Annotated in this window: 23 protein-coding genes and 1 pseudogene (2 of these 24 running past the window's edge); 11 read left to right on the top strand and 13 right to left on the bottom strand. The window is 71.9% G+C overall.

Annotation, left to right across the window (positions count from 1 at the left end; genetic code table 11):
• The 4 genes from ACFY0F_RS09090 to ACFY0F_RS09075 form a co-directional block, all read right to left on the bottom strand.
• Positions 1–4,008 carry the 5' portion of an amino acid adenylation domain-containing protein gene (locus ACFY0F_RS09090; RefSeq protein ID WP_388791032.1) on the bottom strand. It extends 3,186 nt beyond the left edge of the window, so 4,008 of the gene's 7,194 nt are visible here — the first part of the coding sequence; its start codon is at positions 4,006–4,008; its stop codon lies beyond the left edge, outside the window.
• The gene (locus ACFY0F_RS09085; RefSeq protein ID WP_388791030.1) at positions 4,005–26,933 is read right to left on the bottom strand and encodes a non-ribosomal peptide synthase/polyketide synthase; all 22,929 of its coding nucleotides are present in this window, start codon (positions 26,931–26,933) and stop codon (positions 4,005–4,007) included. Before ACFY0F_RS09085 ends, ACFY0F_RS09090 begins: the two co-directional genes overlap by 4 nt.
• 503 nt (positions 26,934–27,436) lie before the next feature.
• Positions 27,437–28,231: a thioesterase II family protein gene (locus ACFY0F_RS09080; RefSeq protein WP_388791028.1), complete on the bottom strand. Its 795-nt coding sequence runs from the start codon at positions 28,229–28,231 to the stop codon at positions 27,437–27,439.
• Between the two features lie 137 nt (positions 28,232–28,368).
• Positions 28,369–30,597 carry an ATP-binding protein gene (locus ACFY0F_RS09075; protein WP_388791026.1) on the bottom strand — a complete coding sequence of 743 codons (2,229 nt, stop codon included), beginning with the start codon at positions 30,595–30,597 and terminating at the stop codon, positions 28,369–28,371.
• A 526-nt stretch (positions 30,598–31,123) separates the two neighbouring features.
• On the opposite strand from ACFY0F_RS09075, the gene ACFY0F_RS09070 reads away from it, so the two are divergent.
• Positions 31,124–34,210, top strand: coding sequence for a BTAD domain-containing putative transcriptional regulator (locus ACFY0F_RS09070; RefSeq protein ID WP_388791024.1), 3,087 nt, complete (start codon positions 31,124–31,126; stop codon positions 34,208–34,210).
• A gap of 360 nt (positions 34,211–34,570) precedes the next feature.
• On the opposite strand, the gene ACFY0F_RS09065 is transcribed toward ACFY0F_RS09070, so the two are convergent.
• Positions 34,571–34,735 (bottom strand): hypothetical protein, encoded by a 165-nt coding sequence (locus ACFY0F_RS09065; RefSeq protein ID WP_388791361.1) that lies wholly within the window; start codon positions 34,733–34,735, stop codon positions 34,571–34,573.
• Here ACFY0F_RS09065 and ACFY0F_RS09060 point away from each other — a divergent pair.
• Positions 34,686–34,865 (top strand): annotated as a pseudogene (locus tag ACFY0F_RS09060) (SPW repeat protein); the annotation flags it as partial. The gene ACFY0F_RS09065 and the pseudogene ACFY0F_RS09060 sit on opposite strands and share 50 nt — an antisense overlap.
• A 70-nt stretch (positions 34,866–34,935) precedes the next feature.
• On the opposite strand, the gene ACFY0F_RS09055 reads toward ACFY0F_RS09060, so the two are convergent.
• Positions 34,936–36,390, bottom strand: a complete 1,455-nt coding sequence (locus ACFY0F_RS09055) for an APC family permease (protein ID WP_388791022.1) — start codon at positions 36,388–36,390, stop codon at positions 34,936–34,938.
• A gap of 129 nt (positions 36,391–36,519) precedes the next feature.
• On the opposite strand from ACFY0F_RS09055, the gene ACFY0F_RS09050 reads away from it, so the two are divergent.
• On the top strand, positions 36,520–37,704 hold the full coding sequence (locus ACFY0F_RS09050; protein ID WP_388791020.1) for an ROK family protein: 1,185 nt from the start codon (positions 36,520–36,522) through the stop codon (positions 37,702–37,704).
• Positions 37,705–37,820: 116 nt separating this feature from the next.
• Positions 37,821–40,544 carry a sugar-binding domain-containing protein gene (locus ACFY0F_RS09045; protein ID WP_388791018.1) on the top strand — a complete coding sequence of 908 codons (2,724 nt, stop codon included), beginning with the start codon at positions 37,821–37,823 and terminating at the stop codon, positions 40,542–40,544.
• A gap of 39 nt (positions 40,545–40,583) precedes the next feature.
• Here the strand turns inward: ACFY0F_RS09045 and ACFY0F_RS09040 are convergent, their stop codons facing one another.
• Positions 40,584–42,029, bottom strand: a complete 1,446-nt coding sequence (locus ACFY0F_RS09040; protein ID WP_388791016.1) for a hydrolase — start codon at positions 42,027–42,029, stop codon at positions 40,584–40,586.
• 224 nt (positions 42,030–42,253) lie between these two features.
• Here ACFY0F_RS09040 and ACFY0F_RS09035 point away from each other — a divergent pair, with 224 nt between their 5' ends.
• The gene (locus tag ACFY0F_RS09035; protein ID WP_388791014.1) at positions 42,254–42,517 is read left to right on the top strand and encodes a GlsB/YeaQ/YmgE family stress response membrane protein; all 264 of its coding nucleotides are present in this window, start codon (positions 42,254–42,256) and stop codon (positions 42,515–42,517) included.
• Here ACFY0F_RS09035 and ACFY0F_RS09030 read toward each other — a convergent pair.
• From ACFY0F_RS09030 to ACFY0F_RS09020, 3 genes are all read right to left on the bottom strand, one after another.
• Positions 42,453–43,328, bottom strand: a complete 876-nt coding sequence (locus ACFY0F_RS09030) for a GNAT family N-acetyltransferase (protein WP_388791012.1) — start codon at positions 43,326–43,328, stop codon at positions 42,453–42,455. The genes ACFY0F_RS09035 and ACFY0F_RS09030 overlap by 65 nt on opposite strands.
• Before the next feature lie 65 nt (positions 43,329–43,393).
• Positions 43,394–44,248, bottom strand: a complete 855-nt coding sequence (locus tag ACFY0F_RS09025; protein WP_388791010.1) for a GNAT family N-acetyltransferase — start codon at positions 44,246–44,248, stop codon at positions 43,394–43,396.
• A 255-nt stretch (positions 44,249–44,503) separates the two neighbouring features.
• Positions 44,504–45,193 carry a chaplin gene (locus ACFY0F_RS09020; protein ID WP_388791008.1) on the bottom strand — a complete coding sequence of 230 codons (690 nt, stop codon included), beginning with the start codon at positions 45,191–45,193 and terminating at the stop codon, positions 44,504–44,506.
• A gap of 294 nt (positions 45,194–45,487) precedes the next feature.
• Here ACFY0F_RS09020 and ACFY0F_RS09015 point away from each other — a divergent pair, with 294 nt between their 5' ends.
• Positions 45,488–47,071, top strand: coding sequence for an alpha/beta hydrolase (locus tag ACFY0F_RS09015; protein WP_388791006.1), 1,584 nt, complete (start codon positions 45,488–45,490; stop codon positions 47,069–47,071).
• A gap of 38 nt (positions 47,072–47,109) precedes the next feature.
• Here the strand turns inward: ACFY0F_RS09015 and ACFY0F_RS09010 are convergent, their stop codons facing one another.
• Positions 47,110–47,895, bottom strand: coding sequence for an alpha/beta hydrolase (locus ACFY0F_RS09010; RefSeq protein ID WP_388791004.1), 786 nt, complete (start codon positions 47,893–47,895; stop codon positions 47,110–47,112).
• A gap of 185 nt (positions 47,896–48,080) precedes the next feature.
• Between ACFY0F_RS09010 and ACFY0F_RS09005 the strand changes: the two genes are divergently transcribed.
• Complete coding sequence (locus ACFY0F_RS09005; protein ID WP_388791002.1) at positions 48,081–49,175, top strand: chemotaxis protein; 1,095 nt, start codon at positions 48,081–48,083, stop codon at positions 49,173–49,175.
• Positions 49,176–49,251: 76 nt separating this feature from the next.
• The gene (locus ACFY0F_RS09000) at positions 49,252–50,277 is read left to right on the top strand and encodes a Gfo/Idh/MocA family protein (RefSeq protein WP_388791000.1); all 1,026 of its coding nucleotides are present in this window, start codon (positions 49,252–49,254) and stop codon (positions 50,275–50,277) included.
• Positions 50,278–50,308: 31 nt separating this feature from the next.
• Here the strand turns inward: ACFY0F_RS09000 and ACFY0F_RS08995 are convergent, their stop codons facing one another.
• The gene (locus ACFY0F_RS08995; protein ID WP_388790998.1) at positions 50,309–50,722 is read right to left on the bottom strand and encodes an SsgA family sporulation/cell division regulator; all 414 of its coding nucleotides are present in this window, start codon (positions 50,720–50,722) and stop codon (positions 50,309–50,311) included.
• 506 nt (positions 50,723–51,228) lie between these two features.
• Here ACFY0F_RS08995 and ACFY0F_RS08990 point away from each other — a divergent pair.
• Complete coding sequence (locus ACFY0F_RS08990) at positions 51,229–52,668, top strand: PP2C family protein-serine/threonine phosphatase (RefSeq protein WP_388790996.1); 1,440 nt, start codon at positions 51,229–51,231, stop codon at positions 52,666–52,668.
• 23 nt (positions 52,669–52,691) lie between these two features.
• Here the strand turns inward: ACFY0F_RS08990 and ACFY0F_RS08985 are convergent, their stop codons facing one another.
• Complete coding sequence (locus ACFY0F_RS08985) at positions 52,692–54,185, bottom strand: hypothetical protein (protein ID WP_388790994.1); 1,494 nt, start codon at positions 54,183–54,185, stop codon at positions 52,692–52,694.
• Between the two features lie 262 nt (positions 54,186–54,447).
• On the opposite strand from ACFY0F_RS08985, the gene ACFY0F_RS08980 reads away from it, so the two are divergent.
• Together ACFY0F_RS08980 and ACFY0F_RS08975 are read left to right on the top strand one after the other, a co-directional pair.
• Entirely contained in the window at positions 54,448–55,590 is a 1,143-nt protein-coding gene (locus tag ACFY0F_RS08980) for an aminoglycoside phosphotransferase family protein (RefSeq protein WP_388790992.1), read from the top strand.
• 254 nt (positions 55,591–55,844) lie between these two features.
• Positions 55,845–57,671, top strand: partial view of an N-acetylmuramoyl-L-alanine amidase gene (locus tag ACFY0F_RS08975; protein WP_388790990.1) — the 5' portion only. 147 nt of this gene lie beyond the right edge of the window; only the first 1,827 of its 1,974 coding nucleotides appear in the window; it begins with the start codon at positions 55,845–55,847; the stop codon falls past the right edge of the window.

The following is a 57,671-nucleotide window of genomic DNA, read 5'->3' as shown; positions in this document are numbered from 1 at the left end:
GACCATGAACAGACTCGCGTTGCCCGCCCGGGCCAGCCCGGCGAGCCGGGCGTGGACGTCCGCGTCCAGGCGCAGCGGCACTGTGGCGCCCCGCCGGCCGGCCACGTCCGGACGCGGCCGGTCCCGCCGCAGCTCCAGCTCGGCCGGCAGTCCCTCCAGGGCCTCCCGCCAGTACTCCACCTGGCGGGAGAGCACACTGTCCGGGTCGTCCGGCGCGCCGAGGAACCGCCGCTGCCACAGGGTGTAGTCGGCGTACTGGACGGCCAGGGGTGCCCAGGACGGGGACCGGCCCGCGCGCCGGGCGGCGTAGGCGCCGGACAGGTCGCGGGCGAACGGGCGGTTGGACCAGCCGTCCCCGGCGATGTGATGGAGCACGAGCAGCAGGACGTGCTCGTCCGGGCCGAGGTCGAACAGTGCCGCACGCAGGGGTGGTTCGGAGGTGAGGTCGAACCGGTGGGCCGCGGCGGCCGCGATCACCGCGGCGAGTCCGGCCTCGTCGACAGACTGGACGGGCAGTTCGACGGCTGCGTCGGCGGGGCTGAGGACGTGCTGGCGCGGGATCCCCCCGGAATCCGGGTAGACCGTGCGCAGCGCCTCGTGCCGGGCCACCACATCGCCCAGGGCCGCGCGCAGCGCCGAGACGTCGAGGTCGCCGGCCAAACGCAGGGCGAACGGCATGTTGTACGTGGCGGACGGGCCTTCCAGCCGTTGCAGGAACCAAAGGCGCTGCTGGGCGAACGACAGCGGCAGTTCGTCCGGACGCTCACCCGCGGGCCGCAGCGGCGGCCGTCGCCTGGCGCCCTCGCGGGGCGCGTCGAGCCGGGTCGCGAGACCGGCGACGGTCGGGGCCTCGAAAACGTCCCGCACGGTGAGTTCGGCGCCGAGCACCGCGCGGATGCGTGACACCAGCCGGGTCGCGAGCAGCGAGTGCCCGCCCAGGGCGAAGAAGTCGTCGTCGGTTCCGGCTCGTGCGATCCCGAGCGCCTCGGCGAACAGCCCGCACAGGATCTCCTCCGTCTGGCTGCGTGGCTCCCGGCCCGCGACCCCGTGGAAAACCGGCCCCGGGACCGGGAGTTCGCGGCGGGCCAGCTTCCCGCTGGGGGTGAGCGGCAATGCGTCGAGGACGACGATCGCGGCGGGAACCATGAACTCGGGCAGTCTTTCGGCGACGTACTCCCGGAGTTCGACGGGGTGCGCCGTGGCACCGGGCGCGGGCACCACGTAGGCGGTCAGGCGCTGGTCGCCGGGCCGGTCCTCACGCACCGTCGCGACCGCGTGCGCGACCGTGGCGTGCCGGGCGAGCGCCGCCTCGACCTCGCCGAGCTCGATCCGGTATCCGCGCAGTTTCACCTGCTCGTCCGCGCGTCCGGCGAACTCCAGCAGTCCGGCAGGCGTCCAGCGGGCCAGGTCACCGGTCCGGTACATCCTGGCTCCCGGCCCGCCGAACGGATCCGCGGCGAAGCGCTCCGCGGTCAGGCCGGGCCGGTTCAGGTAGCCGCGGGCGAGCTGGACGCCGGAAAGATAGACCTCCCCCACCACGCCGGGAGGCACCGGGCGCAGCCGTGCGTCGAGCACGTAGACCCGCATGTTCTGGACCGGACGGCCGATCACCGGCCGGTCGCTGTCGCGTACCCGGGCCCCGACCGCGTCCACCGTGCACTCGCTCGGCGCGTAGTAGTTGTGCACCTCGGTGCCCGGGTACGCGCGCAGCGTCTCCCACAGCGCTGCACCGGTGGCCTCCGCGCCGAGCAGGATCACGCCCGGCCGGTGGCCGGGGCCGTCCAGCATTCCCAGCGCGGCCAGTTCGCGCAGCAGCGACGGCGTGATCCCGAGGTAGTCGACCCGCCGGTCGCGTACGTAGTCCAGAAGGGCGACGGCGTCGCGGCGGGTGTCGTCGTCCACGATGTGCAGTTCGTGGCCGGCGATGAGGCCGAGGATCTGGCCCATGCTCGCGTCGAACGACAGCGACGCGGTGTGCGCCACCCGCAGCCGGCGCCCTTCCACCGCGGCCACGGTGGCCGCTGCGGGGGCGAACACCCGGTCGCGGTGGCTGGCGAACAGGTTGGCCAGCCCCTCGTGCGTCACGACCACACCCTTCGGCACGCCCGTCGACCCGGACGTGTACACGACGTACGCGGCGTGGTCCGCGCGTAACGCCGCCGACGGTCCGGTGCGCGCGCTCGGCCGCGCGACGGCATGGGCGTCCGCGTCCGCCTCGGGAAGATCGTCAGCGTCGGGCAGATCGTCCGCGTCCAGCAGTACCAGGGTGGCCCGGCTCCCGGCCAGGAGTCCGGCCAGGGTCCCTTCGGTCACCACCACGGGCACGGACGCGTCGGCGAGCATGAGCGACAGCCGCTCCGCGGGGTAGCCGGGGTCGAGCGGTACGCACACCCCACCGGCCTTCCACACGGCCAGGACGGCCGCGATCATGTCGGCCGACCTTCGCACGCACAGTCCGACCAGCGTGTCGGGACCGACACCGCGGCCGGCCAGGCGCCGCGCGAGCGTGTCCGCCCGGGCATTCAGTTCCGCGAACGTCCACTCCGTCCGGTCGGCGGTCACGGCCACCGCCTCCGGAGTCCGCTCAGCCTGTGCTTCGAAGGCCTCGGGCACCAGCACCGACGGCGGCTCGCCCGGCGTACCGTTCCACTCCACCAGCACCCGGGCCCGCTCCTGCGGAGTCAGGATCTCCAGGGCGCCGATCCGTCGCCCCGGGTCCGCGACCGCCGCCTGCAGGACCCGGACCACCCGGCCCATGATCGCCTCCGCGGCCTCACGGTCGAACAGGTCGATCTGGTGGTCCAGACGCAGGCGCAGCGGACTGCCGGGCATCACCATGAAGTTGAGCGGGTAGTGGGTGACGCCGTGGCTCCGGCTCCCGGCCACCCGCAGTCCGCTGCCGTGCGCCGCGGCGGCCAGGTCGCTCTCGCCGGCCGGGAGGTTCTCGAACACGGTCGCCGTGTCGAAGAGTTCACCCGAGTTCAGGCTGCGCTGGATGCCGGCCAGCCCCACGTGCTGACAGGGCATCAGGCGGGTCTGATCCTGCTGCAGCCGGGCCAGCATCCCGGACAGCGGCTCCGCCGGGTCGAGGCGGACGCGGACCGGCAGCGTGTTGGCGAACAGGCCGATCATCTTCTCGGCTCCGGGCACCTGGGGCGGGCGCCCGGACACCGTGGTGCCGAACACCACGTCGTCCCGGCCGGTCAGCTGGCCGAGCACGATCGCCCAGGCGCCCAGGAACACCGTGTTCAGGGTCAGGCCCTCGCGACGGGCGAGGCCGTCCAGCGCGGCGGCGAGGTCGTTCGGCAGGTCGCGGAGCACCTGGCCCGGCAGTTCCGGCGCCCGGGACGGGTCCGACGGGGCGACGCGGGTGGGCTCGTCGACGCCCTTCAGCACCTCGCGCCAGACGTCTTCGGCGGCCGCCCGGTCCAGGCCGGCCAGCCAGGCCAGGTAGTCGCGGTACCGGGCCGCCGGGGGCATCCCGTCCTCGCGACCGCCCCGCGTGTAGAGCTGGAACAGCTCGCCCAGCAGCAACTGCACGGACCACCCGTCCAGCACCAGGTGATGGGCGGTGAGGAGGAACCGGTACCGCGCCGGCCCGAGCCGGATGAGCGTGAACCGCAGCAGCGGCGGGCGGGCCGGGTCGAAGCGGCGGAGCCTGTCCGCCACCGCGATCCGCTCCGCCTCGGCCTCCCGCTCGGCGGGATCCAGCGCGCCGAGGTCGGCGTCCGTCCAGGGAAGCGCCACCTCACGCGGGATGATCTGCACCGGCTCGTCCAGGTCCTCGTGCCAGAAACCGGCCCGGAGGGCCGCATGGCGCCGCAGCAGGGCGCGCGCGGCGGCGCGCAGCGCCTCGGCGTCGAGGACACCCTCCAGGTCGAAGGCCATCTGCAGGGTGTAGAGGTCGAGCGCCGCCTCGTCGTAGAGCGCGTGGAACAGCAACCCTTCCTGCAGTGGCGCCAGCGGCAGGATGTCCTCCAGTTCCGCCTGCACATCCGCCTGCGTCATCGTGTTCTCCTCCATGCGGCCTCGAGCTGTTCGAGCTTGTCCTGGCTCAGCCGGACCAGCGGTACGTCGGACGGGGTACGGCCACCGGCGTCGGGCCGGGTGGCGTGGGCGGCCAGCGCGTCCAGTGCGCGCACCCAGGTGTCGGCCAGGTCCCGCAGGTCGGCCTCGGTGAACCGGGCCGGCGGCCGGCACCAGGTGGCGGTCAGCCGCGGGCCGTCCGGGTGCTGCACGGCTGCCGCTCGCACCTCGATCCGGTACTCCGGCTCCATGCCGGGCTCGCCCGGCCAGGAGCCGGAGGGAGTCCGGGGCAGCCGCCCGAGGTAGTGGAAGGCGGCCTGCGGCGAGGGCCGGCCCGCGAGGACCGGGGCGGTTTCGGGGTTGAGGTGGCGCAGCAGGCCGAATCCCAGGCCGCTGTCCGGCAGCGCCCTCAGTTCCTCCTTGACCCGCTTGAGCGCCATGCCGGCGGCGTGCCCGCCGTTCCACAGCTCGTTCCAGTCCACGCCGCCCAGCTCCAGGCGGACCGGATGGGTCGCGGTGAAGCAGCCCACGGTGCGGGACAGGTCGACGCCTTCGGCGATGCCGGTCCGGCCGGTCCTGCGTACGTCGGTCAGCACGGAGTCGCTCCTGATGCCGGGGATGTCCGTGCCACTCGGGTGACCGGGCCCCCGGCGGCGCCGCCAGTCGGCCAGCGCCAGCGCGAACGCCGTCAACAGCACGTCCTCGGCGTCGGCGTGGAAAGCCGCCGGCACGGTGGTGAGCAGCGCCTCGGTGCGTTCGGCGGACAGGGCGACCGTCAGCGTGCCGGTCCCGGCCGCCGTGTCCCCGGAGCTCTCCGCCGGCCGACCGTCGGCATCCCGCCCCGGCTGGTCCGGCTCGGGGCCGGGGGCATGGGGCCCGACCTGTTCGGCGTCGGGCTCAGCGGAACCGTCCGGCTCGGTGAGGACCCCGGTCCACCGTGCAAGCTCCTCGACCCGCCGCGCGTCCCGTGCCTGGGCGCGCAGGTGCTGGGCCCATCGCCGGAACGACGTGCCGACCGCGGCGAGTTCCGGGCGCCGGCCCTCACCGGACGCCGCGCAGGCTGCGGTGATGTCCTGCAGCAGGATCCGCCAGGACTCGGGGTCCGTGACGAGGCGGTGCAGCACGAGCAGCAGCCGCCCGGGCCGGCCGGGGCCGGCGTCGAACCAGACCGCCTGGACCATCACCCCGGACGCCGGGGCGAGGCGGGCCGACGCCGCCCGTTCCTCCGCGGCGGTCAGGTCCTCGGTGCACGCGACGACGACCCGGTGCAGGCAGTCCGCGGCCCGGACCGTACCGGGCGGCGTCACCTCCAGCAGCCACTCGTCCGGGCCCGTCCGCGGGGGCTCGCCGGGGACACGGGTCAGACGCGTGCGCAGCGCGTCGTGATGGTCAAGGACCGCCTGCAGAGCCGCTTCGAGCCGCTCCGCGTCCAGCCCGGCCGGGACCTCCACTGTCATGGCCTCGTACCGGGTGCCGGGGTCCGGGTCCCGCTCGCGCAGCGCGTGGAGGGCCGGTGTCAGCGGCACCGTGCCGATGCCCGCCTGCGGCGCCTCGGCCTCCGCCTCCCCGCCGAGGGTTTGGGCAGCCGCGGCCAGTTCCGCCACGGTGCGGTGCCGGAACACGTCCTGGGGGGCGATCGCGAGCCCTGCGGCGCGGGCCTTGCTGACCACCTGGATGGAGACGATGCTGTCGCCGCCGATGTCGAAGAAGTTGTCGTCGACGCCGACGGTCGGGAGGCCGAGTACGTCGGCGAAGATGTCGCGCAGCAGGCGCTCCCGTGCGGTGGTGGGCGGGCGGCCCGCCGGGGTGCCGGGCTGCTCCGGCGCGGGCAGCGCCTTGCGGTCGACCTTCCCGTTCGGCGTCAGCGGCAGGGCGTCGAGCGTGACGACGGCCGACGGAACCAGGTATTCCGGCAGCTTCTTCCGCAGCCAGGCACGCACCGAGGTGCCCAGCGCCACCGGCGCCGTCACAGCCGCCGGGTCGTTGGTGAAGGCCCTCAGCGACGACCGGTCCGCCACCGCGGGGGCCACCGGCAGGTACCCCCCGGTGACCGCGGTGCCGGCACCGTCGCCGGCGTCGGCGAACAGCACGTCGAAACAGTCGTCCCCTTCCGCGCCCGACCAGGTGACGGCCACCCACAGCCCGAGCCTTTCGCCCAGCTCGCACAGGGTCTCCGGGTCCACGGCCGCGACCGGCGCGACGGTAGCCTCGCCCGCCAGCCGGGCGTTGGGAATGCCGGTGACCCGCAGCCGGTCCGGACGGCCCTCGCCCAGCAGCGCGGCCAGTCCCTCCGTTCCGCCGGCCAGGTCCTGCCAGCGCATCACCGGTGCGTCCCCGAACGGCCGGGGCGGTGACGCCAGCGGCGAGCGGTGCAGCACGGCGTCGTAGCGGTAGCGGGACAGCTCGTTGTGGTACCGCCCCCGCTTGAGGCGGATGTCCACGGAGCCGACCCCCGGCACCACACCGGCCAGGGCCGGGAAGTAGTCCGGATCGACCAGCAGCTCCCGCTCCTGCCCCGCGTTGCCCGTGGCCGCCTGCAGCATCGGCAGCAGCCGCAGGTTGCGGATGTCACCCAGGAACAGGGCACCGCCCGGCGCCAGCAGTCGCATCAGGTTGCCGATCACCTCGGTCAGGTAGTCGGCGTCCGGGAAGTACTGGGCGACCGAATTGAGCACCACGGTGTCGAAGCAGCCCTCGGGCAGCCCGGTGAGGTCGTCCGCGGGCTGTGCCCGCAGCTGCACCTTGCCGGCGATCGCCGGCTCATCGGCGACCTGTGCCGCCAGGGACTCGATCACCGCCGCCGACAGGTCGGTGCCCCAGTACTCGTCGCAGTCCGCGGCGAGCTGGGAGAGGATCAGGCCGCGGCCGACCCCGATCTCCAGGATGCGCCCGGGCCGCAGCTCACGGATCCGCGTGACGGTCGCGTCCCGCCACTGCCTCATCTCGTCTTCCGGGATCGGCTCCCCGTCGTAGCTGCTGTTCCAGCCGGTGAAGTCCTCGCCGAACGGGGCCGGCTCCGACTCGCCGTACAGCGTGTCGTACAGCTGCCGCCACTCGCCCAGCACCCGGTCGGACCCGTCCGGCGCACCACCGGTGTCCGCGGTGGCCGCACCGCTCGCGGTCTCCTCGGTGTCCTTCCCCGGTACGACGTACCCGACCAGGCGGCTTCCGCCGGGCCCGTCCTGGCGGGCCACCGCGACCGCCTGCCCCACGCCGGGATGGGCGGCCATCGCGGACTCCACCTCACCCAGCTCGATCCGATGGCCCCGCACCTTGACCTGCTCGTCGGCCCGCCCGGCGAACTCCAGATCGCCCTCGGAGTTCCACCGCGCGAGGTCCCCCGTGCGGTACATCCGCGTACCCGGCTCGGCGAACGGACAGGCCAGGAACCGCTCGGCGGTCAGGCCGGACCGTCCGAGGTAGCCGCGGGCCAGGCCCGCGCCCGTCAGATACAACTCGCCCACCACGCCCGGCGGCACCGGGCGCAGCCCGGCGTCTAGCACATAGGCCCGGGTGCCGAGGATCGGCGTGCCGATGGGCGGCACGCCGCCCTCGCCGGACAGCGGCCGGCTCATCGTGCCGCAGACCGTCGACTCGGTCGGCCCGTAGGCGTTGACCATCCGCCGGCCGCGGCTCCAGGCCGCCACCGTCTCCGGCGGGCAGGCCTCACCGGCCACCACCAGGGTGGTCACCGTCGGCAGCTGGTCGGGCGTCATCACCCCGAGCGCCACCGGCGGCACCGTCAGATGGGTCACACCGTGCTCGGCCGCCAGCGCGGCGAGGTCCGGGCCGGGCAGCAGCCGTTCGGCCGGCGCCACCACCAGTGCCGCACCGGTCAGCAGCGCCATGCACAGCTCCCAGAACGCCGCGTCGAAGCTCGGCGAGGCGAACTGCAGGACCCGGCTGCCCGGTCCGGCGCCGAAGGCCCGCGTCTGTGTCGCCACCAGGCCGGCCGCACCGGCGTGGGTGACCACCACACCCTTGGGCCTGCCGGTCGAGCCGGATGTGTACAGGACGTAGGCCGGGTTGGCCGGTGCCAGTGGCCGTACCCGGTCGGCGTCACCGGGGTCGGTGCACGCCCGGCCGGCCAGGTCCGCGGTGAGCTGCCCGCCGGCGTCCAGGTCCAGCCTGGGCAGGCCGGCGGCCCCGGGAATCTCGGCGCCGCCGATGCCACCCGTCAGCAGCAGCGACGGGCGGGCGTCGGCGAGCATGAACGCGAGGCGCTCCGCCGGGTAGCCGAGGTCCAGCGGGAGGTAGGCCGCCCCCGCCTTGAGCGTTCCGAGGACCGCGACGATCAGTTCGGCGGAGCGGGGGAAGGCCAGCGCGACGGTCTGCTCGGGCCCGACGCCGCGCGAGATCAGCAGGTGGGCCAGGCGGTTGGCCCGCGTGTTCAGCTCCGCGTACGACAGGGTGAGGTCCCCGGCGATGACGGCCGCCGCGTCCGGAGTCCGGGCCGCCTGCGCCTCGAACAGCGCCGGCAGGCCGGCCAGGGCGATCCGGTCGTCGGCTGCGCCAAGCATCCGGGTCCGCTCGGCGGGCGTGAGGAGGTCGGCCTGGCCGATGGGCTGCGCCGGGTCAGCGGTCACCGCCTCCAGCAGCCGGATCCACCGTGCGGCCATCGACTCGACGGTCTGCCGGTCGAAGAGGTCGGTGCTGTACTCCACGGTGGCGCGCACCCCGCCGAAGGAACCGGCCGGCGCCCCCTGCGGCGCGGGCCGTTCGGTGACGCTGAAGAACAGGTCGAACCGCGACGTCCCCGAACTGGCCGGCTCCGGCGTCACGTCGACACCGGCCAGCGCCAGGCCGGCGGCCGGTGTGTTCTGCAGCACCAGCGCCACCTGGAACAGCGGGTGGCGGTTCGGGGAGCGGACCGGGTTCAGTACCTCCACCAAGTGCTCGAAGGGCACGTCCTGGTGCGAGTACGCGGTCAGAGCGGTATCCCGCACGCGCCGCAGCAGTTCACCGAACGACGGGTCGCCCGTGGTGTCCGTCCGCATCACCAGCGTGTTGACGAAGAGCCCGATCGCGTCGTCGAGCGCCTCGTCGCGCCGCCCGGCGACCCCGCTGCCGATCGGCAGGTCCGTACCGGCACCGAGCCTGGTCAGCAGGGCGGCCAGGCCGGCGTGCAGCACCATGTGGAGGCTGGCTTCCTCGACCCGGGCGAGGCCCGCCAGCCTGCGGTGCAGTTCGGGGCTCAGGTCGAAGCCGAACATCTCGCCGCGGTAGGTGGACACGGCGGGGCGGGGGCGGTCCGCCGGAAGCGCGAGTTGCTCGGGCAGGTCCGCCAGGGTCTCGGCCCAGTACGCCACCTGCCGGGCGAGCAGGCTGTCGGGGTCCGTCTCGTCTCCGAGCAGAGCGCGCTGCCAGAGCGTGTAGTCCACGTACTGGACCGCCGGCGGCGCCCATGACGGTGCCTCGCCCCGGCTCCGCGCGGCGTAGGCGGTCGCGAGGTCCCGCGAGAGCGGGGCCATCGACCATCCGTCGCCGGCGATGTGGTGCACCAGCACGACCAGTACGTGTTCACGCTCGCCCAAAACGAACAGTTCCGCCCGCAGCGGCAGGTCGACCGCGAGGTCGAAGGGGTAGCGCGCCGCCTCGCGTACGGCCGTGCGCAGCCCGGTCTCGTCGAGGTGCCGAACGATCAGTTCGGGGCGGGCGTCGGCCGCGCCGAGGACGAGCTGCCGGGGCACGCCGCCCGCCACCGGGAACACGGTGCGCAGACTTTCGTGCCGTGCCGCGACGTCGGCGAGCGCGGCCCGCAGCGCCTTCTGATCCACTTCTCCGCGCAGGCGCAGGGCGATCGGCATGTTGTACGTCGCGCTCGGCCCCTCCAGGCGGTGCAGGAACCACAGGCGCTGCTGTGCGAAGGACAGCGGCACCACCTCGGGCCTGGGCATGGGCCGCAGGGCCGGCCGCACGTCGTCCTGGTGTGCCTCCGCTTCACTCAGCCGTTCGGCGATCCCGGCGACCGTGGGCGCCTCGAACACCGTCCGGACGGCGAGTTCGACACCGAGGGCGGCACGGATACGGCTGATCAGCCGGGTGGCCAGCAGCGAGTGCCCGCCGAGGGCGAAGAAGTTGTCGTCGACGCCGACCGCCGCGACGCCGAGTACCTGAGCGAACAGGTCGCGCAGCACCTGCTCCCGGGGCGTGGCCGGCCGCCGCGAGCCCGCCAGGGAGCCGAGGTACGGCGCGGGGAGCGCCGCCCGGTCGAGCTTCCCGTGCGCGGTCAGGGGAAGCTCGTCGAGGACCACCACGGCGGCCGGGACCATGTACTCGGGCAACTGCTCCCGCAGCGACATGGTCAGTGAGGCGACCAGTGCGCCGCGCTGCCCGGCCGCCGCCGGGTCGTTGGCGAGCGCCGTCGGCGGCGCGGCCGACGGGGCCGGACGGTGGACACCACCGAGCGCGGTCACGGCCGGGTCCACGAAGAGCACGTCGAGGCTCTCCGCGTCGTCGCCGGACCGGGTCACCGCCACCCGGTAGCCGGCGCGCTCGCCCAGTGCGCAGAAGTCGTCCGGGCCGAGGCGCGGAGCCGACGACCGCTCAGCGGCCCCGAGCAGGGCGAGCAGTTCGGGCAGCGGCCTTCCCTCGTCCAGGGCGCGCAGGGCGGCGGCCTCGTCGGCGACCCGCTCGTCCGGCACCCCGGTCACCCGCAGCGCGGGCACGCGGTTCTCGGCGAGGTCCCGTTCGAGCGCGTCCAGCGCGGTGACGTCGTGGCCCCATCGCAGCTCCGGGGCCGCCTCCAGCTGCTGCAGCCCGGTGGCCGGCTGCTTGTGCAGCACGACGTCGTACCGGTAGCGGCACAGCTCGTTGACGTAGGCGCCGCGCTTGACCTGCAGGTCGACGCCGGCGATGTCGTCCCGCCGGTCCGCGAGCGCGGTGAAGAACGCGGGGTCGAGCAGCAGCTCCTTCTCCAGCAGCACCGCTTGTTCCACCGCGCGGCGTACCACGGCGATGTCGGCCGACGACGTGGCGCGGCGCAGCTGTACCGCCGTGTGCAGACACCGCAGGGCCCGCAGATCACGCACGTCGCCGAGGAACAGGGCGCCGCCGGGGGCCAGCCGCTCCAGCGCCGTGCCTATCACGTCGGTGAGATGGGCGGCGTCCGGGAAGTACTGGACCACCGAGTTGATCACCACCGTGTCGAAGTAGCCGGCCGGCAGCCCGTTGGCGTCCGTGGCGGGCTGGACGCGCAGTTCCACGCGTTCGTCCAGGCCCCGCTCGGCCACCTGGGCCCGCAGTCGTTCGACGGCGTCCGCCGAGATGTCGATGCCCCAGTAGGCCTCGCAGTCGGGCGCGAGCTGGGAGAGCAGCAGGCCACTGCCCACGCCGATCTCCAGCACACGGCGTGGCCGCAGCTCCCGGATGCGCGCGACGGTGGCGTCCCGCCACTTGCGCATCTGCCCGACCGGGATCGGCTCCCCGTCGTAGCTGCTGGTCCAGCCGACGAAGTCCTCGCCGAACGGGGACGGCTCCTCGGCGGCCCGCTCGGTGCCGTAGAGGGAGTCGTACACCTCCTGCCATTCGCCGAGCTGGGCCCGGGCCGCCTCGCCGTCCCGCCGCCCGTCGGCCGCGGGCACGACGTAGGCCACCAGGTGGGCGCCGGACGCCTCGTCCTCCCGGGCTACGACCGCGGCCTGGGCCACGGCCTCGTGCCGGGACAGAGTCGCCTCGATCTCCGCCGGTTCGATCCGGTACCCGCGGACCTTGACCTGTTCGTCGGCGCGGCCGACGAAGACGAGATCCCCGCCGGGGGTCCATCGGGCCAGGTCCCCGGTCCGGTACATCCGGGCCCCCGGCCCGCCGAACGGGTCGGCCACGAACCGCTCGGCGGTCAGGCCGGGCCGGTTCAGGTAGCCACGGGCGAGCTGCGCCCCGGCAAGGTACAGCTCTCCGGTCGCGCCCGGCGGTACCAGCCGCATCCCCGCGTCGAGCACGTATGCCCGCGTGTTCGGGACGGGACGCCCGACCGGCATCGGTCCGTTCGCGATTCCGGCCCCGGGCGGCACGCGGAACGTGACGCAGCCGACCGTGGCCTCCGTCGGCCCGTACTCATTGACCACGGTGGCCTGCGGGTGCGACCGCCGCCATGGCGCGAGCAGTTCACCGGTGAGCTGCTCGCCGCCCACGACCAGCTCCGCGACCGCCGCCTCCTGCCCGGGTGAGACGCCCAGCAGCGCCAGGTGGCTCGGCGTCGCCTTGAGGAACGTGTACGGACCCGGGGCCGACGATCCGTTGGACAGGTCGCCGACCAGCACCCGTCCGCCCGCGGTCAGCGACGCGAACAGCGCCGTGACGGTCAGGTCGAAGGAGACCGGCGAATGCAGCAGCGCCGTCCCTGCTGTGCCGGGGTAGGCCCGGCGGGCGAAGTCCAGGTAAGCCGCCAGGGCACGGTGCTCGACGAGCACGCCCTTGGGGTGGCCCGTGGAGCCCGAGGTGTAGATCACATAAGCGGGATGCGCCGGCCGCAGCGCCGCATTCCGGTCGGCGTCGGACGGGTCGTGCTCCCGCTGTTCGCCGGCGGCGCGTGCCACCTCGGGGTCGTCGACCGCGAGCCAGTGCAGGCCGGTCTCCGGCAGGTCCGCGGCGAGCGTGCTCAGCGTGAGCCCGCAGGTCGCGCGGGCGTCGTCCAGCACGTAGCGGAGCCGCGCGGCCGGGTGGGCCGGATCCACGGGCAGGTACGCGGCGCCCGCCTTGACCACGGCCAGCAGCGCGACGACGAGGTCGGCGGAGCGCGGCAGGGCGACCGCCACGACCTGCTCCGGGCCCAGTCCGCGGCCGATGAGCAGATGCGCCAGCCGGTTGGCCCGTGCGTTCAGCTCGGTGTAGCTGAGGTCGGTGCCGCCGTCGGTCACAGCGACCGCGTGTGGCGTCCGCGCCGCCTGCGCCTCGAACGCCTCCGGCAGCAGCGTCAGCGGGAACTCGGACTCGGTGCCGTTCCACGTCACCAGCAGGCGCTCGCGCTCGGCCGCGTCGGTGAGGTCGAAGGAGCTGATGGACCGGTCCGGCCCGGTCGCCGCGGCTTCGAGCAGTCGCACGAAGCGTGCCGCCAGCGCCTCGGCGGTGCCGTGGTCGAACAGGTCCGCGCTGTACTCGAGTACCCCGTCGACCCGGTCCGGGCCGCCGTCCTCGGTGTACCTGTCGGTGAGGCTGAACAGCAGGTCGAACTTCGCCGCGCCCACTTCGGCGATGTCGGGGGTCACCCTGAGGCCGGGCATGGCGAATTCGGGGTCGGCGTTGTTCTGCAACGTCAGCATCACCTGGAACAGCGGGTGCCGGGCGGCCGACCTGACCGGGTTGAGCAGTTCGACCAGCTGCTCGAAGGGAACGTCCTGGTTGGCGTAGGCGGCGAGGTCGGTCTCGCGTACCCGCTCCAGCAGACCGGCGAAGGACGGGTCCCCCGACGTGTCCAGGCGGAGCGCGAGCGTGTTGACGAAGAAACCCACGAGGTTGTCGAGGGCCTCGTCGGTACGCCCGGCGATGGCGCTGCCGATGGGGATGTCCGTACCCCCGCTGAGCCTGCTGAGCAGGGTGGCGAGCCCGGCCTGCAACACCATGAAGAGGGTCGCTCCGCGTTCACGCGCCAGTTCGGCAAGCCGGAGGTGCAGGCCCGCGTCCAGCGTGAACAGCACCCTCCCGCCGCGGTGGCCGGCCACCGCCGGACGGGGCCGGTCGGTGGGCAGGTCCAGCTGCTCGGGCAGCCCGCCCAGCGTGCGCTCCCAGTGGGCGATCTGTGCGGAGATCAGGCTGTTCGGGTCGTCCTCGCTGCCGAGGAGGTCGCGCTGCCACAGCGCGTAGTCGGCGTACTGGACGGGCAGCGGTGCCCACTGGGGAGGCCGGCCGGAGCAGCGGGCCGTGTAGGCGACCGAGAGGTCCCGGGCGAACGGGACGTTCGACCAGCCGTCACCCGCGATGTGGTGGATCACCAGCAGCAGCACGTGCTCGTCCGGGCCGAGCGCGAACAGAAAGGCCCGCAGCGGCGCTTCGGTCGTCAGATCGAACCGGTATCCGGCCGCGGCGGCCAGCGCCCCGGTGAGCCCGTCCTCGCCGACCTGGTGGAGCGGGAGCTCGACCACCGCCTCGTCCGGGCCGAGTATCGCCTGTCGCGGGTCCCCGCTGACCTCGGGGAAGACCGTGCGCAGGGTCTCGTGCCGGGCGACGACGTCGTTCAGGGCGGCGTGCAGGGCACCGGCGTTCAGGTCTCCGGACAGGCGCAGCGCGAAGGGCATGTTGTAGGTCGGGCTGGGCCCTTCCAGTTTGTGCAGGAACCACAGCCGGCGCTGCGCGAACGACAACGGAAGCACGTCGGGTCGGTGGGCCGCCGCGCGCAGCGCCGGCCGTTCTTCGCCCCCGACATCGATCCGGGCTGCCAGGCCCGCCACCGTGGGCGCCTCGAACAGGTCCCGTACCGAGAGCTCCGCCCCGAGCACGGACCGGATGCGGGAGATCAGCCGGGTTGCCAGCAGCGAGTGCCCGCCGAGATCGAAGAACCCGTCGTCGACGCCGACCCCGGGGACGCCGAGCACCTCGGCGAACAGACCGGCCAGGATCTCCTCCGCGGCCGTGCGCGGAGCCCGGCCGACAGCCGGTGCGTCGACTTCCGGGGCGGGCAGGGCGGCGCGGTCGAGCTTGCCGTTGACCGTGAGGGGAAGGGCATCGAGCACGACGACGGCCGCCGGGACCATGTACTCGGGCAGACTGCGGCCGGCATACGCCCGCAACCCGGCCGGATCCACCACCGCTCCCGACGCGGCCATCACGTAGGCCACCAGCCGCTGGTCGCCGGGGCGGTCCTCCCGGACCACGACCACGGCCTGCGCCACGTCCTCATGCCCGGCCAGCACCGCTTCGATCTCACCCAGCTCGATACGCAACCCACGCAGCTTGACCTGGTCGTCCACCCGCCCGACGAACTCCAACGCCCCGTCCGCCCGCCACCGGGCCAGGTCACCCGTGCGATACATACGGGCCCCCGGCCCCCCGAACGCATTCGCCAGGAACCGCTCCGCGGTCAGGCCCGGCCGATCCAGATAGCCCCGCGCCAACTGCACACCGGCCAGATACAACTCCCCGGTCACACCCGGCGGCACCGGCCGCAAACCCGCGTCCAGCACGTAGGCCTGCGTGTTCCACACCGGCCGACCGATCGGCACCACACCGTCCGAGCCGTCCCCGCACACCCACGACGTCACATCCACCGACGCCTCCGTCGGCCCATACAAGTTGTGCAGAACCGGCCCCAGCACCCTCTGCGCCCGCCCAGCCAGATCCGCCGACAACGCCTCCCCACTGCACAACACCCTGCGCAGGATGCGACCGGCCACATCGGCATCCGGCTCATCGAGGAACGCCCGCAGCATCGACGGCACGAAATGCACCGTCGTAACCCCCTGCTCACGGATCAACGACGCCAGATACGCCGGATCCCTGTGCCCCTGCGGACGCGCCACCACCAACCGCGCACCAGCAATCAACGGCCAGAAAAACTCCCACACCGACACGTCGAACCCGAACGGAGTCTTCTGCAAAACCCCCTCACCAGGCTCCAGCCCATACTCCGCCTGCATCCACAACAACCGGTTCACAATCCCCGCATGCGGCACCACCACACCCTTGGGACGCCCCGTCGAACCAGACGTATAGATCACATACGCCGGATGCGACCCCACCAACGGCACCACCGGATCCGTCTCCGGCCACTCACCACAACCCCGCACCTGAGCCACATCGTCCACCACACACACCGGCCTGGCGTCATCCAGCATCAACCGGACCCGCTCCGCCGGATACTCCCCATCCACCGGCAGATAAGCCGCACCCGTCTTCAACACCGCAAGCAACGCCACCACCAGCTCGGCAGACCGCGGCAACGCCACCGCCACCACCCGCTCCGGCCCCGCCCCCTGCTCGATCAAAGCGTGCGCCAACCCGTTCGCCCGCGCATTCAACTCCGCATAGGAGAACGTGACATCACCGGCCACCACAGCCACCGCGTCCGGCGTCCGCGCCACCTGCGCCTCGAACAACCCCGGCAACGTCACCGGCGCCACCACACGCCCGGTGTCGTTCCACCCCACCAACACCCGCTCACGCTCGACACCGTCGAGAATCTCCAACTCCCCGACGCGCCGACCGGGATCAGCCGCCACCGCCTCCAACAACCGCACAAAGCGCGCCACCAGCAACTCGACCGTGCCATGGTCGAACAGGTCGCTCGCGTAGTCGAGGGCACCGCTGATCCCGACCGCATCGCCATCCTTGCCGTCCTGCTCGGCCACGGTGAAGGAGAGGTCGAACTTCGCCGCCGCGGTCCCGACCGGCAGCGGGTTGGCCTGCAGGCCGGGCAGGTCGAGCCGGGGCTCGGTGTTGTCGTCCAGGACCAGCATCACCTGGAACAGCGGGTGCCGGGCGAGCGACCTGGCCGGTTCGAGTACCTCGACCAGGTGCTCGAAGGGCACGTCCTGGTGGGCGTAAGCGGACAGACTGGTCTGGCGGGCACGGGCCACCAGGTCGGTGAAGGCGGGGTTGCCCGAGGTGCTGGTCCGCAGCACGAGGGTGTTGACGAAGCAGCCGACCGCCTCGTCGAGCGCGTCGTCGGTGCGGCCCGCGATCGGCGTGCCCAGAGGTATGTCGGTTCCGGCCCCGAGCCTGCTGAGCAGAGCGGCAAGCGCAGCCTGCAGCACCATGAACAGGCTGGCGTCGCAGTCCCGGGCGAGCTCGCGGAGCCGGGCGTGTGCCGCCGCGCCCAGGGCGAACGGCACGCGTCCGCCCTGGTGGCCGGCCACTGCCGGGCGAGGCCGGTCCGCAGGGAGTGCCAGTTCTTCCGGGAGGTCTGCCAGTGCATCGGCCCAGTACGCCGTCTGTCGGGAGATCAGGCTCTCCGGGTCGTCCTCACGTCCCAGGAGGTCGTGATGCCACAGGGTGTAGTCCGCGTACTGGACGGGCAGCGGCGCCCACGTAGGGGCCTGACCGGAGCAGCGGGCCGCGTAGGCCTCGGAGAGATCCCGGGCCAGCGGGCCGTTCGACCAGCCGTCCCCGGCGATGTGGTGCAGGACGAGCACCAGCACGTGCTCGTCGGCGCCGAGGGCGAGCAACTCGGCATGGAACGGTGGCCCACTGGTCAGGTCGAACCGGTGGCCGGCCGCGGCGGTGAGCGCATCGGCGAGCCCCGCTTCGTCCACCTCGCGGACCGGCAGTCCGGGTGCGGCCTGTTCCGGGGCGAGAATCACCTGCCGCGGGGTCCCGTCGACCTCGGGGTAGACCGTCCGCAGTACCTCGTGCCGCGTGACCACGTCGGCGAGGGCCGTAAGCAGCGCGGCGTGGTCCACCCCGCCCCGCAGGCGCAGCGCGAAGGGCATGTTGTAGGTCGGGCTGGGCCCTTCCAGTTTGTGCAGGAACCACAGCCGGCGCTGCGCGAACGACAACGGAAGCACGTCGGGTCGGTGGGCCGCCGCGCGCAGCGCCGGCCGTTCTTCGCCCCCGACATCGATCCGGGCTGCCAGGCCCGCCACCGTGGGCGCCTCGAACAGGTCCCGTACCGAGAGCTCCGCCCCGAGCACGGACCGGATGCGGCTCAGCAGCCTGATCCCCTGTAGGGAATGGCCACCGAGGGCGAAGAACCCGTCGTCGACGCCGACCTCGGAGACGTCGAGCATCTCCGCGAACAGGCCGGCCAAGGTCTCCTCCGCCGCCGTGCGCGGGGCCCGTCGGGGCTCCGTCACTGAGGGGTCGGGCAGGTCCCGGCGGGCCAGTTTCCCGCTCGGCGTCAGTGGCAGGGCCTCCAGTGGCATCACCACGGACGGGACCATGAGCTCCGGCAGCACACGAGCGGCATACGCCCGCAACCCGGCCGGATCCACCACCGCTCCCGACGCGGCCATCACGTAGGCCACCAGCCGCTGGTCACCGGGACGGTCCTCCCGCACCACGACCACGGCCTGAGTGACATCCTCATGCCCGGCCAGCACCGCCTCGATCTCACCCAGCTCGATACGCAACCCACGCAGCTTGACCTGGTCGTCCACCCGCCCGACGAACTCCAGCACCCCGTCCGCCCGCCACCGGGCCAGGTCACCCGTGCGATACATACGGGCCCCCGGCCCCCCGAACGGATTCGCCAGGAACCGCTCCGCGGTCAGGCCCGGCCGGTCCAGATAGCCCCGCGCCAGCTGCACACCGGCCAGATACAACTCCCCGGTCACACCCGGCGGCACCGGCCGCAGCCCCGCGTCGAGCACGTAGGCCTGCGTGTTCCACACCGGCCGACCGATCGGCACCACACCGTCCGAGCCGTCCCCGCATGCCCATGAGGTGACGTCGACCGACGCCTCCGTGGGCCCATACAAGTTGTGCAGAACCGGCCCCAGCACCCCCTGCGCCCGCCCAGCCAGATCCGCCGGCAGCGCCTCCCCACTGCACAACACCCTGCGCAGACCCGTGCAGTCGGCCCCAGCCGGCTCCTCCAGAAACGCCCGCAGCATCGACGGCACGAAATGCACCGTCGTAACCCCCTGCTCACGGATGACCGACGCCAGATACGCCGGATCCCTGTGCCCCTGCGGACGCGCCACCACCAACCGCGCACCAGCAATCAACGGCCAGAAGAACTCCCACACCGACACGTCGAACCCGAACGGAGTCTTCTGCAAAACCCCCTCACCAGGCTCCAGCCCATACTCCGCCTGCATCCACAACAACCGGTTGACAATCCCCGCATGCGGCACCACCACACCCTTAGGACGCCCCGTCGAACCAGACGTATAGATCACATACGCCGGATGCGACCCCACCAACGGCACCACCCGCTCACCGTCACCGGGATTGCCCTCCGGCCACCCGTCGACCTCCCGCACCCCAGCCGGATCATCCAGAACACACACCGGCCGGGCATCATCCAGCATCAACCGAACCCGCTCCGCCGGATACTCCCCATCCACCGGCAGATAAGCCGCACCCGTCTTCAACACCGCAAGCAACGCCACCACCAGCTCGGCAGAACGCGGCAACGCCACCGCCACCACCCGCTCCGGCCCCGCCCCCTGCTCGATCAAAGCATGCGCCAACCGATTCGCCCGCGCATTCAACTCCCCATACGACAGCACCACATCCCCGGCCACCACAGCCACCGCGTCCGGCGTCCGCGCCACCTGCGCCTCGAACAACTCCGGCAACGTCACCGGCGCCACCACACGCCCGGTGTCGTTCCACCCCACCAACACCCGCTCACGCTCAGCCCCACCCAGAACCTCCAACTCCCCCACCCGCCGACCCGGATCAGCTGCCACCGCCTCCAGCAACCGCACAAAGCGGACCGCCAGATCCTCCGCCGTGCCGTGGTCGAACAGATCGGTGCTGTACTCGAGGCGACCGCCGAGTCCCTCGGGCTCACCGGCCGGACCACGAGCCTCGACGAGGTCGAAGGTGAGGTCGAACTTTGCCGCGCCGGCCTCGGCCATGTCCGGGCTCACCCGCAGGCCCGGCAGGACGAGCCGGGGCTCGGCGTTGTTGTGCAGGGTAAGCATGGTCTGGAACAGCGGGTGTCGGGCCGCCGACCGGGTTGGGTTCAGCGCCTCCACCAGGTGCTCGAAGGGCACGTCCTGGTGGGCGTAGGCGGACAGCGCGGTCTCGCGCACGCGGGCCACCAGCTCGTCGAAGCCCGGGTCGCCGGAGGTGTCCAGCCGCAGTACCAGGGTGTTGAGGAACAAACCGACGATGTCGTCGAGCGCGTCGTCCGTGCGCCCGGCGATCGCACTGCCCAGGGGGATGTCGGTGCCCGCGCCGAGGCGGGTGAACAGCGCCGCGAGTCCGGCCTGCAGCACCATGAACAGGCTCGCGCCGGACTCGCGGGCCAGCACGTCCAGGCGGGCGTGCAGTTCGGCGTCGATCGAGAGCGGCACGACTCCGCCGGTGTAACTGGCCACCTCGGGGCGGGGCCGGTCGGCGGGGAGGTTCAGTTCCTCGGGCAGTCCGTCGAGCGCGTTCACCCAGTGGGCGATCTGCCCGGCGATCACACTGTCCGGGTCGTTCTCGTGGCCCAGCAGTTCCTGCTGCCACAGGGTGTAGTCCGCGTACTGGACGGGCAGCGGTGCCCATCCGGGGGCCTGACCGGAGCGGCGGGCCGCGTAGGCTTCGGAGAGATCCCGGGCCAGCGGGCCGTTCGACCAGCCGTCACCGGCGATGTGGTGGATGACCACCACCAGCACGTGCACGTCCCGGCCGAGTGCGAACAGTTCCGCCCGCAGCGGCGGTTCAGTGGTCAGCTCGAACCGGTGGGCCGCGGCGGCGGCCACGGCCGCGGCGAGTTCCGCCTCGGCCGCCGGGCCGGTGTCCGCGATCTCGTGCACCGGCAATTCCAGGGCGGCGACGGCCGAGGTGGCCTCGAGGACGACCTGGCGCGGCACCCCGCCGGAATCCGGGAACACCGTGCGCAGGCTTTCGTGCCGGGCCACGACGTCGCCGAGTGCCGCGACGAGTGCGGCACGGTCGAGCTCGCCTTCCAGCCGTACGACGAAGGGCAGGTTGTAGTTCGGGCTCGCCCCTTCCAGTTTGTGCAGGAACCACAGCCGACGCTGCGCGAACGACAGCGGAACCGCTTCCGGGCGCCGCGTGAACGGACGGACCGGGGGGCGCCTGCGGCCGTGGCCGCCGTCCAGCCGGGCGGCGAGTCCGGCCACCGTCGGCGTCTCGAACACTGCGCGGATGGGCAGCTCCGCCCCGAGCACGGTCCTGATACGGCTGACCAGGCGGGTGGCGAGAAGGGAGTGACCGCCGAGGGCGAAGAACCCGTCGTCGATCCCGGCCCTGGGGACGCCCAGCACTTCGGCGAACAGCCCGCAGAGGATCTCCTCCTCCGGGGTCCGCGGCGATCGGCCGGGGTTCACCTGCGCCCGTGCGGGTGCGGGCAGGGCCCGCCGGTCCACCTTGCCGTTCCTGGTCAGCGGCAGCGCGCCGAGGGTGGTGAACACCGCCGGGACCATGACCTCCGGCAACCGAGCCGCCAGGTACGCGCGGAGGGTCTCCGGGTCCGCCCCCGCGGGATCGGCCGGCACGACGTAGGCCACCAGCCGCTGGTCCCCCGGCCGGTCCTCCCGCACGGCGACCGCCGCCTGTGCCACCGAGGGATGGCCGGACAGCGCGGCCTCGATCTCACCGAGTTCGATCCGGTGGCCACGGACCTTGACCTGCTCGTCGGCGCGGCCCGCGAACACCAGCACCCCGTCCGCGGTCCACCGTGCCAGGTCGCCGGTCCGGTACATACGGGAGCCCGCGGGGCCGAAGGGATTCGCCAGGAACCGCTCGGCCGTCAGGCCCGGCCGGTTGAGGTAGCCGCGGGCCAGCTGCGGCCCGGCGATGTACAGCTCCCCGACCACTCCCGGCGACACCGGCCGGAGCCCGGCGTCCAGCACATAGGCCCGCATGGACGTCATCGGGCGGCCGACCGGGACCGCTGGGCCGCCCGGCTCCTCACCGGGGGCGAGGTGGAAGTCGAGACAGCCGACGGTGGTCTCCGTGGGGCCGTAGTGGTTGACCACGGCCACCTCGGGGTGATGATCCCGCCATGCCCGCAGCGCTCCGGCGGGCAGTGCCTCACCGCCGAGCATCAGCTGCTTCACCGGCGCGAACCCGGCGGGCAGCGCGGCGAGGATGCCCAGGTGGCTCGGGGTCGCCTTCATGAAGGTCGCCGGGGTGCGGGCCAGCTGTGCCGCCAGCCAGAGGTCGTCGTCCAGTTCGGCCACGACCACGCACCCGCCGGAGGTCAGCGCGCCGTACAGGCCCGTGACGGACAGGTCGTAGGACAGCGGTGTGGGGATCAGCACCGTTCCGTCCAGGCCGGTGTAGACGCGCTTGGCGCGGGCCACGTAGCCGGCCAGGCCACGATGTCCGACCACCACGCCCTTCGGCCGGCCGGTGGAGCCCGAGGTGTAGATCACGTACGCGGGGTGGTCGGGCAGCAGGGCGGTGACCCGGTCGGCGTCGGTGGGGCGGGTGACGGCCTGCTGTTGAAGCTCCCGCACGACGGCCGGGTCGTCGAGCAGCAGGCGTGCGGTGCCGGAGCTCTGCGGGAGTCCGGCCGCCGCCTCGCCGGTCGTCAGGAGCAGGGCGGGGGCGGCGTCCCCGAGCAGGTAGGAGATCCGGGAGCCGGGGTGCGCGAGGTCGACGGGCAGGTAGGCGGCCCCGGCCTTGAGCACCGCGAGCAGTGTCACCACCAGTTCGGCGGAGCCGGGCAGCGCGACGGCGACCACCTGCTCCGGGCCGACTCCGCGGGAGATCAGCAGATGGGCCAGACGGTTCGCCCGCGCATCGGCCTCCGCGTACGACAACTCGGCGTCCGCCGCGGCGACGGCACGGGCCTGCGGGGTGGCCTCGGCCTGCTGCTCGAACAGCGACGGCAGCAGTACGGGGGACTCGGCCGCCGTGCCGGTGTCGTTCCACTCTTCCAGGAGGCGGTGCTGTTCGGCGGCGCCGAGGATCTCCAGGGCACCGATCCGTCGGCCCGGTTCCGCGGTGGCCGCCTCCAGGAGGCGTACGAAGCGGGCCATCAAGGCCTCGACGGTGCCGTGCTCGAACAGATCGCTGCTGTAGGCGGCGTACCCGGCGATGCCGCCCGGGGTGCCGTGGGCGGTCGAGGACTCGGTGAGGTTGAGTGCCAGGTCGAACTTCGACGTGTCCGACTCGACCTGTTCGGCCGAGGCGCGCAGGCCGGGCAGGTCGACCTGCGCGTCGAGCCCGTTCGTGAAGGTCAGCATCACCTGGAAGAGCGGGTGCCGGCTCAGCGACCTGACAGGGTTGAGCACCTCGACCAGGTGCTCGAAGGGCACGTCCTGGTGGGCGTACGCTGCCAGGTCCGTTTCCCGTACCCGGGCGAGCAGTTCGCCGAAGTCCGGGTCTCCCGAGGTGTCGGTCCGCAGGACGAGAGTGTTGACGAAGAAACCGACCAGGTCGTCGAGGGCGTCGTCGGTACGCCCCGCCACGGGTGATCCGATCGGGATGTCGGTGCCCGCCCCGTGCCTGGTCAGCAGCGCTGCCAGGCCGGCCTGCAGCACCATGAAAAACGTCACCCCGTGGGCCTCGGCCAGCGCCGCGAGCCGCTGGTGCAGGTCGGCGTCGACACGCACCGGCACGGTGCCGCCGCGGTGGCCGGCCACGGCCGGGCGCGGACGGTCACCGGGGAGGTCCAGCTCGGCGGGGAGCCCGGCCAGCGCCCGGGCCCAGTACGCCACCTGCCGGGAGACGAGGCTGTTCTCGTCGCTCTCGTCGCCCAGCAGTTCCCGCTGCCACAGCGCGTAGTCGGCGTACTGGACGGGCAGCGGCAGCCACCGCGGCGCTTCGTCGGTGCAGCGCGCGGCGTAGGCCGCGGACAGATCGCGGGCCAGGGGCACCATGGACCACGCGTCAGCCGCGATGTGGTGCACCACCATCAGCAGTACGTGCCGGTCCGGGCCGAGCGAGAACAGTTCCGCGCGCAGCGGCGTCTGGGTGGTCAGGTCGAAGCCGGTGGCGGCGCCGATGGCCAGTGCCTCGTCCAGATCGGCCTGGCCGACGTGGCGTACCGGAAGCGCAACGGCGACGGCCGCGGGGTCGAGTACGACCTGTCGCGGTGCGCCGTCGGTCTCCGGGAACACGGTGCGCAGGCTCTCGTGGCGCGTCACCACGTCGGTGAGCGCGGCCCGGAGGGCCGCCTGGTCGAGTGCGCCCTCCAGCCGGAGCACGAACGGCATGTTGTAACCGGCGCCGGCCTCGGGTCCCTCCAGCCTGTTCAGGAACCACAGGCGGCGCTGGGCGAATGACAGCGGAAGCGTCTCCGAGCGTTCCGTGGGCCGTACCGGCGGGCGGGCACGCCCGCCTTCCCGCTCCAGCGCGGCGGCGAGGCCCGCGACCGTCGGCGCCTCGAACACTGCACGGATCGGGAGTTCGACGCCCAGGGTGACCCGTATCCGGCTCAGCAGCCGGGTCACCAGCAGCGAGTCCCCGCCCATATCGAAGAAGCTGTCGTCGACCCCCACCCGGTCCGCGCCGAGCACTTCGGCGAACAGGTCACAGAGCAGTTGTTCGTTCGCGTCGCGCGCTGGGCGCTGGGCCTGCACAGCGGTGAACACCGGGGCGGGCAGGGCGGCGCGGTCGAGCTTGCCGTTGACCGTGAGGGGAAGGGCATCGAGCACGACGACGGCCGCCGGGACCATGTACTCGGGCAGACTGCGGCCGGCATACGCCCGCAGCTCCCCGGCCTCGGCCCGGGCACCCGCGACAGGGACCACGTAGGCCACCAGCCGCTGGTCGCCGGGGCGGTCCTCCCGCACCACGACCACGGCCTGCGCCACGTCCGCATGCCCGGCCAGCACCGCCTCGATCTCACCCAGCTCGATACGCAACCCACGCAGCTTGACCTGGTCGTCCACCCGCCCGACGAACTCCAACGCCCCGTCCGCCCGCCACCGGGCCAGGTCACCCGTCCGGTACATACGGGCCCCCGGCCCCCCGAACGGATTCGCCAGGAACCGCTCCGCGGTCAGGCCCGGCCGATCCAGATAGCCCCGCGCCAACTGCACACCGGCCAGATACAACTCCCCGGTCACACCCGGCGGCACCGGCCGCAGTGCGTCATCCAGCACGTAGGCCTGCGTGTTCCACACCGGCCGACCGATCGGCACCACACCGTCCGAGCCGTCCCCGCACACCCACGACGTCACATCCACCGACGCCTCCGTCGGCCCATACAAGTTGTGCAGAACCGGCCCCAGCACCCTCTGCGCCCGCCCAGCCAGATCCGCCGACAACGCCTCCCCACTGCACAACACCCTGCGCAGAACCGTGCAGTCGGCCGCAGCCGGCTCCTCCAGAAACGCCCGCAGCATCGACGGCACGAAATGCACCGTCGTAACCCCCTGCTCACGGATCAACGACGCCAGATACGCCGGATCCCTGTGCCCCTCCGGACGCGCCACCACCAACCGCGCACCAGCAATCAACGGCCAGAAAAACTCCCACACCGACACGTCGAACCCGAACGGAGTCTTCTGCAAAACCCCCTCACCAGGCTCCAGCCCATACTCCGCCTGCATCCACAACAACCGGTTCACAATCCCCGCATGCGGCACCACCACACCCTTGGGACGCCCCGTCGAACCAGACGTATAGATCACATACGCCGGATGCGACCCCACCAACGGCACCACCGGATCCGTCTCCGGCCACTCACCACAACCCCGCACCTGAGCCACATCGTCCACCACACACACCGGACGGGCGTCATCCAGCATCAAACGAACCCGCTCCGCCGGATACTCCCCATCCACCGGCAGATAAGCCGCACCCGTCTTCAACACCGCAAGCAACGCCACCACCAGCTCGGCAGACCGCGGCAACGCCACCGCCACCACCCGCTCCGGCCCCGCCCCCTGCTCGATCAAAGCGTGCGCCAACCGATTCGCCCGCGCATTCAACTCCGCATAGGAGAAAGTGACATCACCGGCCACCACAGCCACCGCATCCGGCGTCCGCGCCACCTGCGCCTCGAACAACCCCGGCAACGTCACCGGCGCCACCACACGCCCGGTGTCGTTCCACCCCACCAACACCCGCTCACGCTCAGCCCCACCCAGAACCTCCAACTCCCCGACGGGTCGTTCGGGGTCGGCGGTGGTGAGTGTCTCCAGCAGGTGGATGAAGCGGTGCAGATGAGCGCTGTTCTCCGCCGCGTCGTACAGGGCGGGATTGGCGTCGAAGTCCACGCGCAGCGTGCCGTCGCCCGCCCGGTCGTCCACGCAGATGGACAGGTCGTGCACCGGCCCGATCGACAGGTTGCGGATGGTGGCTCGGGATGCGCCGAAGACCAGGTCGTAGGCGAAGGACATGATGTTGATCATCGGACCGACGAGGCGGCGGCCCCTGCCCACCATGTTCAGGTCTCGCCTGATGTCCTCGTACCGGTAACGCTGGTGCTTGAGCAACTGCCGCATCTCGGCGGAGACCTGCCGCATGAGTTCCCGGCTGCTCATACCCGGCCGGACCTCCAGCCAGAGCGGCAGCTCATTGGACATCGGCCCGCGGATACCCCGGCCGCCGCCGGTCCGCGCGGCAACGGGGACACCGAGGGCCACTTCCTCGGCGCCGGTCATCCGGCTGAGGTACGCGGCCGTGGCGGCGATCAGTGGAACGGGCAGGCCCACTCCTGACCGGCGTGCCAGCGCCCGCAGGGCATCCGAGGTCGCGGTCGGCAACTGCGCGGTCTGCCGCAGGAAACTCCGCGACAGTTCGCCTGCCCGTCCCGCCAGCGTGACCGCCTCGGGACGGCCCGCCAGCTTGCCCTGCCAGTAGTCCCGGTCGCGCGCGAAGCGCTCCGAGGCGCGGTATGCGGTGTCGTCGGCGAGGAGCAGGTCCAGCGCGCCGCTGTTGTCCTCCCGTTCGGGACTCCCGTTCACCAGAGCCGTGTAGACCTCGGCCACGCGGTGTGCGAACAGTGCGCACATGAACCCGTCGGTGACCAGGTGGTGCCCGCGCAGATAGAAGAAGTGGCGGTCGGCCCCCGTCCGCAGGAGCGCCAGGGTGAACGTCCGGCCGGCCTCGAGGCTCACCGGCCGGGCCATCTCGGCCCTCATCCACGCCTCGGCGGCAGCTCGCGGGTCAGGCTCGGCGCTGACGTCCAGAACGGCGAACGGCCAGTCGCCCGCCGGCCCGTACACCTGCCGCGGGCCCTGGTCGTCCTGGACGAAGCCCACGTTCAGCGTGTCGGTCTCCGCCACCACCCGCCGTACTGCGGTCTCGAGCAGGGGAACGTCGACCGGGCCGTCGATCTCCAGGTACTCCGCAGTGTTGTATGTCGGGCTCTCCGGGTCGAGCTGCTGCGCAAACCAGATGCCGCGCTGCGCCGACGACAGGGGCCAACCGCGGTGCAGAGTACCGGACACTACTCATCCAATCTTCACAGCGCCCGCCGCACGGCAAGGCAGTTGAGACCGTTGGTGACTTCGCAAGGTGAGAAAGCGATGGGCGCATGCCGTCCGGCCGAAGCCGCCTGACCGGGGCCGCGGAACTCGCCATCACCCCGGCCGGCGATTCCCGGCCACGACAAGGCCGCACCGAGCACACCCCGCTCCCGCCCCCGGACATGCCCGACGAACTTCGGAACACCGGTGGACACCGGGGAAAGAGCAGGAAGAGGGACAAGAAGGAAGAGGGTCAAGGACAAGAAAGGGGGACAGGGGTCACGGCCGTCAGTCGGCCTTCGCCGCGATGAGGTTCGCGGGCCGCATGTCCGTCCAGTCCGACCAACACAGACCGCCTGCAGTGTCAAAAGGGTTCATGGCGGGCTGTTTCCTCCGGTCGAACCATGGAACGTCGTGCTCCATCAAGGATCCGCGTGAAGCGGCGCAACCGCATCCGCAATCTCCACCGTTACATCACGCGACCCTCACACGTGACGCGGCGCGTACCCGCCGCTCAGCCGTGCCGAGATCTCCGCCAGCAGCCGCTTCCTCTCCGTGTGCAGAAAGAAGTGACCCCCCGGCAGCAGGCACACGTCCGGCGCCTCCTTGACCAGCTCCGCCCAGCCGTCGAGTTCTTCGGGAGCGGCACGCGGATCGCGGTCGCCGCCGAAGACGGTCAGCGGGCAGGGCAGTGGCTCACCCGGTACGTAGCGGTAGCGGGCGAGCATGGTGCAATCGCCCCGGAAAGCCGGCAGCACCAGACTCATGAGCCCGGCGTCCTGGAGGATCTCCTCCGGGGTGCCGCCCAAAGCCCGTATACGCTCGATCAGTTCGGCGTCGCTGTATTCGGGAGCCGAAGCGCCCGAACCGGTCCGGTCGCCGATCAGGGGCGGCGGCTTGCAGCCGGAGACGAAGACATGACGCGGCAGCAGACCATGCGCGCGCCACATGGACCGGGCGGTCTCCCAGCACAGCAGTGCGCCCATGCTGTGGCCGAAGAAGGCGAACGGGCCGTCAGCATACGGCTCCAGCGCGGGCACCAGTTCGTCGAGAAGCTCCGTGACGTCGTCCAGCGGCCTCTCCCCCAGCCTGTTGTCGCGGCCGGGCAACTGGATCCCGTACACGTCCATGTCGTCCGGCAGCTCTTCGGCCCAGCCTCGGAACGCCCTGGTACCGCTCCCCGCGTAGGGGAAGCAGAAAAGGCGCAGCCGCCCTCCTCGGCCCGCGTGCGCCGTCATCGGCTGGACCCACACCGAGGCCCTCGTTCCCGCATGGTTCATGACGTTCCTCTCCACCTTCCTCAACTCGCACCGACCAGCCCGTGCCACGCCTTCGCCGGTGAATGACGTCCCGGGGACTCGGCCGGGGCGCCGGGGCGCCGTGCACCCGGCTCCGGCTCTCCCTCGGCTGTCACACATCACACCGCCTGCCGGGCCGCCCATGCGGCGACGTGGGTTCGGGAGCGCAGGCCGAGGGTCGTGCGGATGTTGCGGACATGCGTCTCGACGGTGCGTACCGACAGGTGCAGGCGGGCGGCTATCTGGCGGTTGGTCAACCCCGTGGTCACCAGGGCGATCACGTCCCGCTCGCGCGGGGTGAGCGGGACGTCGCCGGCGGTTGCGCCCCCCGTGCCGTCCACGATGCCCTCCGGCCGGGCCGGGACTCCCAGCCGTCCGCGCAGCGCGTACTCCACAGTCTGCCGTGGCTGCAGTTCCCGTCCGGCCACGAGCGCGCCCTCGGCCTGCGCCCTCGGCAGTGCCCTGAGCGCCGTGTCCGCCGCCTCCTCCACCCGCGCCCGGAACCAGGGCGGCAGTGCGGAGGCGTCGAACGCGCCTTGCGTCTCGGCGGTCGCGCACAGCCGCAGCCCGCGCTCGAAGCGGCCGCCGCGCACCGCCGCGACGGCCAGGCCCCAGAGCGCGAGGCTTGCTCCGCCCGGGTGGTCCATGCCGCTCAGAGCCTCGGCGAAGTACGCCTCCGCCGTCGCGGGGTCGTCCCGTTCCAGTGCCAGGGCGCCGACGGTGACCAGCGTCATGCGCAGCGGGGCCGGGCCCGCCTCCGCTCTCAGAACCGGCAGGGCCTCGTCGATCAGCCGTGCCGCCGTGGCCACGTCGCCGGCCGGCAGTGACTGCCACGCGAGGAGGACCAGAGAGAACGCTGTCGTGACCGGATCGCCGACCCTGTCGCTGATCTCCAAGCACTCCCGGAGATCAGTTCTTGCCCCCTGGTCACCGCGGCGCGTCCGGGCGGTGCCCCGCGTCAGCAGTACGCGGCAGAGCAGCGGGTCGTTCGGGTGCGAGCGTCGGCGTTCGAGCGTCACGGCCTCATCCGCCAGCCGGATCGCTTCGTCGTGGTCCCCCTCCTCCGCGGCGAGCCGCGCAGCCTCGCCAAGAGCGATGCTACGGTCGTCCGCTCCCGGGTCCGTACGATCCAGCGCGTCGGCCAGCAGCGCCCGCGCCTTGCCCGTCGGCCGTCCCCGGTGGATGTCCACGACGGCCAGCGCGCTGGTGAGGAGGAGCCTGCGTGGGTCGCCGCCGGCGCTCAGCCACTCCAGCAGACAGGTGAGGTTGTCGCGTTCCTCAGCCAACCGCCTGCGGGTCTCGGCAGGCGTGAGCGCCGCCTCCCGGAGCGGACGCGCGAGTTCCGTGAGCCAGTGGGCGAGTCGGTCGTACGCCGCTTCCTCCTCGTTCTCGGCGCGGAGTCGCTCCTGCCCGTAGCACCGGATGGATTCGAGCATCCGGAACCGTGCGGAACTCCCCCTGTCGGTACAGGGGGTGATGAGGGACTTGGCTTCAAGGGCGGCCAGTAGTTCCGGTACAGCCGACGCGGGGATGTCCTTGCCCACGGCGAGCGCTGCGGCGGCGTCCGGCCCGAAACCGCCCGGGAGCAGCGAGAGCGACCGTAACAGTGACCGCTGCGCCGGCGTCAGCAGGTCGTAGCTCCATTCGATCGCCGACCGAAGGCTCTGGTGACGTGGGTCCGCCGTACGCCAGCCGCAGGTCAGCAGGGAAAGGCGGTCGTCCAACCGGTCGTGGACCGCGGCCGGCGGAAATGCCCGTACGAGCCCGGCCGCCAGTTCCAGTGCCAGCGGCAGCCCGTCGAGCCCGGCGCACAGCGCGGCGACGTGCGGGGCGTTCTCCTCGGTGAGCTCGAACTCGCGGGACGCGGCCCGCGCCCGCTCGACGAAGAGCCGGACGGCGTCCGAGCCGAGCATGCCGGTGAGGGATCCGCCGCCCTGCGCATCCGGCACGCCGAGGCCGCTCACCGAGTACACCGTTTCGCCCGGCAGCCGCAGCGACTCGCGGCTGGTAGCCAGAACGCGCAGGCCCGGATGGCGCGGGAGCAGCGCGCCGAGGGCCAGACCGCAGTCGTCGAGCACGTGCTCACAGTTGTCCAGTACCAGCAGCCGTTCCCGGTCGGCGTCCGCGGCACTCCGAGCCCCCGCGATCGGGACGCGCCCTTCTCCGGCCCCGGCGAGCGCTGCGGTGATCCGCCTTCGGACCTCCTCGCCCGTTCTCGCCGAACCCAGTTCCACCAGCCCGACCTCACAGCGCCCGCCGCGCTGTTCCAGCCCGGCCAGTTCGAGCGCCAGGCGTGTCTTGCCCACACCCGCCGGACCTGCCAGGGTCAGCAGTCGCGTGGTGCGCACAAGTCCTCTCAGCTCCACCAGTTCGTCCGAACGACCGATGAATCCGCTTAATCGGGACGGCAATCCCAGAGAAGTCGCAGCACTCACCGCGTCGGTTTTCAGCCGTCGCCGGTAGGCCCGCTGACGGCAGGCATTTGAGCAATATCTGAGCGACGCTTTTCTGGTCCCCACACTGCCTGCGTCGTCTCTGCGAATCGACTTACCGCACGCATCGCAGGAAAGCAAGGGCGATTCAGCGTCAATCATTCAAGGGCCGCCTTCACCAGGGCACTTCGTGCTGAGCTCTCGCCTCGTATGCTGCACAGGAGCCCTTGGCCAAGTCTTGCTTTCCTCTTGCAGTCACTCTGCAAATGGGCGCTGCTCGACTCTTGCCCCGGTAGACGGAGTCGGTGTGCCACAAGGGCAGGACGACAAGCCATGGATAATTACGACCGCGTAAACATGCTTTGTGCGCCGCCTGTCTGGCGTACGAAGAGAGGGAGAAAAGGAGGATGCCGGCGCCGTAAGGCACCGGTCCTGAGCGTTCATGGCAAGAAACGATCCAACAGAAGGCCGGAAAGCGTCCCAGCTCGGGACCGAGTTCGCGATAGGACTCCTCGGCCCGCTGACCGTCACCCGGGCCGGGGTGCCGCTCGACCTCGGGCCCCGGATGCGACGTGTGCTGGTGATCCGTCTGCTACTGGAGGAGGGCCGCTCCGTGGCCATGGACCGCCTGTGCGAGGATCTCTGGCAGGGCCGTCCGCCGGCCGGCGCCGTTTCCTCGGTCCACGCCCACATCAGCAGGCTGCGTGCAGCTCTCGAACCGGACCGTCGCCAACGCGGCGAGTCCCGAGTCCTGGTCAGCGCGCCCGCGGGGTACGCCCTGCACATTCCCGTCGAGGCTCGGGACAGCGTCCGCTTCGAGCAGGCCGTGGCGGAGGGACGGCGGTTGCTGGACCAAGGGCAGGTCCTGGGCGCCCGTCAGGAGATCGACACGGCACTGGCCCTGTGGCGGGGATCCCCGCTGACCGACGCGGACGCCCACGCGTTCGCCCTGGCCGAGATCGCCCGGCTCAATGAGGTGCGGCTCACGGCACGGGAGATACGCGCCACGGCGATGGCGCGGGCGGGGGAACTCGAACAAGCCGTCATCGCGGCCGAAGAGCTGACCGCCGGCAACCCCCTTCGAGAGACGGCATGGAGCCTGCTGATCCGCACCCTCTATCTGTCCGGCCGGACAGCCGAGGCGCTCCAGCGCTACGAGGCCGTCCGCCGACTCCTCGCGGACGATTTCGGGCTGGAGCCCGGTCCCGCTCTGCGCAAGATACAGCTGGCCATACTCCGCCACGACACCTCCGTGATCTGCCCGAAGGCTGCTTCGGGGCCCGTCCCGCGGTTGAGCGGCGGCGGCACGGGAACGCTCCCCCCGGTCACCGGAGAGAACGGGACCGGTGACCATGACAGCTCCCGCACCCAGGAACCGTCCTCGTCCGTCCACCGGAACGAGGAAGAGGAAACGGACGCCCCGGGCGTCCCGTACCGCCCCGAGGCGCCGACCCCGGCGACCACCGCCGCGTCCCCGCCCTCCTTGACCCGGCCCGCCCAACTACCCGCCGACCTCCCCACATTCGTCGGACGCCGTGCCGAACTCGACCGCGCCCTGGCACTGCTCCCCGAGCCGGGCCGTCAACCCGCCTCCACTGTGGTGATCACTGCGATCAACGGCATGGGCGGTGTCGGCAAGACGACCCTCGCCGTCCACTGGGCACACCGCATCGCCCACCGCTTCCCCGACGGCCAGCTCTTCGTCAATCTGCGCGGCTTCGGCCCCGAGGACTCAGCCATGAGCCCCGCCGAAGCGGTACGGGGCTTCCTCGAGGCCATCGGGGTGGCTCCGCAACGGATCCCGGCCGGACTCGACGCCCAGGCCGCCCTCTTCCGCAGCCTCATCGCGGACAAACGGATGCTGATCGTGCTGGACAACGCCCGGGACGCGGAGCAGGTCCGGCCGCTGTTACCCGGCGCGCCGAACTGTCTGGTGATCGTCACCAGCCGCGATCAGCTCCGGGGTCTGATCGCGGCCAGCGGCGCCAGCCCTCTCGCCCTCGGGCCACTCAAGACCGCCGAGGCACGCGAGGCCCTGGCCCGCCGCCTCGGCTCCGACCGGGTCGCGGCGGAGCCTGACGCGGTGGAAGAGATCGTCGCCCTGTGCGCGAAGCTGCCCCTGGCCCTGGCTGTGGTTTCTGCGCGGGCCGCCGCGCACCCCACGTTCAGCCTCGCCTCCATCGCCGCCGTCCTGCGGCAGACACATGGCAGTCTTGAAGGCTTCCAGGACACGGACGCGTTCAGCGACGCGCGGACGGTGTTCTCGTGGTCGTACCGGGTGCTCACTCCCCCGGCCGCCCGCCTCTTCAGGCTGCTCGCCCTGCACCCCGGTCCCGACCTGTCCGAGCCCGTCGCCGCCGGCCTCGCCGGTCTCCCCGCCCGCGAGACGCGGCAGCTCCTCACCGAGCTGACCACGGCTCACCTGCTCACCGAACATGAACCCTGCCGCTATGTCCTCCACGACCTCCTCCGTGCCTACGCCACCGAGTTACTGGACGCCGGCACCTCGGCCGATGAGCGACAGGCCGCCCTGCACCGGATGTGCGAGCACTATCTGCACTCCGCGCGGGTGGCCACCCGGCTGATCGCCCCCCACTGGGCGGACATCGACCCGGGCCCCGTGGGTGAGGGAGTTCTGCCGGAGGAGCCCGCCGACCACCGGCAGGCCATGGACTGGTTCAGCACCGAGCACAAGGTGCTGATGGCTGTCGTCGCGCTGGCCGGCGAGACCGGCTTGGACTCTCACGCCTGGCAGCTCGCCTGGCTGCTCCAGCCCTACCTCGAGCGGAGGGGGTACTGGCACGACCAGGTCACTGTCCAGCACACTGCGCTGACCGCCGCGGAGCGACAGTCCGACCTCGCCAGTCAGGCCAGGGGACACGAGTGCCTCGGCGCCGCGTACATCCAGTTGGGCCACGATGACGCCCGCACCCACATCGACCGTGCCTTCGAGCTGTACGGCGAGCTCGGGGACACCTCCGCGCAGGCCGGTATCTGTCTCCTCCTCGTCGTGATGTCCCACCGCCGTGGCGAGAACCAGAAGGCACGCGACCACGCCCAGCGGTCCCTGGCCCTTTACCGGGCGGCCGGGAATCGCGCCGGGACGGCCCAGAGCATCTCCGCGATCGGCTGGTGCCACACCGTGCTCGGGGATCACGCACGGGCCATCGCCTTGTGCTGGTACGCGCTCGGCCTGCACAGGGAGGTCGGCAACCTCAGGTGGCAGGCGGCCACCTGGAACACCCTGGGCTACGCCCACCACGGACTCGGGGAACACCGGACGGCCACCACCTGCTACAAGAACGCCATTGGTCTCTTCCGCAACCTTCAGGACACCCCCAACGAAGCCGGGACTCTCGCCCGCCTCGGCGACGCGCTGCAGGCAACCGGCGAGGTGAGCAGGGCTCGTACCGCGTGGCAGCACGCCCTGATCACCCTGGAAACGCTGGGCCGCCCCGAAGCCGACGAGGTCCGCGCCCGGCTCCGCGGCCTCGAGAACTGCGAGTGCGGCAAGGCCGATCTGGAGTGAGACTTCTCCTCGTCGTCCCCGGACGCATACGGCTGGCCTTTGTCTCCGCTCGGCGACGAGACCTTCCGGTGCCATCAATGATCCGCACCGAGGGAAGCCACCGCATCGGCAATGTCCACCGTTACGGGTCTTTGCACACTGCCGAATCATGGCCCTGGAAGGACTGGCCGGACGGCCGTGTGTGCGGGGCATGAGGCCGGGGCCGGGCCAGGTCAGCCAGGTGAAGTGGTAGGTGCCCGGCTTCCCGTCCGGCCGGCTGACCTCGCACTCCTCGCCGTCCGCCGACATCCGCCACGGCCCGTTCGCCGCCGTCACCACCTGCTTTCCCGGCCCCGGGAGACGGCGCACAGTACGTTCGGATCAGGCCACCGTGAAGCCGGCCGCTTTGGTGTCCAGGGTCGTGTCGCCGTCCTTGGCGGTGACCAGGACGGCCACGTGCCGCAGACCCTTCGGGGAGCCTTCGGCGTCAGCATGGATGTACGGCCTGAGCCGGGCCATGTGTGCCAGGGGCGTCTGGATGGTCATCGCCCCCTGGACCGTGGGCAGCAGCCCGGACACCGGAGTGATCGTCAACAACGTCGTCATCGGTGCGCCGGCCGTGATCCTCGGACTGATGTGCGCCGGTACTGCGGCGAAGAGCGCCCCCATGCCCTGATCGGACCCCCGGAAGGGAGGAAGTGGGGCCGGTCCCGGACGGCGGACCGGCCCCGCCGCGTGTTCCGCGGTCAGGTTCCGGCAGGCTCGGCCTCCTGCGCCGCCGGTGTGGCGTAGTCCTCGGTGATCTCCTTCTCCCCGAACGGCCACACCTTCTCCAGCCGCGCCCAGATCAGGTACGCCACGCATCCCAGGGCGAGCCAGGCCAGGGACCATTCGATGGGGTGGCGGCCCGGGGAGTTCTTGTCGGCGTAGCCGTAGATCACGCACCAGCCGACGAAGGCCACGATGCCCGGCACGGGGTAGAACCACATCCGGTAGGGACGGACGAGCGTCGGCCGGCGTTTGCGCAGGACGCTCACCGCGATGATCTGGGCCAGCGCCTGGACGATCACCATCACCGTGGTCAGCAGCTGGATCAGGGTCGCCAGGTCGGTGTGCCGGCCGATCAGGAAGCCGATCGCGGTGATCACACCCATGGTGGCCAGACCCAGCGTCGGGAAGCGGTGCCGGGGGTGCAGTTTCTGGTACGGGCGGAAGAACACCCGGTCGCGGGCCGCGTCGTAGGGCACTCGCGAGCCGCCGAGGAGGCCGGTGAACACCGAGGCGAAGGCCGTGATCAGGATCAGCACGGTCACCGTGTCGGCGGCGCCCTTGCCCCACGTCTCCTCCAGCACCGCCGACGCCACCGAGGTGGAGGCGATGTCGTGCGGGTCGGTCATCCGCTTCCAGTCGATGACGCCGAGGGTGCCGATCTGCAGCAGCAGGTAGATCGCCATGATGCCGAGGATCGAGAAGATGATGGAGCGCGGCAGCGTGCGGCCGGGGTCCTTGATCTCGGCGCCCATGTAGGCGGTGGTGTTGTAGCCGAGGTAGTCGTAGATGCCGATGGTCAGGCCCCCGGCGAAACCGAGCCAGAAGTGGTTGCTCGTCAGGTCGAAGGCCTGGGCGGGGTAGTGGAAGGCCAGGTGCGGGCTGAAGTCCGTGGCGGCCGCGACGATCACCAGGAGCACCGAGGCGATCATCACGGCCCACATGACGGCGGTGATGCGGGCGATGTGCTCGATGCCCCGCCAGAGCAGGAGCACCACCAGGGCGATGACGCCCAGGCCGACCAGGTCGCCCTGGTTCTTGCTCAGGTCCGGGGCCAGGTAGCCCAGGTACTGGACGAAGCCGACCACGCCGGTGGACATGATCAGCGGGATGAAGAGCATCGCCGTCCACACGAACAGGAACGGCATCAGCCGGCCGGTGCGGTACTGGAAGGCCTGGCGGAGGTAGACGTAACTGCCCCCGGAGCCGGGCATCGAGGCCCCGAGCTCGGCCCAGACGAGTCCGTCGCACAGGGCCAGCACCGCGCCCGCGACGAACCCGATGACCGCCTGGGGACCGCCGAACGCGGCGACCATCAGCGGGATTGTCACGAAGGGACCGATCCCGCACATCTGGCTCATGTTGATGGCGGTGGCCTGGAACAGGCCGACGCGACGGACGAAGCCACCCGTGGGTGGCGGGCTACCGGACATGGGGACTCCTGACGCGCGGCAGGGAGAGGGGCTCGCCCGGCGGGGCCGAGTGGCACCGAGTGGCCGATATAGTTAAGGAGACTTACTAGATGCGTCAAGTATGCGCCGTTCATGAACGAGAATGATCCGATGCCCGCCAGCGACGCCGTGGACCAGCAGGACCAGCCCTGGAACCGGCAGCGTCTGCGCAGCACCAACGAACGGCTGCTGCTGGACCGGCTGCGCGGAACCGGTGCGGCCTCGCGCGCCCAACTCGCCCGCGACACCGGTCTGTCCAAGCCGACGGTGTCCAGCGCGCTCGCCTCGCTCAAGGCCGCCGGGCTGGTCCGAGAGGTCGGCACCCACGCCCCGGAGCGTGGCCGGACGGCGGTGCTCTACGCCCCCGACCCGGCGGCCGGGTACGCGCTCGGTGTGGACGTGGGCCGCGGCTGGCTGCGGGTGGCCGTCGCCGATCTGGACGGCACGCTGGTCGCCCGGACAGATGTGCGCAACCGGGCCCGCGGCTCCGAGGCACTGGCCGAACTGGTCGTCTCCACGGCCCGGCAGGTGGTCGCGAGCTCCGGTGTGGACCCGGCCGAGGTGGTGCACGGGGTGGTGGGCACCCCCGGTGTGTACGACGAGAGGCAACGGCGGGTTCGGTACGCGATGCACCTGCCGGGCTGGGGCCGGGCCGGCCTGCTGGACCGGCTGCGTGACGAGCTCGGCGTCCCGCTGGAGGTGCACAACGACGCCAACCTGGCCGCTCTCGGCGAGTACACCTACGGCGTCGGCGCGGGCAGCCGGCTCTTCGCGTACATCCTGATCGGCACCGGTCTGGGCATGGGCGTGGTCAGTGAGGGGCGGCTGTTCACCGGGGCGCACGGCCTCGCCGGGGAGATCGGGTTCCTGCCGTGGCCAGGGCAGCAGAAGCCGGAGCGGTTGGAGGACGCGGTGTCCGGAGTGGCCGTCGTGGAGGCGGCCCGCCGGTTCGGGATGAGCGGGCAGCTCACGGCGAAGACCGTCTTCGACGCGGCCCGGCAGGGCAACGCGGCGGCACGCCGTGCGGTGCAACTGGAGGGCGAGCGGATAGCGCACACCGTGGCCGCGGCGGCCGCCGTGCTCGACCCCGACCTGGTGGTCCTGGGCGGGGGTGTCGGCCACAGCGTGGACCTGCTGCTCGGCCCGGTCCGGGAACACCTGCGCACACTCACCCCGCTGCGGCCCAAACTCGCCCCGAGCCGGCTGGGCGAGGACGCCGTGCTCCTCGGGGCGGTCGCCACGGCGCTGGGTACGGCGCGGGAGACGGTGTTCGAGCGGAGGTCGTCCGCGACGTGAACGCCGCGCCCATTGCGGACGGGCGCTCCGGCCACGGTGATTGACACAGCCCACTCGGCGTCCTAGCTTGAGCGGGTTAGTAAAGTTTCCTAACTTTACCGAGGCTGGAGACCGCCGTGTTCCCTCGCCCCGCCGCCCACCGCCGCCTCGCCACGGCCGCCGTCACCGTGGGCCTCCTCTGCTCGCTGAACACCGGCGCCTGGGCAGGTTCCCGGAGTCCGGCCGAGCCGCACGGGCAGGCCCGGGTCACCCGCGTCCCCTCCGCCGCCGGGACCGGCACCGCCCTCTCCGGCTACGCGATCCAGTCCACGGCGAAGGTGAGCGACTCCCCGTCGGCCGTCTCCTCCCCCGGCTATCCGACCACCGGCTGGTACCCGGCGGGCCCGCGCTCCACCGTCCTCGCCGCCCTGCTCGCCGACGGTGTCCACGCCGACCCCTTCTACTCCACCAACCAGCAGAAGATCCCGAAGGCCGACTTCCAGGTGCCGTGGTGGTACCGCTCCGACTTCACGGTGGACGACACCGGGCAGCGCACCTACCTCGACTTCAGCGGGGTGATCTCGGCGGCCGACGTGTACGTCAACGGCAAGCAGGTCGCCGGGACCGCGGACGTCACCGGTGCCTACACCCACCACGAACTGGACGTCACCCCGCTCGTGCGGGCGGGCACGAACACGGTCGCCTTCCGCATCCGGCCCAACGAGCCGAACAAGAACCTGACCATGGGCTGGATCGACTGGCTGCAGCCGCCCCCGGACCAGAACATGGGCATCGTGCGGGACGTCCTGGTGCGTCGCGGCGGCCCGGTCGCGCTGCGCGACGCGCACGTGGTGACGAAGCTGGACGTGCCGTCCCTGGCCTCGGCCGACCTGACGGTGAAGGCGCGGGCCCGCAACGACTCGGACGCGGCCGTCACCGCGGAGGTCACCGGGAGCGTCGGCGGGACCACCTTCACCAAGGCCGTACCGCTCGCCGCGCACGAGACGAAGAGCGTGACGTTCACCCCGGCCGACACACCCGGACTGCACCTCGACTCCCCCAGGGTGTGGTGGCCGGCGGGCATGGGCGGGCAGCCTCTGTACGACCTGAATCTCACCGCGTCCGTCTCGGGCACGGTGTCCGACACCGCGCACGAGAGCTTCGGCATCCGGGACGTGCAGGCGCCGCTGAACTCCGACGGCGCCCGCCAGTACCGGATCAACGGCCGCCGGCTGCTCGTCAAGGGCGGCGGCTGGTCCCCGGACGAGTTCCTGCGCTGGGACGGCACCTACGTCGAGGACCGGTTGAGGTACGCCCTCGATCTCGGCCTCAACACCATTCGTCTGGAGGGCCACATCGAGCCGGACGAGTTCTTCGACCTCGCCGACCGGTACGGCATCCTCACGCTGCCGGGCTGGGAGTGCTGCGACAAGTGGGAGGGGCAGGTCAACGGCAGCGGCGAGTCCGGCGACACATGGAGCGACGCCGACTATCCCGTGGCCAAGGCCTCGATGGCCGCCGAGGCCGCCCGGCTGCGCGACCACCCGAGCGTGATCTCGTTCCTGATCGGCAGCGACTTCGCCCCCGACGCCACGATCGAGAAGAACTACCTGGACGCCTTGAAAGCGGCCGACTGGCCGAACCCGGTGGTCGCCGCCGCCTCCGACAAGTCCTCGCCGCAGCTCGGCAGTTCGGGCATGAAGATGACCGGGCCGTACGACTGGGTCCCACCGGGCTACTGGTATGCCAAGCGCGAGGGCGGGGCCACCGGCTTCAACTCCGAGACCAGCGCGGGCCCCGACATCCCCACGCTCGACACACTTCACCGGATGATGACACCGGACGAGCTCGACACGCTGTGGAAGAACCCGGGCGTCAAGCAGTACCACCGCTCCCCGTCACCCGTCTTCGGCACCCTCAAGATCTACGACAACGCCCTCACCGGCCGTTACGGCGCCCCGACCGGCCTCACCGACTACGTGCGCAAGGCACAGCTCGCGCAGTACGAGGCGGTCCGCGCCCAGTTCGAGGCGTACCAGCGGGGCGCCACCGACGCCTCGAAACCCGCCACCGGGGTCGTGTACTGGATGTTCAACAGCGGCTGGACGTCCCTGCACTGGCAGTTGATGGACCGTTACCTGGACCAGGGCGGAGCCTACTTCGGGGCGAAGAAGGCGAACGAGCCGCTGCACGTGCAGTACTCCTACGACGACCACTCGGTCGTCGTGGTCGGCAACCGGCACGCCGCCGCCTCCGGTCTCACCGTGCGGGCCACGCTGTTCAACCCCGACGGCACACAGAAGTACGACAGGACCGTCACCGGGCTGTCGGTGAACGGGGACGGCGCCCACAGCACCGTGCTCACCCTGCCCTCGTCGGTGAGCGGACTGGCGACGACGTACCTGGTCCGTCTGACCCTCACCGACTCCGCCGGCAAGGAGGTGAGCCGGAACGTGTACTGGCTCTCCACCCGGCCGGACACCCTCGACTGGGACAGCACCGACTGGTACCACACACCGACGACGAGCTACGCCGATCTGAAGGGGCTCGCGTCGATGGCGCAGGCACCGGTGTCGGCGACGGCGTCCACCGTGTCCTCGGACGGCACGTCGACCACGACGGTGACCCTGCGCGCCACCGGCGACGGGAAGACCCCGTCGCTGCTGACGGACGTGCACCTCGTCGACGCGGCGGGCAAGCCGGTGCTGCCCGTGCGCTGGTCGGACAACGAGGTGAGCCTGTGGCCGGGCGAGTCGGTGACCCTGACCGCCACCTGCCGCACGGCCGATCTGCACGGTTTTGCGCCACAGGTGCGGGTCTCCGGCTGGAACACCGCGCAGCAGACGGTCCCGGCCCGGTGATCGGCGGGGCCCGGCCCCTGGCGGGCCGGGCCCTGGAGGTCAGCTGACGTTGAGCGCCGTGTCGTCGACGACGAACGACGTCTGGAGCTTGGAGCCCTCCGTGCCGGTGAACTTGAGGGTGACGGTCTGCCCGGCGTAGCCGCTGAGGTTGAAGCTGCGCTGGGTGTAGCCGGAGGCGGCGTTGAGGTTGGAGTACGTCGCCAGGGTGCCGAGCACCGACCCGGAGCTGTTCAGCACCTGCACGCTCAGGGTGTCGTAGGCGGTGCTGGTGGTGGTCTCGGCGGTGTCGACGTGCAGGTAGAAGCTGAGGGTCGCGGAGCAGCCGGAGGGGATGGTCACCGACTGGGAGAGGGTGTCGGTGGTGGCGGTGCCGTTTCCGTCGAGCCAGGCGTAGTACGAGCCCGTACGGGCCGGCTCGCTGCTCGAGTTGGTGATGACGCCGCTGCTGGCGCTCCAGGCGGTGCTGCCCGATTCGAAGCCGTTGTTGCCGAGGAGCTGGGCGGCGGTGCAGGTGCCGGTGCCGCCCCCTCCGCTGCTGGTTCCGGAACCGGCCAGCCAGGCCGTTGCGTTGAGAGCGAGGGCCGCGTTGGTGGCGCCGGTGTCGTTCCAGCCGTCGTAGAGGGTGTTGCCGGACTGGCCGGTGCCGTCGTCGACGGGTGAGCTGTCACCCCAGAAGGCGACCCGACCGCTGCCGAAGGTGCTGGTGAGGAAGAAGGCGCCGGTGTTGCCGGAGTAGCCGCTGCGGTAGACCAGGCCCTTGACGGCGGAGTTGTCGGAGGGCTTGAGCGTGGCGGTCGTGCCGTCGGCGATCAGGCTCTTGGTGACCGTACCGAAGGAGCCGTGCAGCACCGGGTCGGTGGAGTCGCTGATCGCGGCCGGGTAGCCGGATTTCACGTCGAGGGAGTCGATGGAGAAGCCGAACGGGTCGGTGGAGTCGACGCTGTTGTTGGTCATCAGGTCGTTGAGGATCTCGACCGCGTCCTCACCGTCGTTGTTGCGGTCGGCGCCGGTGTGGTCGGAGATCATGAACAGTCCGCCGCCGTTCTTGACGAAGTTCATGATCGCCGTCTTCTCGGCGGTGGTGAAGAGGGTGTTCGGCTCCGGCAGGACCAGGGTGTCGAAGTTCGACAGGTCGGTCGTCGACGAGCCGCCGTAGCTGAGGCTGGACCCTGAGGGCAGCGTCTTCAGGCTGTAGCCGCCGGTCTTCTGCAGGGCGACGCCCCAGGAGGAGAGGGCGCCGGTCCAGTCCGTCTCGGCGGACGGGGAGGAGTCCTGGCCGAGCGGGTCGGGCTGGCTGGTGGAGATGATCCAGTCGGCGTTGCCGGCCGTCTCGGCGTGGGCGTTGTCGAACAGGATGCGGTGCGTGGTGGCCGCGTGGGCGGGGGTGGCACTGGTGCTGAGCTGGACGGCGGCTCCCGTGACGAGCAGCCCGAATCCGGCCAGTGCGGTGGTGACTCTGTGGCGAGATCTCCTCGGTCCAAGCATCCGGCGAACCTCCGTGTGGGTGGGGTAGAGGCGGTGCGGCGCCAAGTCTGCGCGCGTAGATCCGGCTTGAGCGTTCTACACGCGTCGATCGATTGAAAGGTACATGGCATGACGGCTCTGTGAACAGAAAGGCCCGGGATTCACAGGCAACGAGCGCAGCGGACTGCTTTCCATGGAAAGCGGGCAGAGTGGACACAGCGGGGACCTCGAGGAAGAGGGCGGAGATGGAGATCTCGGGCATCGTCAGCGCCATCGTCATCGGCGTCATCATCGGAGTGCTGGGCCGCCTGGTCGTCCCGGGACGGCAGCACATCGGCATCATCTGGACGATCCTGGTCGGCATCGTGGCCGCCCTGCTGGGCTCGGCGATCGCCGCCGGGTTCGGTGTGGCCGACACCAAGGGGGTCGACTGGATCGAGTGGCTCATCCAGATCGGCCTGGCGGCACTGGGCGTCGCCGCGCTCGACCGGTCGAGGGTGCGTCGCTGACGGCGGCTCGCGGCCGGGACGTGAGAGAGCGGCTCTGGCCCTTGTGGACGTACGGGGTCGTCGTGGTCAGCGGATGGAAGCCCAGGCGCTCCAGGACGGGGCGGCTCAGGGGCGAGGCGTCGACCTGGAGGTAGCGGTAGCCGAGGGCGGCGGCGGTGCGGGCGCGGTGGGCGACCAGGGCTCGGTAGACACCTCGTCCCCGCCAGGCCTGGACCGTGCCGCCGCCCCACAGTCCGGCGAACCGTGCGCCGGGGGTCAGCTCCATGCGGGCCGCGCCGACCGGTTGGTCGCCGGCCAGCGCGACGACCGCGACGACGGTGTCCAAAGCGGCGGTGAGCCGTGCGAGCAGCCGGTGGCGCAGCCCGGTTCCGTCGGTGCCGAAGACCTTTTCGTGCACGGTGACCACGAGGTCGACGCCCGCCCGGTCGACGGCGGGCACGAGGCGGATCCCGGCCGGTGGTTCGGCGTCGAGGGCCGGAGCCGCCGTTTCGGCCACCATCAGGGTCTCCTCGGGCTCGCGCGCGAACCCGGCCGCCGTGAGCCGGGATCCGGGGTCCGCCGGGAGATCGTGGCCGTAGAGCTTCCACTCGAAGTCGCGCCCCAGGCCGGTGAAGTACGTGATCTGGCCGGCGATCGCCGTGTCCGCGCTCGTGTGGTCCAGATCGGACCAGAGGACACCGTTCCAGCCGTGGGCGTCGGCTACCTGGCGCGTCACGGTGCCGGTGCGCTCGACGCGTGCACCGGGGGCGTCCGGCTGTGCGCCCGCGCGCATGTCCCGGTCGTAGAGGGCGAGCACGGAGGCGTGATCCATACAGCTCACTGCACCATCCGTCCAGGGCCGGCGCAACAGGATTACGGGGTGGCACCCCCGCGGGGTCAGCCCAGTTCGAGCGTGGTGACCCCGAACACCCGCTCCCGGGCGTATTCCCGTACCGGGCCCGTGTACATGCGAGCCGTCTCGAAGGACGGGGCCAGGCCCGCCGCCTCGGCCAGGGCGACGCCCGCCGTGTTCGTCTCCGGCACGTCGAGGGCGACCGCGGTGCCGGCCGCTGCCGCGGTGAGGGCGGTGAACAGGGCGAGGGCGTCGTCGGGGGTGTCCGCGAAGAGGGGGCCGATGCGCAGGCCGTCGTGCGCCGGGCGGATCACGCCGTAGCCGGTGATGCGGTCGCCGTCGTGGTGGACGAGAGCCCGGTGCCCCGGTGCGGTCACCCACTCGGCCACGAAGCGCGGGCGGTCCGCCGGGTGGCAGGCGCTGTCGTAGGCGGTGATGGCCGCCAGGTCCGCGGGGCCGGCCGGGCGGACCCCCGCGGGCACTTCGGCCTCGGGGGCGGGGCCGGCGAACCGTATGGTGCGGTGGGCGAGTTCGAAACCGGACTGGCGGTAGTTGCCCTGCTGGGCGACCACTCCGTCCAGGCCGACGGTACGGTTCCCGGCATGCGACAGCGCGGTCTTCCAGGTGGTGATGCCGTGGCCGTGGCCACGCAGGTCCGGGCGGACCAGGTAGCAGCCCAGGAAGGCGTAGTCGGCGCCGTGGTTGACGACGGAGATGGCCGACACCGGCTCGCCGTCGATCCGGCCGAGGAAGAAGCCCTCGGGGTCCTGGGCGAAGAACGCCGGGCCGTCGGACAGCCCGGGGTTCCAGCCCTCGTCCGCCGCCCACCCGCTGATCACCGGCCAGTCCTCGAGGGTGGCCTGCGTGATGACGAGGTCCTGGGAGGCCGGAGAAGTCATCGGTGCGCTCCATTCCGTGGGCGTCGGGAGGGTCGGGGCCGTGGGTGGTGCCGGGCGGCACGGTGATCGATCACGCCCGCAGCATCCTTCCCGATCACCCGTTGATCCGCTACGACGGGATCGAGCCGTTGGCCCGCCCTCGACGCACTCGCGGTGCGGGCCGCCGCGGCGGCGGAGGAGCTCCTGCCGCCCGCGGACGGCGGTGCCCCACCGGTCGGAGTCCGGTGGGGCGTCCGGCGGGAGAGGTGAGCGGTGTCAGCGCACCGGCCCGGAGCGGAAGCGGCGGTAGAGGACCGCGCCGGCCACCACGAGCGCGGCGCTCGCTGCGGCGGCGGGCGCGATCTCCTCCGTCCCCGTGTGGGCCAGGCTGGACAGCGCCTGCGACGGCGCGGAGCGGGGCGCGGTGGCGCCGGGGTCCGCCTTGGCCCGCGTGGCCGGCGGGGCCACGTGCCTCGACGGGGCGGGGTCCGCCGACTGCGTGGAGCTGTCGCCGGGGTCGTTCACCGACCTGTTGCCCTCGGAGGAGTTGCCGACGCCGACCCCGCTCACGCTGTTGCCGCTGACGTTCACCGGGAGGTCGACGGGGATCTGGACCCCGTTGCCGGACAGCGCGCCCTCGGAGTCCTGCGCGCCGCCTCGTGCGGAAGCGCCGCCGGACGCCGCGCCGCCGGACGCCGTCGTGCCGGACGCCGCGGTGCCGGATCCGTCGGCGTGACCTGCGTTGGCGCAGGTGTTGCCGACGGTGCGGTTGAGCAGCCCCACCACGTTCACGGTGTTCCCGCACACGTTGACCGGCACGTGCACGGGCAGTTGGACGGTGTTGCCGGACACCAGCCCCGGCGAGTCGGCCGACGTACCGTCGGCGGAGGCGCCGTCGGCCGCGAAGGCGGCGCACACCGGCATCGTCACGGCCATCGCGCCGGATACGGCGGCGATGGCGATCACACCGTTTCGGGTAACCCGTCTCATAGGTTGCCTGCCTTCCAGACATGGTCGCGGGCACTCGCCCGCACCGGGCTAAACGCAGGTGAACCAGTGCGAGTTATGGCTTATCGGCCGCTCACCCCATCGAGTGGTGCATTATCGGATCACACACAAAGTGATGGATTGCTCACACAAGGTGCGCAGGATACGGCACCGAAAGCCGTCACGCCCGCCCGGAGGCGTGCCCTCCGGGGCCCGCTTATGGTGATCGGGAGACGCCGTCCCGGTCCGCAACGGGGGTCCCTGGAGGCATCGATGCTGGCGAAGCTGTCCACCCGGTCCGCCGTCCGGCGCTGCACCGGCGTCGGAGCCGTCACGCTGGCCCTGCTGGGGGCGGGGCTGCCCGCCGCGGGAACCGACCGGCCCCAGCCCGACCTGTCCCGCTTCTACCGTCAGAAGATCACATGGTCGGCGTGCAAGGGCCCGGAGATGCCCAAGGATCTGCAGTGCGGCAAGGTCACCGTTCCGCTCGACTACGCCCGGCCCGGCGCGGGAACCCTGGACGTGGCGCTGGCCCGCTACCGGGCCACCGGCCGCTCGCGCGGCTCCGTGCTGCTCAACTTCGGCGGGCCCGGCGGCGCGGGCATACGTGAACTCGCCCTCGACGGCAAGGACTTCATGAGCCTGACCAACGGATACGACGTGGTCACCTTCGATCCGCGCGGTGTCGGCCGGTCCTCCCCCGTCAGCTGCGGCGACGGAACCGACCGGGTCGCCGCCGCCACCGAGGACGGCGCGGATCTCGGCGACCCGCAGGCCGTCCTGGAGCAGGTGCGCAAGGCCGCCGCCGAGTGCACCGCGCACTCCGGCCCGGTCCTGCCGTACATCGGCACCGTCAACGTCTCCCGGGACCTCGACGTCATGCGGCAGGCCCTCGGCGACGAGAAGCTCAACTACCTGGGGTTCTCCTACGGGACCCGGCTGGGCGCGGTGTACGCGGCGCAGTTCCCCGGCAAGGTGGGCCGGCTGGCACTGGACGGCGTGGACACGCTCACCGAACCGCTGGCGGAGCAGGGCCTGGCGGGCGCCGCGGGGCAGCAGACGGCGCTGGACGACTTCCTGGACTGGTGCGCAACCGACATCGCATGCCCCTTCGGGGACGACCGCCGCGCGGCCGGGGAGCGGATCGTCCAGCTGGTGCGCTCGCTGGACGAGGACCCGGTGCCCACGGACTTCGGCGACCGGTTCTCCGGCCAGGACCTCGTGGGCGCGATCGGGCAGGCGCTGTACAGCAGACAGCTGTGGCCCCTGCTGGAGCGGTCCCTCGCCTCACTGGTGGAGGACGGAGACACGCGCGGGGTCGAGAGCTTCGCCGCCGGTGGCATGGCACCCTCCTCCGTGCGCAGCGGGGACGGCGGGCTGGTCGACGAGGACGAAGTCCCCCCGGACAACCTCCCGGCCGCCCTGATGGCGGTCAACTGCGCGGACGACCCCGACCGCCCCGCCGCCGGGCAGATCGCCGGGCAGCTGCGGCGGCTGCGCGAGGAGTACGAGCAGGCGTCGCCGGTCTTCGGCCGGTACCGGCTCACCCAGTTGATGATGTGTTACGGACGCCCCAGGGGCACCGGCTTCGTCCGCGACCGGGTCAAGGACGTCCACACACCGAAGATGCTGCTGATCGGGACCCGGGGCGATCCCGCGACGCCGTACCGCTGGACCGTGGAGACGGCCGCGCGGCTCGGCCCGTCGGCCGTCGTGCTGGACAACAGGGGCGAGGGCCACACGGGTTACTCCTCCTCCACGTGCGTGCACCGCAAGGTCGACGACTTCCTGCTGTACGGCGATCTGCCGGCCAGCGGCAGCTCCTGCGGGGCGGATCGTGAGCCGGGCGTCGGCTGAGCGGCGGCCACGCGACCTCAGGCCACGGACGCGGGACCTCAGGCCGCGGACACGGGACCGACGAACCGGTCGAGCGCGGCGGTCAGTTCGGCCGGCTTCTCCACCGGCAGTTCGTGGCCCGCGTCGATGATGCGGATCACCGCGTCCGGGTAGGCGGTCGCCATCCGCAGCATCTGTCTCACCGGGAGCTGGATGTCGTGGTAGCCGTGCACCAGCAGGGTGGGCGTGCGGATCTCGCCGACCCGGTCGAGTACGTCGAAGGCCCGCATGGCGCCGTACAGCGTCATGACCACTTCGCGCGGGGTCGCCGCCGAGGCCCGGATGTGCTCCTTGATCCGCTCGCGGGGGTACCCGGGGGCGAAGGCCCGCTGGATGTTGGCGGCGACGAACAGCTTGAACGGTACGAGGGTCGAGACGGCCATCAGCAGGCCCCGGCCCCGGCTGAACGCCATCCGGCTGATGGAACCGACCAGGACCAGTCGCTCCACCCGTTCGGGGTGGGAGAGGGCGATGGTCTGGGAGATCATCCCGCCCATGGAGTGCCCGACCAGCACGCAGCGCTCGATCTCCAGATGGTCGAGGAGGGCGAGGACGTCACCGGCCAGTTCCTCGATCGTGGGCACCCCGGCTCCGGTGCTCTCCCCGTGCCCGCGCAGATCGAGCCGGACGACCCGCCGCTTCCCGGCGAAGTGCGCGATCTGGTGGTCCCAGCGGTGCCGGTCGGCGGTCCAGCCGTGTACGAACACCAGGGGCACGCCGTCGCCGTCACGGGGGCCTTCGTCGTCGTACGTCAGCGCTGCGCCGTCGACCTCGAGCTGCGGCATGGGCGTCTCCTGGGGTGCGGTCGGGTTACCGACCGGTACGGTAACGGGCCGGGGGGCCCGTCGTCACTGCTCCCGGCGAGGAGATCCGACCCGGGCGTGCCGCCGCTCGCGCGACGGCGCGTCACGCCCCGATCGGGGCGATTACCCCGAATGCCCGACATGCGATTCAGTCCTATGGTGTCGTCATGGAGCACGCACTCAGTCCCGCGACCCTCGCCGAACTGCGCCGTCCACGCCCCTACCCGGCGGTCTCCGTGCTGACGCCGACGCACCGGCGCGAGCCCTACAACGCCCAGGATCCGGTCAGGCTGCGCAATGTGATGGCCGAGGCCAAGAAGCAACTGGAGACGGACCCGGAGGTCACCCGCGAGCGACGGACCGAGGTCGTCGCGCAGCTCGACCGCGCGCTCGCCGAGGTCGACCTGACGCACGCCGAGGACGGCCTGGTGATCTTCGCCGCCCCGGGTGAGCACCAGGTGTGGTCGCTCGCCCGGGAGGTGCCCGAGCGGGTGGTGCTCTCGGACACCTTCCTGACCCGCAACCTCGTCTCCGCCCGGGCCGCCGAGCGGCCCTTCTGGGTGCTGTCGCTCGCCGCGGACCGCGTCCGGCTGTGGAGCGGCGGCGGCGACCGGGTCGTGGAGAACCATTCCGACGGGTTCCCGCTGACCCGTGGCCGCGAGAACTTCGACGCCGAGCGGCAGGAGCGGATCGGCGACATGCCGAGCACCTTCCGCGACGAGGCCACCCGCCAGTTCGTGCGCGAGGCGGCCACCGCGATGGCCGCGGTCCTGCGCGAACAGCCCCGCCCGCTGTACGTCACCGGCGAGCAGGCGGCGCTGTCCCTGCTGGACGAGGTCGGCGGCGCCAGGGGCGCGGTCCACGTGCGGCACGGCGGCCTCGGGCACGCCGGCGCGGAGGCGGTGTGGCAGGCGGTGAAGCCGGTGCACGACGCACAGGCGAGGCGGGAGACCGCCGCCGTGGCCCGGGAGCTGGACTCGGCACGCGGTCACCGCACCTTCGCGGCCGGCGTCGACGAGGTCTGGCACAGCGCCCGGGAGGGCCGCGTGCGCCTGCTGGCCGTGGAGGAGAACTACCGTGTGACGGTCCGTGACGAGGCCGGAGGCCACCTCGTACCGGCCGTGAGCGGCGAGCCCGAGGCCCGCGAGGACATCGTGGACGAGATCGTCGAGCAGTGTCTGGAGACCGGCGCCGACGTCCGCTTCGTCCCGGACGGCACCCTGGGCGACGCGAGCGGCATCGCGGGAGTCCTGCGCTACTGACCCGCCGGGCCCCCGCCCTCCGCCCGCACCGGCGTCTACGCTACGGCGTGATCGTCGGCGAACAGGGAGAGCGCACGTGGGTGACCTGCTGGGCGTGGCCGTACTGGGTGCGGGGCACATGGGCGCCGACCACATACGGCGCCTCGATCGTGTGATCAGCGGGGCCGGGGTCGCCGCCGTGGCCGACCCGGACGCCGGACGGGCCGAGGCGGCGGTCGCCGGCCTGGACGAGGTGTCCGTGCACACGGACGTGGCGGCCGCGCTCGACGCACCCGGAGTGGAGGCCGTACTGATCGCCTCGCCAGGCCCCGCCCACGAGGAGGCGCTGTTCGCGGCGTTCGCCCGTGGCCTGCCCGTGCTGTGCGAGAAGCCCATGGTGCCGGACTCCGCGGGGGCGCTGCGCGTGGTGGAGGCGGAGGCGCGGCTCGGGCGGCGGCTGGCACAGATCGGCTTCATGCGGCGCTACGACGCCGAGTACCGGCGGCTGAAGGCCTTGCTGGACAGCGGGCGCCTGGGCCGGCCGCTGATGCTGCACTGCACCCACCGCAACGTCTCCTCCCCGCCGGGCTTCACCAGCGCCATGCTGATCGACAGCTCCGTTTCGCACGAGATCGACGCGGCCCGCTGGCTGCTCGGCCAGGAGCCGACCGCGGTGACCGTGCTGCGGCCGGCGCCCTCGTCGGACGCCCCCGAGGGGCTGGCCGATCCGCAGTTCGTGCTCTTCGAGACCGACGGCGGCGCCCTGGTCGACGTGGAGGTCTTCGTCAACTGCGGCTTCGGGTACGAGGTGCGCTGCGAGGCGGTCTGCGAGGCGGGCAGTGCGCGGATCGGCGAGGAGCACACCATGGTCGTCACCACCCGGGGCAGCGCCCGTGAGGACGTGGCACAGGACTACCTCGTACGGTTCGCCGACGCCTACGACCGCGAGGTGCAGGCCTGGGTGGACGCCACCCGGCGGGGCCGGGTCACCGGCCCGAGCGCCTGGGACGGCTACGCGGCCTCCGTCGTGGCCGAGGCGGGGGTCGAGGCCCTGCACAGCGGCCGACGGGTGGCCGTGGAGCCGGCCCCGCGCCCGGAGCTGTACCCGGAGGCCGGCCGCTGACGGAGGCGGCCGCGAACTTCACCGCGTACGGTCAGACGCCGCCGAACAGGGCGCTCAGCCCGCGGTCGACGACCGCCTCGACGTCCTCCCGCCCGGCCGCCACCGCGGCGTAGCTGCGCCGCAGGAACCGGCGCAGCGCGGGCGTGCCGAACTGCAGCAGGGCGACCCCGTACGGCGAGTGCAACTCCAGGACCGTGCGCCCCGGGTCGCACGGCCATATCCGCACGTCACCGCTGCCGGCGGGCACGTCCAGCCCCTGGTCCAGCAGGGAGCGCGCGAAGGTCCAGGTGGCGCCTTCCCCGTCCAGGGTCGCCCGGGGCGGGAAGTCGATGAACACGGCGAGGGGATCCTCGGTGGTGTACCGGAGCGTGGCGGTCACGGGGACCGTGCGGTCCCCGGCGGTGATCAGACGGGCGTGGGTGGGCTGCGCGAAGGTGAAGTCCATGCTTGTAGGACTCCGAGGAGCCTCTCGCATTACGCGAAATCGGGACCGATTTCGTGTGACGTGCATCACTACCGGAGGGGGAGTGGGAGGGTTTCCGCCATGCGTCCGGGGGGCGCGGATTCAGCCGTGACCGGCGGCTCCAGCCGCTGTCACCACCTTTGCGCGCCACCCGCGCCCTCGCGCGCCCCATTCGCATCCGTCCCCCTTGGCCGAGGACGACCCTCATCGACGCGGCACCATAGAACACAGGCACGTCGAACATTCACCTGGACGCTACACCGAGACCCCCTTCGATCGGTCAAGTCACGTACCTCGTCTACGCCTTGCCCGCCCCTCCACCTACGCCATCCGGGCCGGTCAACCGCGTTTCAAAGACTCTGGCATATGCCAGAAGCACCACCGGATCGTGTGTTGCCAAATCCCTTACAGGGCGTCGCGGGCTGTGCAACAGTCGTAACGGCCCTTCCGTCGGCCCTGGCCGTACCGTCCCCGCATCGGAGTGCGTCATGCCGTCCCCTCTCTCCGCGGACCGCCCAGCCGCCCAGCCGCCCGGCCGTGGCTCGGTCGACGCGCTCATCTCGCAGGCCCGGCGGCTCAAGGGCGACGTGGACGCGGTGCGTCGGGACGCGCCGGAAGACGGTTCGGACGCGCAGGAGCGGTGGCACCGCGCCCTCTGTGACCTCGCGCTACACCAACTGAGCGACCTCGACGGGCACTTGGCGCAACTTCGGGACGGCCCGGCGCCCGCTCCACCCGCCCCCGGCGCGGCGTCGGCCGGCGCACCTCCCGCGACCGCGGGCGGCACCCCGAGCGGCTCGCTGCTGAGCCGGGTCGGCAGCGCGGAATGGAACCTGCTGACCGACGAAGCCAGTTGGTCCGGAGAGCTCTACCGGATCCTCGGCCGCGATCCCGCCGCCCCCGCACTCACCCTGGACGAACTGCCGTCGCTGGTCCTCGACGAGGACCGTCCGAAGCTGACGTCGATGGTGACGGACTGTCTCGTCGACGCCAAGCCCATCGACGGGGAGTTCCGCGTCGTACGTCCCGACGGATCCGTCCGGACCGTGCACATGATGGGTGAGCCCGTGCTCGACGCGGACGGCGGCACCGCCTCGATGTGGGCCGTGCTGCGGGACGTCAGCGAACTGCGCCGCAGCCAGCGGGAGGTGTGCGAGACCCGCGACTCCCTGCACCGCCACCAGGAACAGGCACGGACCGAGCGCCGGCTCGCGACCGAACTGCAGGAGGCGGTGCTGCCGCCGTGGCGGGGCTCCCTGCGGCTCCCGCACGGAGGACCTCGAGCACTCGACCTCGCGGCTCGCCACCTGCCCTCCGCCACGGGCTCGCCGATCGGCGGCGACTGGTACGACGCCCTCGAGCTCCCGGACGGCGAAACGTTGCTCAGCGTCGGCGATCTCACCGGGCACGGGGTCGGCGTCGCCTCCGGCATGGCGATGCTGCTGGGCGCACTGCGCGGCATGGCGATGGCGGGCGCCCAGCCCGGGCAACTGATGGCCCTGCTCAACCAGTTACTGGACGCCACCGTGCAGCCGGCACTCGGCAGCGCGGTCTGCTGCCGCTACCGGCCCGCCACCCGCACCCTGGTGTGGGCGCAGGCGGGCCACCCCGCCCCGCTGCTGTTCCGCGACGGGACGGGGCGCGAACTGAACCCCCCCGACGGCGTTCTGCTCGGCGCGACCAGCCGAGCCGGCTACGGGCAGGCCGAAGTGACCCTGGAGCCCGGCGACCTGCTCCTGCTGCGCACGGACGGACTCGTGTCCGGGCAGGGGGGAGCGACGGCAGCCGTGGAACGTCTCCTGGACCTGGGCCCGCGCCTCGGCGCGGCACCGACCGCCCAGGACTGCCTGCGCACGGTCGTGGAGGAGTTCGGCGAGAACGAGCGGCAGGACGACGCCTGCGTGCTCGTCGCCAAGGTGAGCGGGTAGGAGAACGGTAGGAGAACCTGAACCTACGCCGGTGCGGTGCGGGCGCTGTGGCCCTTGGTCTTCGGCAGGGCCAGCCTGATCTCCTCCCGCAGCTCGTTGATCTTCGGGTAGCTCGCGTACTCGGCGGTCAGCCGGTACATCTCACGCAGCCGGTCCCAGGTGCGGTGCGAGGAGTTCGACCCCATCGACATCAGGGCCAGGCGCGCGTACCGGTCCGCCTGTTCGGGATCGTCGGCGATGAAGCAGGCGGAGGCCATGGACAGGAAGTCGAAGATCTTCGACCGCTGGCGTCCGTCGACCCTGAGGGCCAGAGCCTTCTCCGCGTAGTGCTGGGCGTGCCCGGCCGCGTTCGGGTCGTGCTCGGCCAGGGTGCGGTAGGCCAGGGCCTGCATGCCGTAGAGGTCCTCCTCCTTGAACATCTGCATCCAGCTCGGCGGCGGCACGTCGCCCTTGTCGGAGACGAAGAGGTCCTCCGCCTGTCCGAGGGTGCGGCGCATCGCCTGGCCCTTGCCCATGGACGCCTGGGCCCAGGCCTCGATCGTGTACAGCATCGCCTTGGTACGGGGCAGCACCTCGTCGCCGGAACCGGACCGGGCGAGCTTCATCAGGTCGAGTGCGTCGTCGGGCCGGCCGAGGTGCACCATCTGGCGAGCCGCCCGGGAGAGCGCCTCCCCGGCGCGCGGCCGGTCACCACCCTCTCTCGCGGCATGGGCGGCGATGACGAAGTACTTCTGGGCCGTGGGTTCCAGGCCGACGTCGTGCGACATCCAGCCGGCGAGTACGGCGAGGTTGGCGGCGACGCCCCACAGGCGCCGCTGGAGGTGGTCGGGGTGGCGGTAGGCGAGCATGCCGCCCACCTCGTTGAGCTGGCCGACCACCGCCTTCCGCTGCAGCCCGCCGCCGCGGGCCGCGTCCCAGGCTCGGAACACTTCGACCGAGCGCTCCAGTTCCTCGATCTCCTGAGACCCGATGGGTGCGGCCTCGTAGCGGTCGAACCCGGCGGGGTCGGCGTGCAGAGGGTCGTCGAGGACAGGGGCGTCGGCCCTCAGGGTCGGATCGGTGTGCAGCCAGTCGTGCATGGCGCTGCTGAGTGCGGATCCGGCGGCGAGCGCGGCACCCGCGCCCACCAAGCCGCGTCGGTTGAGCATGAGGTCCATTCCCGTGAATTCGGTGAGGACCGCGGCGGTCCGTTCGGGCGCCCACGGCACACCGTCGGGATGTTCCACATTCCCGCCGCCCTGCCGTTTCCCCGCACGCCCGTGCCGTACCAGACCGAGGTCCTCGATGGTCACGACACGGCCGAGACGCTCGGTGAACAGAGCCGCCAGCACCCGCGGCACCGGATCGCGCGGGATCTCTCCCGTGTCGATCCACCGCCGCACCCGGGAGGTGTCGGTCGCCAGCTGCGGGTGGCCCATGGCCGCCGCCTGCTTGTTGACCAGCCTCGCGAGTTCACCCTTGGACCAGCCGGCCAGGCCGAACAGGTCCGCCAGGCGGGTGTTGGGTACTCCGCTCACGTCAAGCCCCCAGGTTCTCGGCTGACTTGACAGTAGACCCGTGGAGGTTGCCGGGCGACTATTCGCCAGGGTTCGCCAGGGTGCGCCAGATGGTGTGCCACTGGTCACCGGGTGTCAGGTAGGAACGCGCCACCCCGACCCGGTTCGCCGGTTCATATGACGGGAGCATTCCCCAGGATGCGCCCGGGCGACCGGGCCGGGTTGTGCGCGAGGAGTCACCAAGGCAGGCACCGCAGGCACACGAAGGGATCTGTTTCCGCCCATGTACGCAGCATCGTCCTCCGTGTCCGCCCCGCCCCGGCCGCTGCGTGCCCGCCCGGCGGGCAGCGGACCCTATCTGGACCCCGCGGCGCGACCGGGGCCACCCGTGCTCGGAACCGGCCGGCCGCGGCGCGTCGGCGGGCCCGGCACCCAACCGCTCAGCGGGAGACTCGACCTGTCCGGCCCCCAGGGGGCGCAGTTGCGCACCGCGATCGCCTCGGTGCACCGGATCTGCCCGGAGTTCGCCCCGGTGCAGGTGCTGCGCCGCAGCGGGCGCTCCGTGCTCCTGATCGGGACGACGGGGCGGAGCACGGCCGTCGCCAAGTGTCTCCTGGACCACTCCCCCGCCTGGGCGGAACGGAGCAGGCACGAAATAGCCGCATACCGCTCGTTCGTCCGGCACCGGCCGCCCATCCGGGTGCCGAGACTGATCGCGGCGGATCCGGACAACTGCACCCTGGTCATCGAGCGGATGCCCGGCCGGGTGGCGGCACTCCAGCGGCACCCTGTGGAGGCCCCTCCCCGGGCGGACGTCCGGGCGGCCCTCGCCGCGATCTGCCGGCTGAACGCCTGGCGGCCTCCGGCGGGCACCTTCGACCGGCCCCTGGAGTACGCGGCTCGCATCACCCGGTACCACGAGCTGGGGCTGCTCACCGACCGCGACCTGGGCGACCTGCAGAAACTCATGCACGGCATCGCGCACGCGGCGGGCCGCCAGGGCATGTGGCAGTTCTGCCACGGCGACGCGCTGCTGTCGAACATCCTCCTGTCACCGGCCGGTCCAGTGCTGGTGGACTGGGAGCACGCCGGCTGGTATCTGCCGGGGTACGACCTGGCGGTGCTGTGGTCGGTCCTCGGAGACGCGCCGGTGGCCCGGCGGCAGATCAGCCAGCTCGCCCAGTCGGCGGGCCCTGCCTCGCGGGACGCCTTCCTGGTGAACCTGATGCTGGTCCTGACGCGTGAGATCCGTACGTACGAGACGGCCGTGCAGCGCTCGATGCACGACACGACCCCGGCGGCACCGGGCGTGGCTCACCCGGGTGCTGCGCCGTCCGGCGAGGAACAGCGGCTGCTGCTCAGGCGGCTGCACGACGACTGCCAGCTCGCCCGCAGGGCGGTACGCGCGGCGGTCGGCACTCGCTGACGGGGACACGGGGTCCGCGGTGCGCCATGAGCGGCGGCGTACCGCGGACCTTGCTGTGTCGGGAGTTTCCGGTGCGGGCATTGGTGTACTCCACTGACGCCCCGCAGGCCCGCGGGCCTGCGCCACGAAACTCCCGCCCCCCTGCGTGACATGGGAAATTCCCTGTCTCCGGGCATGATTGACGGATCGTCGGCCAGCGGGTACCACTGACCCACCGTTCGGCCCCGCACGCCCGTCCGCCCCAGGAGGCTGCATTGCGAGGATCCGCCACCGACCAGACGCCCGCCGCCGGCAGCAGACGTAAGGGCAGGACGGCCGTGGCCGTCTCCTCCGCGGCCCTTCTGATCCCGTTGCTGGGCGCGGCCCCTTCGCAGAGCGCCACGCAGTCCTCCACCGGCGGGTTGCAGCGCGCGTTCGCCTCCGCCGCCGCCGAGTACCGGGTGCCGCAGAGCGTCCTGCTGGCCGTCTCCTACCTGCAGTCCCGCTGGGACACGCACGCCGGAGCGCCGAGCGTCACCGGCGGCTACGGCCCGATGCACCTGACCGACGCGCGCACCGCACTGGCCACGACCGAGCACCTCGCCGAGGGCACCGAGGATCCCCGCGGCGACGCCGCCCGCGCGGCCCTGCACCCCGCGGCGAGGGTCCCGGCAGGCTCCGTGTCGCCGCCCGCCCGTCTGGAGACGCTGCCGAAGGCGGCCGAGCTGACCGGCATCCCCGCCGGGAAGCTGCGCACCGACCCGGCGGCCAACGTGGCCGGCGGCGCCGCCCTGCTCGCCGCCGCCCAGAAGGGCCTGGGCGAGCCGCTGAGCGCGGATCCGGCCGACTGGTACGGCGCGGTGGCCCGCTTCTCCGGAGCGGACGACCGGGCGACGGCGGCGGCGTACGCGAACGACGTCTACGATGTGCTGCGCACCGGTGAGCGGCGCACCACGGACGCGGGCGAGCTGGTCACCCTGACCGCCCGGCCGCGGCTGAGCCCGGACACCGCCCAACTGGGGCGGACGGGACTGCGCACGGTCTCCGACGACGGCACGGAGTGCCCGAGGAAGGTGTCGTGCGAGTGGGTACCGGCGCCGTACGCCGAGTTCGGGGACAACGACTACGGCAACCACGACCTGGGCGACCGCCCGGTGTCGCAGAGCATCAGGTACATCGTCATCCATGACACCGAGGGCACCTGGGACGGCGTCCTGAACCTGGTGCAGGATCCCACCTACGTGTCCTGGAACTACACCATCCGTTCCACCGACGGTCTGATCGCCCAGCATGTGAAGGCGAAGGACGTGGCCTGGCACGCGGGCAACTGGTACGTGAACGCCAAATCGGTCGGCATCGAGCACGAGGGCTTCCTCGCCGCGCCGGACGCCTGGTACACGGAGGCGATGTACCGGTCCTCGGCCCGGCTGGTGAGGTACCTGTCGAAGCGGTACGGCATCCCCCTGGACCGGCAGCACATCCTCGGCCACGACACGGTTCCGGGTCCGACCACGTCCTACATCCCCGGCATGCACACCGACCCGGGCCCGTACTGGGACTGGCGGCACTACTTCGAGCTGCTCGGCCGTCCCCTGCACAGCACCGCGGGCAGGAGGGGCGGGCTGGTGACGATCCGGCCGGACTACGCGGCGAACCGGCCCGTGTACACGGGCTGTGTCACCAAGGGCGAGCCGTGCGCGGCGCACGGCTCCAGCGAGGTGCGGCTGTACTCCGACCATGACGAGAACTCCGCCCTCATCAAGGACATCGGCCTGGGTACGGACCCGACCACCGGGGTGAACGACCTGTCCTCGCGGGTGTCGACCGGCCAGCAGTACGCGGTGGCCGACCGCTGGGGCGACTGGACGGCGATCTGGTACCTCGGGCAGAAGGCCTGGTTCCGCAACCCGCGGCACGAGCCGACGGCGGTGAACGCCGCTGGTCTTGTCGTCACGCCGAAGGAGGGTGCGCAGAGCGTGCCGGTGTACGGCCGCGCGTACCCGGAGAAGGAGGCGTACCCGGCGGGGGTGCCGGTCCAGTCGGTGTCACCGCTGCCGTACACACTGCCGGCGGGACAGCGGTACGTGGTCGGTGACGTGCTG

This window comes from Streptomyces sp. NPDC001544 (genome assembly GCF_042894285.1).
In the GTDB taxonomy this organism is placed as follows: domain Bacteria; phylum Actinomycetota; class Actinomycetes; order Streptomycetales; family Streptomycetaceae; genus Streptomyces.
The sequence above is the reverse complement of the archived record's forward strand: the minus strand, read 5'-3'. Positions and strand labels throughout refer to the sequence as shown.

Bases quoted from the DNA above. Each gene is read 5' to 3' on its own strand.
- ACFY0F_RS08990 (WP_388790996.1), top strand. From the start codon at position 51,229: ATGCCGTCCCCTCTCTCCGCGGACCGCCCAGCCGCCCAGCCGCCCGGC.
- ACFY0F_RS09080 (WP_388791028.1), bottom strand. From the start codon at position 28,231: ATGAACCATGCGGGAACGAGGGCCTCGGTGTGGGTCCAGCCGATGACG.
- ACFY0F_RS09040 (WP_388791016.1), bottom strand. From the start codon at position 42,029: ATGCTTGGACCGAGGAGATCTCGCCACAGAGTCACCACCGCACTGGCC.
- ACFY0F_RS09030 (WP_388791012.1), bottom strand. From the start codon at position 43,328: ATGGATCACGCCTCCGTGCTCGCCCTCTACGACCGGGACATGCGCGCG.
- ACFY0F_RS08980 (WP_388790992.1), top strand. From the start codon at position 54,448: ATGTACGCAGCATCGTCCTCCGTGTCCGCCCCGCCCCGGCCGCTGCGT.
- ACFY0F_RS09025 (WP_388791010.1), bottom strand. From the start codon at position 44,248: ATGACTTCTCCGGCCTCCCAGGACCTCGTCATCACGCAGGCCACCCTC.
- ACFY0F_RS09015 (WP_388791006.1), top strand. From the start codon at position 45,488: ATGCTGGCGAAGCTGTCCACCCGGTCCGCCGTCCGGCGCTGCACCGGC.
- ACFY0F_RS09055 (WP_388791022.1), bottom strand. From the start codon at position 36,390: ATGTCCGGTAGCCCGCCACCCACGGGTGGCTTCGTCCGTCGCGTCGGC.
- ACFY0F_RS09010 (WP_388791004.1), bottom strand. From the start codon at position 47,895: ATGCCGCAGCTCGAGGTCGACGGCGCAGCGCTGACGTACGACGACGAA.
- ACFY0F_RS09070 (WP_388791024.1), top strand. From the start codon at position 31,124: ATGGCAAGAAACGATCCAACAGAAGGCCGGAAAGCGTCCCAGCTCGGG.
- ACFY0F_RS08995 (WP_388790998.1), bottom strand. From the start codon at position 50,722: ATGGACTTCACCTTCGCGCAGCCCACCCACGCCCGTCTGATCACCGCC.
- ACFY0F_RS09065 (WP_388791361.1), bottom strand. From the start codon at position 34,735: ATGACCATCCAGACGCCCCTGGCACACATGGCCCGGCTCAGGCCGTAC.
- ACFY0F_RS09035 (WP_388791014.1), top strand. From the start codon at position 42,254: ATGGAGATCTCGGGCATCGTCAGCGCCATCGTCATCGGCGTCATCATC.
- ACFY0F_RS09050 (WP_388791020.1), top strand. From the start codon at position 36,520: ATGCCCGCCAGCGACGCCGTGGACCAGCAGGACCAGCCCTGGAACCGG.
- ACFY0F_RS09005 (WP_388791002.1), top strand. From the start codon at position 48,081: ATGGAGCACGCACTCAGTCCCGCGACCCTCGCCGAACTGCGCCGTCCA.